Raw genomic sequence first — 57112 nt, forward strand, 5'->3', positions numbered from 1 at the left:
ACCCCGAACATCACACGCACCTCGACGCCGGCCGGATCGCCGCAGCTGAAGGCGCCGCTGCCGTCGCACTTCACGCACGTACCGCGTCGCAGCGCTACTCCGGCACTGCTGACTGGAACGAGATCACGCGCCTCAAGGAACACGTCACCGACGTGCCGATCCTCGGCAACGGCGACATCTTCGACGCCTCGGATGCTGCCCGCATGATGAACGAGACCGGCTGCGACGGCGTCGTCGTCGGACGCGGCTGCCTCGGACGGCCATGGCTGTTCGCGGAACTCAGCGCAGCTCTCAACGGACAACAGATCGCCACGCCGCCGACGCTCGGCGAAGTCACCAAGATCATCGCCCGTCACGCCCAACTGCTCGCCGCACATCACGGTGAAATGAAGGGTCTGCGCGAACTTCGCAAGCACGTCTCCTGGTACATGCGTGGGTTCCCGGTCGGATCGGATCTGCGGGTCTCGATGGCTCTGGTCAGCACGTTGTCCGAACTGGACGATCTGCTCGGACAGCTCGACCACGACGTCCCGTTCCCCAAGGACGCCGAAGGCCCGCGCGGACGCCAAGGCTCACCCGGTCAGGTAGCACTCCCGGAAGGTTGGCTCGACGATCCCGAAGACGACCTTGTGCCGGCGGGAGCTGACATGATGCACTCTGGTGGCTAGCGAAAACACGCCGTCGGATTACTCACATCACTTTCTGAGTGAAGCACTCAGGATTCACCAGTAATATGGCTCCAGCTTCGTCGACAACCGGTTGACGCCGGCATCTGAATGACGAGTTACTGACAGTCGACGACGGGACAGGTTGCATCGGTGGGTGATGATCACGATTCGGGCCCACCTCCGCCCGAGAGCCGCGCCCCCTGGGAACGTCCGCTCGCAGACAAGCGCTTCCGCAACGCCCGACCGGACCAACCGGCAACGCCCCAGCGCCCTGCCACACCCCAGCGACCAACACCGCAACCACCCAGTCCCCCGGAGCGTCGCAGCAGTGGACGTACCGGGCGACGGGACTCGCCTCCGACCGACGACTCTGTTTCGGTCGCCGAGTTGGTCCGTCGGGTAGGCGACAAGAAGCCGCCACCAGCCCCGGCTACGCCGCCCAAGCCGGCGCCGAACAAATCCGTAACACCCAAGACTCAATCTTCAGCAGCGTCGTCGCCGCCCCCCGCCCGGCCGATTCCCGCCCGTCCGACCGTTCCGCCCGCCGCTGCGGACTGGATCACCGAAGAACATCCCGTCACCTCCGCAGTGCCGCGGGTAGTCGGTGACACCGGCGCCACTCGTCTGGCGCAAAGCAAGATTCGCCGCCGCCATCGCGCAAAAGTGATCGGCCGATCGGCAGTAGCGTTCCTGGCCGTCATGTCTCTCGCATTGACCGGCGTCGTGTGGGGCTATCTGCGCTCGGTCGAAGGCGGATTCGATCAGATTGCGGCACTCGACACCGAGTCCGACGACATCATCGACGCCGGTGGTCAACTCGGCGACGAGACGTACCTGATCATCGGCACCGATACCCGCGCCGGTGCGAGCGGTGAGATCGGCGCCGGAACCGTCGAAGACGCCGAAGGCGCCCGAGCCGACACGGTCATGCTGGTGAACATTCCCGCCGACCGAAGCCGCGTCGTCGCCGTCTCCTTCCCGCGTGACCTCGACGTCGAACGTCCGATCTGTCAGGGATGGGACAACGACGCCGGCAAGTACACCAGCGAAACCTTCCCGGCAGCGAGCGGCGACAAACTCAATGCGACGTACGCACTCGGTGGCCCCAAATGCCTGGTCAAGGTCATCCAGAAGATGTCCGGCCTGAAAATCGGGCACTTCGTCGGAATGGACTTCGCCGGTTTCGAGCGCATGGTCGACACCGTCGGCGGTGTGAACGTCTGCTCCCCCGGACCGATCGAAGACGGCATCCTCGGAACCGTCCTCGCCTCCGGCGGCACGCAGATGCTCGACGGCCGTACCGCCCTCAACTACGTGCGTGCTCGCCACGTCGAAGCCGAGGGCAACGGCGACTACGGCCGCATCACCCGTCAGCAGAAGTTCCTGTCGGCGCTGCTCCGCTCGGCCCTGTCCAACCAGGTCCTCCTGAATCCGAGCAAGCTCAACGGATTCATCAACGCCTTCACCAGCGACACGTTCGTCGAAAACATCGACACCAAGTCACTGGTCACCCTCGGTCGCTCGCTCCAGAACGTCGACGCAGGCGCGGTCACGTTCTTGACGGTCCCCACGGACGGCACCAACGACTGGGGCAACGAGATTCCTCGCACGGACGAGATCAAGTCCCTCTTCCAGGCGATCATCGACGACGATCCGCTTCCGGGTGAAGAGCGCGAGGACACCACACCGTCGTCGACCAGTTCCACGACAACCGCTCCTACGTCCAGCACGCCGCCGGCCGCCACTTCCGTCGAGGCAATGAGCGCCTACAACATCTCGGTCGACGTCTCCAACGCCTCGGGAATCGCCGGGCAGGCCGCGACAATCGCCGACAGCCTCGCGGCCTACGGTTTCCAGATCTCCACAGTCGGTAACTTCAGCGCAGCCACCGGCCTGGCGAATGCCCAAGCGTCGACCACCGTCGTGCGCTACGCCGCAGGTTACGAGGCTGAAGCGGTGACCGTCGCGTCCTCGATTCCCGGCGCGGTTCTGGTTCTCGCTCCGAGCATGGGAGACATGATCGAGGTCGTCGTCGGAAGCAATTTCGCCGGCACCGTCGTCGCCCCCGCGGACCCGGGAACCATCCTGGCGGCAAATCCGACGTCGGTCGACACCAGCACCTCGACGGCTCTGCCCGCCGACATCGCCAGCGTCAACGCCGGCGACACCACCTGCGACTGACACGCGTTCATTCACCTTGCGTTCACCTGGTGCTTGTGACTTGGTCTTTCACGGCACGTAGGCTCTGACCTCATGCGCGTGGCTTACAACGAACAGATGACCGAGCTTGCAGACACGCTCGGCGAGATGGCAGGACTGGCAGGTGCCGCTATGGAGCGCGCCACCCAGTCCCTGCTCCAGGCAGACCTGTCCCTGGCAGAACAAGTAATCGGCGAACACGACAAGATCACCGAACTCAGCACCATCTGCGAGGAGCGCGCGTTTGCGTTGCTCGCCTTGCAGGCTCCCGTTGCCGGAGATCTGCGCTCGGTGGTCAGCGGAATCCAGATCGTCGCCGACATCGACCGCATGGGCGCACTCGCCCTGCACGTCGCCAAGATCGCGCGCCGCCGACATCCCAACCACGTGCTTCCTGAAGAGGTCAACGGCTACTTCGCCGAGATGGGACGCATCGCTGTCTCCATCGGCGCGGCCGCCAAGGTCGTCCTCGAGACCCGCGACCCCGAGCGCGCTGCCCGTCTGCGCGAAGAAGACGAAGCGATGGACGACCTCCACCGCCACCTCTTCACCGTCCTCATGGACCGTGAGTGGAAGCACGGCGTTGCCGCCGCAGTCGACGTCACGCTGCTCGGCCGCTTCTACGAGCGATTCGCCGACCACGCCGTCGAGGTCGGCCGACGTGTCATCTTCCTGGTGACCGGCAAGCTGCCCGAAGAGCCCGAAACCACCGAGAAGGTCGACAACCTCACCTCGTACCCGGATCTCTGAACCCAACCGTCCACGTGAGTAAAAGGCGGCCGCGCACTTGCGCGGCCGCCTTTCCTATTCAGTTCTCGTGCAACCAGGTTTCCAACGTGGGTCCTGCAGTTGTGGATCCCGGCGCGGGCAGCAACGCCCCACCCTTCATCGCCTTACCCGCTCCCGGCATCGAGATCGGGATCAGCCATTTACGTCGGCCACGGTATTTCAAGATCTCGCGCGTCATGGCCGGGATCTCGAGGACCTCGGGCCCGGCCAGGTCCGGAGCCCTCCCGGTCGGACCGTTCTGAGCGCAGGTCACGAGCGCCTCGGCAACGGTCTTCGCTGCCACCGGTTGTGACCGCATCCGAGGAACCATCGCGATCGGCCCCAGTCCGAACAGCGCGATCGTCTTCTCGCCGAACTCGAACCACTGAGTGGATCGCAGGATCGTGAAAGGAATACTCGACGCTTCCACCGCGCGTTCCTGCGCAGCCTTCCCCTGGTAGTAACCGAAGGACTTCAATCGCGGATCGTCGCAGTTCACGATCGAGAGCAGCACGTGATGCTTAACGCCGGCTCTGGCTTCGGCCGCGGCGATGTTCTTCGCTGCCGTCTCGAAGAACTCGATTGCCTTCTTGGCACTGTTGGTGACGTGATCACTCACGTCGACGACCACGTCGGCACCGACAAATGCTTCGTCCAACCCCGCACCCGTGGAGATGTCTACTCCCGTCGATCGAGCGGCGGCGACGACGTCATGGCCCCCGATTTTCGCCTGCTCGACGACCAGCTTTCCCATCTGGCCGGTTCCGCCCAGAACAACAATTCGCATGATGCCTCCGTCAAACCCGTGCGCCCGGCTCTCTTCGGCCTGGTCACATACTGGACGACGCAGCCTCCCGAGGTGTGACGGTCGGGCGAATCAGTCGCTGTACTTCTGCGAAACCCGCCCACGCCACCGCGACCAGATCGGATCCAACGCTGCGCTCGCCTCGTGTGCGTGATCGGCCACGGCCCGTGCCAGCATCCCTGCTCCCGCCAGCGGCGTCACGTGCCCTTCGACGTCGTCGGAAGTCTTGATCCCCAACAGCATGGTCGTACCGAGCACGCGATGGCCACCGAGAATTCCCGGCAGCGAACGGCCCGGCACGCTACGCAGGTCGAGAGTTTCCACGAGCAGCGCGTCACCGTCGACGGTAATGCGCTGATCCGAGCGAAGGGCACCGCCGGTTTCGCCGGTCCGGCCGAACACGATCATCTCGTCGAGCAGCGCAACCGCATCGGATTCCAGTGAAATATCCACGCGCCTGGTCACATCCGCGCCGCCCGCGACGACAAACGGTGCCGCGCGCCAGATCAGCGCCGCACCGGCGCCGACGCTCGCCGAAGCCGACCACGACGCCCGGCCGCCACGCGCGTTGTACGCGACGGTCCCCGACGGCTCGATCACCTCGAGGCACGTACCCGGAGCGACTACGAATTCGATACGCAGGTCGTCGCCGGCCAGCAGCGTTGCACTGTGGCCTACCAAGGCAATTCGCACGGTGAGCCCGCGAGCGTCGACGAACCGCGGGGCCAGGAAGTCGCCCGAGATCAGCTCTCGCGCAACAGCGGTGTCACCCACTCTCTCGACGACGACCCGCGTAGCTCCAGTGCGCATCAGTGAGCGTGAGAGTGGCTGTGCCCGTGACCGTGACCGTGGTCTTCTTCATCGGCATGGAAGTGCGGCGCCATCGGCCCCGGATCCTGCGGGGTGTGACTACCCGCGCGATGAGATGCGATGACCTGGCGGAGCCACGCACTGAGCTGGTCGATCGTTGAGTGATCCTTCTGGCTGAGCGCGAGAACGGGAAGTCCGTCACGCGCGGCCGTGGCATCGGCAACCATCTGGACCGCGTCGACGTCGACGTACGGGGCCAGGTCGATCTTGTTGACCACCAACAGATCTGCCCGCTCGATTCCGGGACCGCCCTTGCGTGCGACGTCTCCGCCGCCCGCGACGTCGATGCAGAAGATCTGGGCGTCGACCAGTGCCGGGCTGAACGTGGCGGTCAGATTGTCACCGCCGCTTTCCACGATCACCATGTCGAGGGGATGGAACTGACGCTCGAGGTCTTCGACCGCAATGAGATTCGGCGTCACGTCGTCACGGATGGCCGTGTGCGGGCACGCTCCGGTCTCGACTGCGACGATGCGCTCGATCGGAAGTACGTTGGCCGCGCGCAACAGTCGCGCGTCCTCGTCGGTGTAGATGTCGTTGGTGACCACCGCGATCTCGTACTCCGCCGCGAGTTCGCGGCAGATGGTGGCGATGAGGGTGCTTTTGCCGGTGCCGACGGGGCCGGCAACGCCGAGCCTCAAACCTCTTGCAGCAGTGGTGGTGTTGTTCAGGTTGTCAAGCACGGAAAATCCTCCTGGATCGAGCGTGGTGTTCGAGTGACCATTGTTCGACCAACGGCCCTGTTGTTGCGGGTATATCTGCGACGCCCTCGACGGCTACGGCAGCCGCGGCGACGGTTTCGATGGTCGGGGCTGCTCGGAGCAACCATTCGACCGGTTCTGCCGGATCCACCGGCAGTAGCTTCAATGCCGCCGACGCCACCGTTTGGGCGTCGTCGTACAAACAAGATCTGGCTGCCTGTAGGTCGTCCATCCCGGAGACCGCCGTGAAGACGCCCAACGCGAGCGGACGCATCGGATGCCCAGGCAGCGCCATGAGCATCTGCACCGCGGGGTGCTGCGGCCACAATCGCGACGCCAGTCTCGCCAGCCCACGGCCGAGCTGAATCGACGCCTCACGCAGCGGTGCGCTGGGAGTCCGAGCGAGCAGTTCCCTCGAGATGTCCTCGAGTTCGCCTGCACTACCCTCACTTACGGCCCAGCGGCGCGTGACCACCGTTGAAGCGGCCTCGACAAGTCCGACGGTTTCGAGTCGACCGCGAATGAAGTCAGGGACCTGACTCTGCAGGAGTCCGCCCGCCAGTGCCGGTTCCAACCCCGACGAGTGCGCGTGACCGCCGGTAGGCAGACGCCCGTCTGCCAAGAGCATCGATGCTATCTCGGCAGATGCCGTCTCGATCGACATGGTTTCAGAACAGCATGTAGCGCTGAGCCATCGGCACCACGTCAACGGGGTTGGGCGCGATCAGGTCGCCGTTGACCTTGATGGCAAACGTCTCCGGATCGACGTCGATGGACGGCAGCGCCGTGTTGTTCGGCATGTCCGCCTTGGTGAGGTGTCTCGTCGGACGAACACCGGTAAGGGTGCGGGTGAGACCGAGACGATCGGCCAGACCGTCCTCGATGGCCATCGGAGAGACGAACGTCGTGGACAGGTGCGGGGCCGATCCCGGAGTCGCCGCGATGGCCGGGCGAACGAACACCGGCTGCGGGGTCGGGATAGCAGCATTCGGATCACCAAGCGGCGCAGCAACTATCGCCCCGCCCTTGATCACGGCAGAAGGACGGACTCCGAAGAACGCGGGATCCCACAGCACCAGGTCCGCCATCTTCCCGGCCTCGACCGAGCCGATCTCGTGATCGATACCGTGCGCCACCGCGGGGCAGATCGTGTACTTGGCGACGTAACGCCGCGCACGCTCGTTGTCGGCCGGCATGCTGGTGCCCAGCTTGCCGTACTGGGCCTTCATGACGTGAGCCACCTGCCATGTCCGCAGGGTCACCTCACCGATACGGCCCATCGCCTGGGCGTCGGACGAGGTGATCGAGATGGCTCCGATGTCGTGCAGAAAGTCTTCTGCTGCAATCGTTGTCGGACGGATTCGGGACTCGGCAAAGGCAAGATCCTCCGGAACCCGGGGATTGAGCGCATGACACACGATGAGCATGTCGAGGTGCTCGGCAACCGTGTTGACGGTATGCGGCAACGTCGGATTGGTCGATGCCGGAAGAACGTTCGGCTCACCTGCCGTCACGATGATGTCCGGTGCGTGCCCGCCGCCGGCGCCTTCCGCATGGAACACGTGGATCCCGCGTCCGGCGATCGCATCCAAAGTGTGCTGTACGTAACCGGTTTCGTTGAGGCTGTCGGCGTGCAGCGCTACCTGGAGGCCGAACTCGTCGGCTGCGCGCAGAGCTGCGTCGATCGCAGCCGGAGTGGAACCCCAGTCCTCGTGGACCTTGAATCCGCCTGCGCCGGCGAGAGCTTCCTGACGCATGGCCTCATGGCTGACGGTGCTGCCCTTGCCGAGGAGAAGAACGTTGAGCGGGATGTGGTCGAGGGCGCGGTGCATCATCCTCAACGACCAGGCGCCGGGTGTGACGGTGGTTGCCTTGCTTCCCTCGGTGGGGCCCGTTCCGCCGCCCGCCACCGTCGTCGTACCGGTCGCGAGCGCCTCCATCATCTCGATTTCACTGAGGAAGTGCACGTGAGTGTCGATCGCACCCGCGGTGAGGATCTTCCCCTCGCCGGCGATCACGTCGGTGCTCGGCCCGATGAGCAACTTGGGATGCACGCCATCCATGATGTCGGGGTTACCGGACTTGCCGATCGCAACGATGCGTCCGTCGCGAATTCCCACGTCTGCCCGGACGATTCCCCAGTGATCGAGAATCACCGTGTTGGTGATGACGACGTCGAGAGCACCCTGGTCGCGAGTGGTCAGGCCCTGGCCCATCGACTCGCGGATGCTCTTACCGCCGCCGAAGACCATCTCGTCGCCGGTCGCGGTGTAGTCGTGCTCGATCTCGATCCACAGATCTGTGTCGGCCAAACGGATCTGGTCGCCTGCGGTCGGGCCGTACAGGGAGGCGTAGCCGCGTCGATCGATCCTGCTCATTCGGCTGTCCTCTCAACTGTCGTCGCGGCGTCGTCCGGTGAATCCGCCTCGACTGGAACATCACTCACACGCACGTTCACCGAGGACGCTCGCAAAGGTTCTTCGACCTCGACGCCGGGCGTGCCGAACGGCATGACGGTCTTGGGCTCGCGCGCATGTGTCGGTAGGTCTTCGTCCGGCACGATCTGCAGGCCCGGAACCCTTTTGAGTCCGCCGAGCGCGATCAGTGTCACCGTTCTGCTGACCCCGGGTTCGAACCGAACCGACGTTCCCGAGGGGATGTCGAGCCGGAAGCCGTCTGCCGCTTCGCGATCGAAGGTCAACGCCGGGTTGGCCGCGGGAAGGTGGAGATGTGAACCGATCTGAATGGGGCGATCGCCGTCGTTGACGACGACCATCGTGATCTTCTCCGCGTCCGTGCCGAACTCGAGCGGTTCGGTGGACACACGTACTTCGCCGGGAATCATCGAATGGGCTCCGTCACGGTGACCAGTTTGCGACCGTCCGGGAAAGTGGCCTCCACCTGGACGTTTGCAATCATCTCGGGTACCCCTTCCATCACGTCGTCGCGGGTGAGCACTTGCCGACCGGCGTTCATCAGTTCCGCAACCGTCATTCCGTCACGCGCGCGCTCGAGAATCCAGCACGAGATCAGTGCCATCGCTTCGGGGTAGTTCAGCAGTACCCCGCGCTCGCGGCGGTCACGGGCGACCATGCCCGCGACGCTCAGGAGCAGCTTTTCGGTATCTGAAGGGGTGAGGTGCACTGACAAGCCCTTCCGGTTGTGAAACGACATCGATCGACAGCGTGCTGTCGGGCCGAGATTAGCATTGTCCGAAGCGTCGTCAGTATCCACGAGATTCACATCGTCGGCTACTTCAGCGCCCACTCGGCGCACTTGCGCTGCTCATCGAATTATTCGGGCGCCCAACGACGCTCAGCTCTGCGCACCGGAGTGGGAACTATCACCACAACCAAAAAGTTTCACCCCCGTCTCCTGTTGGAAACGGGGGTGAAACATGATCGTGCAGGGTTGATCCCGGGACCTATCCGAAGCGGCCGGAGATGTAGTCCTCGGTGGCCTTCTGCGTCGGGTTCGAGAAGATCTTCTCGGTGTCGTCGATCTCGACGAGCTGACCGGGCTTGCCGGTTGCCTCGAGGTTGAAGAATGCCGTCTGGTCACTCACACGCGCAGCCTGCTGCATGTTGTGCGTGACGATGACGATCGTGAAGTCCTTCTTCAGCTCGGTGATCAGGTCTTCGATCGCGAGAGTCGAGATCGGGTCGAGCGCGGAGCACGGCTCGTCCATGAGCAGGACGTCGGGCGAGACCGCGATGGCACGCGCGATGCACAGACGCTGCTGCTGACCGCCTGAGAGGCCGCCACCGGGCTTGTCGAGGCGATCCTTGACCTCGTTCCACAGGTTGGCACCGCGCAGCGAACGCTCGGCCACCTCGTCGAGCTTCTTCTTGCTGCGCTCGCCCTGCAACTTCAAGCCCGCGACGACATTGTCCTTGATGGACATGGTCGGGAAGGGGTTGGGTCGCTGGAACACCATGCCGATGGTCTTGCGAACACCGACCGGATCGACGTTCGAGCCGTAGATGTCCTCGCCGTCGAGCAGCACCGAACCCTCGACGCGCGCACCGGGAATCACTTCGTGCATGCGGTTGAGTGAACGAAGAACGGTGGACTTGCCGCAACCGGACGGGCCGATGAAGGCGGTGACGCTCCGGGGCGGGACGGACAGGCCCACATCGGCGACGGCGTGGAACTTGCCGTAGTAGATGTTGACGTCCTTGAGATCCAGACGCTTGGCCATTACCGGCTCCCTACTGAGTTGTTGACGCTGTTGAGTACGAACATGTTCCGAGGCCGCATCACTTACTTCTGACCTGTGAGAAGTGACCGATCAGCTTCGCGACGATATTGAGGATCGCGATCAGCAGGATCAGGGTCAGTGCTGCGCCCCAGATGCGGTTGGTGCCGGCGTCGGTGGGGTTGTTCATCTCGGCGACCATGACGGAAGGCAGTGTGCCCATTTCGCCGTTGAACAGGTCGAAGTTGATGAACGGTGCGTAGCCGACGAGGATCAGCAGCGGTGCGGTCTCACCGAGCACGCGGGCCAGGGCCAGCATGACGCCGGTGATGATGCCGGGAAGTGCCGTCGGCAGAACGATTTTCGAGATGGTCTTCCACTTCGGCACACCGAGCGCGTACGACGCCTCCCGCAGATCCATCGGGACGATGCGCAGCATTTCCTCGGTGGAACGGATGACGACCGGGACCATCAGAAGGACCAGAGCCAGTGACACCGCAAACGCGGACTTGGGGAAGCCGAAGGTCGCGATCCACAGGGCGTAGATGAACAGCGCGGCCACGATCGACGGAACACCGCTGAGGATGTCGACCATGAACGTGGTCAGCTTGCCCAGCTTCGACTTCCGGTCGGCGTACTCCACCAGGTAGATCGCGACGAAGATACCGAGCGGGATGGAGAAGACCGCGCACACGATGCCTTGCAGCAGGGTGCCGATCAATGCGTGATAGATACCGCCGCCGTCGGCCGACGCCGTCAATCCGCTCAGCGAGTTGGTGAACCAGGTAGGCGACGTCAGAGCGGGTAGGCCCTTGGCGATGACCGTGAAGAGCACCCAGACCAACGGGATGAGCGCGATGACGACTGCCAGGCTCACCAGGATGGTCGCGATGACGTCCTTGGCACGACGACGAGCGCCGACGCCTTGGAAAGTGGGGGCCTTGACCGGCCGGTCCAGAGTGGAGGTCATGGGTCAGTCCTTCTTTCCGGCGATCACTGCGCGGGCAGCCGCGTTGACGACGAAGGTCAGTACGAACAGCACCAGTCCGGCCGCGATGTACGCGCCTGCCTGGATGTCGTTGTTGAACTCCGCGTAGCCGAGGGCGATCTTGGAGGCGATGGTCGAGCCGCCGTCGAACAGCGACCAGCCGAAGGCCTGAGAGGTGGTGCGCAGGATCAGGTAGAGCGCCATCGTCTCACCGAGTGCGCGTCCGAGACCGAGCATCGAGCCGCTGATGTAACCGGACTTACCGAACGGGATGACCGTGGTGCGCACAACTTCCCAGCGCGTGGCGCCGAGGGCGAGTGCGGCTTCGATCTGTGCTCGCGGGGTCTGGATGAACACCTCGCGGGTCACTGCGGTGATGACCGGAAGGATCATCACGGCGAGGACGATGCCTGCGGTGAAGATGGTGCCGCCGCCGGTGATGGATCCGCTGCCGTCGGCGAAGAGCGGGAACCAGCCGAGAGTGTCGTTGAGCCACACCGCGACCGGGGTGATCGCCGGAGCGAAGACGAGAAGTCCCCACAGGCCGTAGACGATGGACGGCACAGCTGCCAGAAGGTCGATCGTGTACGACAGTGGCCGCGTGAGCCACTTGGGTGAGTACGAAGTCAGGAAGATCGCAATGCCCAGTGCGATCGGCATCGCGAGCACCAGTGCGAACAGCGAGACCAACACCGTGACCTGGAAAAGATCGAGGACACCGAACGCCATCGCGTTGATGTTCTGCGTGACCCATTCACGGCTGGTCAGGAAGTTGACCTGATTCCGGCTCAAAGCAGGAACAGCACGCCAGATCAGGAACGCGCCGATCGCCGCGATGACAACCGTGATGAAGATTGCCGAACCGGATGCGAGCGAGCTGAAGATGCGGTCACCCGGACGGGTCACCGTCTTGCTGTTGCCGCTACCCGGACCGTCACCCTTCGGAGGACGCTCGGTTTCTGGAGCCTTGGTGGAAGTAATCGTGTCCTCCGTGGTGCCGTTCGGACCGCCCACCCCGGCCCCGCTGGTTGCGGGGCCGGGAGAACGAGATGTCGAGGTGATGGGCGCGTCACTCATGCGCGCTCACTTCCTTCACGTCTGAATGTAGATCCATGAGCTTGTCCGCACGAGTCTCTAGGTCAGCTGATTGCCGTGATGGACGCGTTGAGGCGATCCTGGACGTTGGACGGCAGCGGGACGTAACCCTGCTCGGCCAGGTTGGCCTGACCCTCGTTGGCCGCGCTCGTCAGGAACGACTTCACCGCTGCGGAGGTGTCCGCGTCGTAGCCCTTGGAGCAGACGATCGAGTACGTGGCGAGAACCAGCGGGTAGGCGCCGGCTTCGTTGGTCTTGAAGATCGACGCGAGGTCGAGCGTCAGGTCGCCGGTTGCGTCGGACTTGAACTTCGCGCCTGCGATCGACTTCGCGGCCGTGTCGTTGGTCAGTGCGACTGCCTCGGAGCCGGTGTTGATTTCGGCAACCGAGAGCTTGTTCTGATCGGCGAACGACTTCTCGACGTAGGTGATCGAACCCGGTGCCGTGGCAACTGCCTGTGCAACGCCCGCCGAACCCTTGGCGCCCTCACCGACGCCACCGGTGAAGTCCGACCCTGCGCCCGACGTCCAAGCACCGTTCGATGCCGCGTCGAGGTACTTCTGGAAGTTGTCGGTGGTACCCGAGGAATCGGAGCGGATCACGGTGGTGATCTTCTCGTCGGGAAGCGATGCACCGGAGTTGAGCGCGGCGATTGCCGGATCGTTCCACTTGGTGATGCCGCCGTTGAAGATCTTCGCGAGAACCTCTGCGTTGAGAACGAGCTTGTCGACGCCGTCGAGGTTGTATGCAACTGCGATCGGGCCGAAGACGAGGGGAAGGTTCCAGGCTTCGCCGCCGACGCAACGCTCCTTGGCCTTGTCTGCCTGCTCGTCCTTGATGGCCGAGTCGGAGCCGGCGAAGTCGATCTGGCCGGCGATGAACTGTGTACGACCGTCGCCCGAACCGCTGGGGTTGTACGCGACGTTGACCGTCTTGCCCTTTTCCTGGCACACGGAGATGTAAGTGGCGACGAACTGGTCCATGGCGTTCTTCTGTGCCGAGGAACCAGCGGCAGAGAGGTTGCTCTTGCCTTCGCACGTTGCGTTCGATGCGGACGCGTCCACACCCGTCGACGACGAGTTGTTGTCGCTGCCACATGCGGCCAAGGTCATGGCGCCCACGGCCACTACACCGAGCAGGGCACCACTGCGCTTGAGATTCACCAAGATCCTCCGGAAATCGCTACCGCCACGCCCACGATCGGGCGGCGACATGAGACGCAGAATGATTGAAATCTGCATCAGGCAACACGGCGCTGCCCACAGAGAAAAGTAGGCGGGCGCGGTGTCCGGCTGGACCACACATGGTTAACGGAGAATGAACAGACTGGACATTTCTGCGTGTCCGACTGTGACGTCAGAGCGCGCGGGCGTAAGCCATGTCCACGTGGAAGCGATCGAAGCCGAGTCGTTCGTACGTGTGGAGGGCGGCCGTGTTGTCGCCTTCGACGTACAGAAGGACGGTTCCGAGGCCGCGATCACGCAGGTAATGCATGCCCGCGAGAGTCAGCACTCGGCCGAGGCCGCGTCCCTGCGCCGCGGGATCGATCCCCACGACGTACACCTCCCCCAGCTCCGGATCGTCACCTTCGGGTGCGTGCACCTTGGTCCAGTGAAAGCCGAGAAGAGTATCGGGATCGGTGTCCGCGAACGCCATGAACAGACCAGCAGGGTCGAACCAACCTTCGGCCGTTCTCTCGTCGATCTCCGCCTGGGTCCAGCCACCCTGCTCGGGATGCCAGGAGAAGGCCGCATTGTTGACGCGAAGGATCTCGGAATCGTCTTCGGGCCCACGATACGTCCGAATCGTCACACCTTCGGGCACAACGATTTCCGGAAGCTGCGGAGCATCGAGTGGTCGACGCAGCTGCAGGAGTTCACGAACGCTGACCAGATCGAGGCTCTTGGCGAATTCGACTGCGGCGTCGACGTTTCCGTGCGCCCAGACACGCGTGCCCGGCCGGCCCTCGTCGAATACCGCTGCGGCAAGCCTGGTTCCGATGCCGCGGCGCCGCGCCTGCGGGTCGACCACCAACTCGGCCATGTCGGGATGCTCGTCCGAACCGGCTTGCAGCTGCGCATAACCGACGACTGCATCGCCGTCGAGTTCGAGGAAGTGTCGCGCGGCGCCGCGCCCGGCAACGGCATGGCGCCCCTGTTCCGACACGGGCGCCTTGCCGTCGAACTCGGTTGCGCGATCGAGAAGCGCGGAAACCTGCTCGGCGAATCCAGCCGGCAGTGAATCTGTCCAACCCACGTCAGACCACCGATCCGTCGGCCGCGTCGTAGTCGACGTCCTCGTCGTCCTCGAACTGAACGGGAGCAGCTGCGCCACCCTTGGCCCTGGTCGGACGCACTGCCTTATATCCGACATTTCGGACTGTACCGATCAAGGACTCGTATTCGGTGCCGAGTTTCGCCCGCAGACGACGCACGTGGACGTCGACCGTCCTGGTGCCGCCGAAGAAGTCGTAGCCCCACACTTCCTGCAGCAGCTGCGCCCGGGTGAATACCCGTCCGGCGTGCTGCGCGAGGTACTTGAGCAGCTCGAATTCCTTGTAAGTCAAATCAAGGGGCCGTCCACGCAGTCGTGCCGTGTACGTCCCCTCGTCGATAACCAGTTCGCCCAGCGTGATCTTTCCCGACGCTTCCGGACTGGCCACACCACCGCTGCGGGCGACCAACAACCGCAATCGGGCGTCCACCTCAGCCGGACCGGTACCGGGAAGCAGGATGTCGTCCAACCCCCAGTCGGCGTTGACGGCAACGAGTCCGCCTTCGGTGAGGACGGCGACCACAGGTACTGCGGATCCTGTGCTTCCGAGCAATCGACACAACCCGCGTGCGGCAGCCAGATCGGTGCGCGCATCCACCAATGCCACGTCCGCGGAACTTGCCTCGAGTAGCGAGGAAACCTCTGTGGGGGCAGGCCGAACCGAGTGCGCCAGCAACGCCAACGCCGGTAGTACAGCTTCCGGGTTGGGGTCGGAGGTGAGGAGGAGCAGTTCCACACGGCCTCCTATCTAGTAGCCCGCGCAACCCGTGAGGGCAACGCTCGAGTAGTTCGACGCTTTTGGTCGGTCCCTACATTAGCGTGCCTGGTACCGGGGCCGTCGCATCGAACCCCGACCGGAGTCCGTCACAATGGTGCGGTGCGCAAACTGATCATCGGCATCGTCTTTCTCCTCGGCCTCGGACTGGTGGCCGATTTCGGCGCGGCCGCGTACGCCGAGTACCGGGTTTCCCGCGAGCTCCGAACCGGCGCATCACTCGAGTCGGATCCGGAGGTCACCTTCAACGGGTTCCCCTTCCTCACCCAGGCACTCGGCGGGAAATACAAGGACGTCTACGTCAGAGCTACCGGCGTCCAGAGCGACGTGGTGGGCGAAGTGACCGTCGAGGCCGATCTGCGCGGGGTCACCGTTCCCTTCTCCGACATCGTGAACGGCAATGTCACCCAACTCCCCGTCGACAAACTCGACGGCCGGATGGGAATCAACGCCACCGACCTCGGAAAGCTGCTCAATATCCCTGACCTGCAGGTATCTTCGCCGCCTGCCAACAAGTCGGATGGCACCGGGGGCAGCGGCGGAACCGGAGCGAGCACCGCGGGCGCCGTCGTGCTGACGGGAACGGTTGCCGTCGGTCCGGTCGAGACTGCAGTGAGCGTGCAGGCCAACCTGGTTCTGGAAGGTGGGCAGGTCAAGATCGTCGCCAGCAATCTGTACTTCGGTCCGGAGGGCAAAGCCGATTTCTCGATCCCCGCAGCACTCGAACCCGTCGTCCTCGGCTTGTTCAGCTACACGATCGATCCGCAGGCACTTCCCTACGGAATTCAGCCGAGCCTGGTCTACGCGGAAGGCGGAAGAATCGTGATCGAAGGCAGCGCCGAAAACACGACGATCGATCTCGCAGAGCTGCAGAACCGATGACCGGGATCACAATTCTGCTGGTCGCGCTGGTCGCCGTCGTCGCGGTCGGGCTCTTTCTCAAGTCGCGCAACGGAAAGGTCCGAGTCACCACGCCGGCCGCGACCGGCGCGGCGGACAGTCGCCTCGAACTGCTCCGCGCCGCTGGAGTCTCTTCGCCGAACGGCGGACCCGTCGTACTGCATTTCTCTGCCGACTGGTGCGGACCGTGCGCGGCAGTACGCCGCGTCGTCGGTCAGGTCGTGATCTCGATGGCCGACGCTCCCCGTCCGCCGGTGGAGATCGAGCTCGACATCGACAAGGAACCGGCTCTGGCACGCGAGATGAGTGTCCTCTCGCTGCCCACCACCTTCATCCTCGACGGTGGCCTGGAGGAACAGTTCCGGGTGTCCGGAGTGCCATCCGCAGCCGATCTGAAAGCTGCACTCGTACCACTATCCGGACCCCACGAGCCAAAATCCGAGAATTCGGGGTAAACTCGCCGACGTGCAAACCCGCCACGAGCTGATGCTCACCCGACGCCGCGCAGTAGACCTGTGCCGCCTCGGGGGCTGTTGCTGTACCTGTTGCTGATCACCTCATCCGTCAGATCTCTCTGACCTTCGAGCTTTCGCTCACGTGATCAATCCACCGAGTGGGACTTTGACGTCCCGTTTTCTCGGTCCAGGCACAGCATCATGCAATCCAGCGCAGGAGCACTCCCGATGTCCACAACCACACCCCAGCTCGAGCAGGTCGACGTCCGCGGACCTCGATTCGCCGCGTGGGTCACCACCGGCGTTCTCGTACTCACGCTCATCCTCTCGACCTTCTCACTGCCCGCCGCCACCGTCGTTCTCGCACTACAGGCCATCGTCTTCGCGGTCGGAGCGGTACTCGGCCCCAAGCGCAGCCCGTACGGCCAGATCTTCGGCAAGCTCGTCGCCCCGCGACTCTCGCCGGTCAGCGAACGCGAACCCGTGGCGCCGCTGCGCTTCGCGCAGTTCGTCGGCTTCGTCTTCGCACTCGCCGGCACGGTCGGTTTCCTGGCCGGGTCGACGATCGTCGGCACCGTTGCCACCGGCTTCGCCTTGTTCGCGGCCCTGCTCAACGCCGCGTTCGGCATCTGCCTCGGCTGCCAGATCTATCCACTCGTCGCAAGGCTGCGAAATACCGGCCGCGCTACCACCGCGTGAAAACGCTTGCCCCACAACCCTGCTGAACCCCTGCTAGATAACGACCGATGCAAGACCACATCGAAAGGAACACCATGGCTCGCTCCGACGTCCTAGTCTCCGCTGACTGGGCTGAGCAGAACCTCAACACCCCCAAGACCGTTTTTGTCGAGGTGGACGAGGACACCAGCGCATACGACGGCGGCCACATCGAGGGTGCAGTCAAGCTCGACTGGCGCAAGGACCTCCAGGACGGCGTCCGACGCGACTTCCTGAACCAGGAGCAGTTCTCGGATCTGCTCTCCGCCAAAGGCATTGCGAACGACGACACCGTCGTTCTCTACGGTGGCAACAACAACTGGTTCGCCGCTTACGCTTACTGGTACTTCAAGCTGTACGGCCACCAGGACATCAAGCTGATCGACGGCGGCCGCAAGAAGTGGGAACTCGACGGACGCCCGCTCTCCAAGGACGCAGTCAACCGCGAAGCCACGCAGTACAAGGCCGAGACCCCCGACTTCTCGATCCGCGCTTTCCGCGACGAGGTCATCGACGCCATCGGCAGCAAGAACCTCGTCGACGTTCGTAGCCCTGACGAGTTCTCGGGCAAGATCCTCGCTCCCGCCCACCTTCCGCAGGAGCAGGCGCAGCAGCGTGGCCACGTCCCCGGAGCCATCAACATCCCGTGGAGCACCACCGCCAACGAGGACGGCACCTTCAAGTCGGACGACGACCTCGCCAAGCTGTACGCGGAAAAGGGCTTCGACGACACCAAGGAAACGATCGCCTACTGCCGCATCGGCGAGCGTTCGAGCCACACCTGGTTCGTCCTGCAGGAGATCCTCGGCAAGAACAACGTCAAGAACTACGACGGCAGCTGGGTCGAATACGGCTCACTCGTCGGCGCACCGATCGAATTGGGAGCCTGATCATGTGTGGAGCACCTACCCAGGGCCAGACCCTGCCTGCCGGCGTCGACGTCGAGAAGGAAACGGTCATCACCGGCCGCGTTCTCGCAGCTGACGGCCAGCCCATCGGCGGCGCATTCGTGCGTCTGCTCGACGGCTCCGGAGAGTTCACGGCCGAGGTCGTGGCATCGGGAACCGGCGATTTCCGCTTCTTCGCCGCTCCGGGCGAGTGGACCGTGCGTGCACTGTCCAGCTCGGGCAACGGCACCTCCACCGTCGCTCCCGAGGGCTCGGGCGTGCACAACGTGGACGTGACCGTCAGCAAGTAATTCCTGCTTTGTCAGGCGGCCCCGCACCCCTCCGGTGCGGGGCCTTCTGCATTCCGGCTCCCGATTTTTCCGGTCGGTCGCCGCGGTCTAAGATGTACCCGTGGTCATTTTCTTCGAGGTACTCCTCGCACTCGCATCCGTCATGATCGCTTGGTTCTCCGTGTACGTCGTGTACCGCTTGGTCACCGACGAGTCGTGAGTCAGGCTCCGGATTCAGGGTCCGACGCGACCGCTGACGATTCCGCCGCTGCAGGTGCCGTGAGGCGCGGCAGCGGGGACGAAGCTGTCGCCATCGCCGTCGAGCGCTCCAAGTCGACGGCGTCGCTCAACATTCCGACCCTGCCGGACCTTCCGTTGCCGGAGGACACCGCAAACCTGCGCCTCGGCCCGGACATCAATCCCGAACTCCTCGCGCTTCTCCCCCTCGTCGGTGTCTGGCGCGGCGAAGGTGAAGGACACGACGAGAACGGCGACTACGCCTTCGGTCAGCAGATCGTCATCTCGCACGACGGCGGCCCGTACCTCAATTGGGAGTCCCGGTCCTGGCGCCTCGACGCCGAGGGCAAGTACGTGAGCCCCGATCTGCGCGAGAGCGGTTACTGGCGCATGGGCGGCGACGGCATCCCGGGCAGCGTCAACCAGGAAGTGGTCGAACTCCTGCTCAGCCACAGCTCCGGTGTCGTCGAAATGTACTACGGGCGCGCACTCACCCAGGCGTCGTGGGAACTTGCCACCGACGTGGTGATCCGCAGCCAGTCCGGTGCACTGTACGGCGGCGCGAAGCGTCTGTACGGCATCGTCGAAGGCGGCGACCTCGCGTACGTCGAAGAGCGGATCATGTCTGACGGTGGCCTGGAACCGCGTCTCTCGGCCCGCCTGACGCGCTACATCGGCTAGCTCTGCTGTGCGCCTTTATTAACCCCCGGCGGTTAATAAAGGCGCACAGCAGATTTATCCACAGGCACCGACAAATTCCACAGGCGGGCTTCGGAGCGGCATCTTCGACCGATTCTTGTCGGTCCGCGATCTGACGGTATTCGCATGAGCTGCGACTACATCGATCCTGATCTCCGAAGACTCTTCGACTTCCAGCACGGACTCGCGACCAACAAACAACTACGCCCTTTCGGCTATTCACCGCGCCGCATCCAACATCTGGTCGAATCGGGTCAATGGACTTCCGTCCTCCACGGCGTTCAATCCAGCACCAACGGGCCGCTCAACCGAGCAATGATTCTCGAGGCCGCACTGCTGTTCGGCGGCGGAGAGACTTACCTGAGCCACCGGACTGCAGCTGAAGAGTGGGGACTCACGCACATCGAGTCCGAACTGCCGATCCACATCACGGTCCGATACGGCAGATCCTCCCGCTGTCAGAGTCCGACGGTCAGACCCGAACGCTCCCCGGCGCGCCCCGTTCCGTTGGGGTGGTCCACTGCCCATCCCGGAGTGATCGTTCATCGTTCACGCGCTCAGGCCCACATCGGCGTTGCCACTCAGCCTGCTCGTACTTCGCTGGCCGACACCGCAATTGACCTGGCGGTTGCAGAGCCGTCGGCTCGCGACGCCGCTCGTTCTCTGGTTCGCTCCGCCACGGCGTGCAAAGTGTCACGGATGGAATTGCGCACCCGAATGGAATGCCGCCGGCCGAGGCGATATGTCAAAGCACTGTCCTCGACATTGGACCTGTTGGATCGCGGTGTCCAGTCGGTACTCGAGCATCGCTACGCAATCGAGGTCGAGCGAGCACACGGTTTGCCGGAAGCACGACGGCAATCGCCGGTCCTCGTCGATGGGAGAACTCTCTACGAGGACGTCGACTACCGCAATTGCGGTGTCGCACTGATCGTTCGACTCGACGGATTTGCCTTCCACTCTTCTCGAGCGACTGCACTGCGTGATCGTCGGCGAGGAAACGCATCCGAACTGTCAGGCAACGCCACACTGGTCTTCGGTTGGGAGGAGGTGGAGGGGGCCTCGTGCCGAACTGCAGCCGAGGTCAGAGCGATCCTCGAGCGCGGTGGATGGTGGGGGCCTAATCCTTGTCCACGCTGTGCGCCTTTATTAACCGCCGGGGGTTGATAAAGGCGCACGGCACGAAGCGACCCCCGAGCCACACCCACGCTTTCGCGCGGATCCCGGTCGGACTGATCGGGGGCTCGGGGGTCGGGTGGCTGCCTGGGATTCGCCGGCCGCTCACGCGGTAAGTGAATTCCATCAGCGATTGCGGCTAGCTGGCAGCCACCTCACGCGTCCGTCTGTACTTCAATTTCAGACCACCTCCTTCCTTGTGTACAGGAGAAAGTACGCCCACTTCACGATGACGGCAACGTATTTTCCACAGAAACTTTTCCGACGCATATCACCTGGTCAGCTCCAGTACCGGCCGGAAGTTGATGGGTAACGACAACAACCGTTCGTGAAGAATCGACCAGCATTCCGTCGCGATCGAGCAACTCGCGCAGCAACTGAGCGCCGGCCTCCGCGTCCATGTGCTCGGTCGGCTCGTCGAGCAGCAGTACCTCCGCGGGCGAGACGATCGCGCGTGCCAACAGCAACCGACGACGCTCACCGCCCGAAACCGCTCGCATGCCGCCGACCAGGTAGGTGTCGAGCCCTTCAGGCAGTTCCGACAGCCAGTCGCCGAGACCAACTGCGGCAAGTGCCTTCTCCGCGTCCTCGGCGGTGAGGTCACCCCGCGCGACGCGCAGGTTCTCGAGTACCGACGTCTCGAAGAGGTGTGCGTCTTCGGCGAAGTACCCGACGTGCCGACGCAGCTCGGCCGGATCGATATCCGAAACGTCCACCGAGTCAACACGAACTGTTCCCGCGACGGGCGGCAGCAGTCCCGCCATCGTCATCAGCGCAGTGGTCTTTCCCGATCCACTCTCGCCGACGACGGCAACGCGGGCACCGCGAGGAAGATCCACGGAGAGCGGTTCGGTCACCTTTCCCCCGGGCCAACCCGCCTGCAATGCATGCACGCTGAGAATCCCGTCCTCCGGCCACGCACGATTTCCTTCAACGTGTTCGGCGTCGGCTCGATCGAGTACCGCCATGATGCGTGCCGACGCCAGCCGCGCCTTGGTCAATGCCACCGCCGCGCTGGGCAGTATCGCGGTTCCCTCGAAAGCCGACAGCGGAAGCAGTACAAGGATTCCCATGGACATCGGTGACATGTCGGTGGTTCCGTACAGCGTAATTCCGATCAGCAGGGCACCGAGGACGCTCACTCCGATTGCCAGGGGCGTGGCAGCTGCGGCAAAGGCACTCGGGATCGCCGCGCGATCGGTTGCCTCTACCACATCGTTCTCGGCAGAGACCGCCTCGCTCACCGCCTGATCCAAGCGACCCGATACCCGGAGCTCGGCGGAATGGTCGAGAGCGGTCACCGCGGACTCACTGAATCGCGCTGCGGCAGCAGAACTGTCGGCCTCGGCGAGACGAGCAGCACGAGCCGACAGCCAGGGTGCCGCGATCCCAGACACCGCCAGCGCAACAGCCAGGATGAGCGCGGCCGGAACCGAGATGAACAACAGGATTCCCACCGCAGCAAACGCGAGGACAATCGAGACCGCAATCGGGATCAGTGCTTTGACGACGACGTCGCCCAGTGCATCCACGTCGGCGCCCGTACGTGAGAGCAGGTCACCGCGTCGTAGTCCGGCTGCTGCCGCGGGATCTCCTGCGGCCAACTGCTGGTAGATCCTCGATCGCGCCGCGGTGGTTCCGCGCAACGCGACGTCGTGCGTCGTCAATCGTTCGAGATAGCGGAAGACACCACGTGAGATTCCCAATGCGCGTACGGCAACTACCGCAACACTGAGATCGAGAACGGGAGGCATCTCCCAAGCACGCGTGATCAACCATGCGGACAGCGCGGCCAAGGCGAGTGCGCTACCGAGTGTTGCCACACCCGCCGCTACCGCCGTCAGTACGCGTCGTGGCCGAAGTTCCAGTAGCCGCAGAGCACGCAGGAGCGGATCGTGAGTGTCACTTCTCATGAGCGTGTACCTCGACGATCCGGTCAGCTGCGGCAAGCACACTCGGACGGTGGCCGATCACGACCACGGTGTCGCCGCGCTCCGCCCGTGCTCTCAGAGAAGCCAACACTGTGCCTTCCGAATCGGAGTCGAGGTGAGCGGTGGGTTCGTCCAGGACAAGAACTGCGCGCTCCGAGGCAAGCACGCGTGTCAGTGCCAGCCGTTGCCGCTGCCCCAAAGACAGACCTGTACCGCCGACGCCGATCACGGTCTCGACGCCCGCAGGCAGCTCGGCCAGTACCGCGTCGAATCCCGTCGCAGCAGCGGCGCGGGTCAGTGCTTGCGCATCGACGACCCCGGTGAGATCGAGATTTTCACGAACGGTGCCAGGTAGGAGGACCGGATGCTGGGGAAGCCAGGCCAACTGACTCCACCACGCGTGCTCGTCCAGGTCTCGGACATCGACGCCGGCGACCGTCACGCGGCCACTGCTCGGTTCGATCAGTCCGAGTAGCGCGTGCACTGCCGTCGACTTGCCGCAGCCGTTGGGACCGGTGAGCACGGTGATCGCCCCTGGCAACGCCACGGCGGAAAGTCGAGACGGTGCGACTCCCCCACGAGAGGTCACGCCGAGTCCGTCGAAGGCGATGTCGGCACCGCGAGCGACCACCGTCGTGCTACCACCCTCCGGTGCGGCAGAATCCGCCTCGATAACCTCGAATGCCTTGTCGGCTGCCGCCATTCCGTCCTCGGCGGCGTGGAACTGGGTTCCCACCATCCGAAGTGGCAGGTACACCTCGGGGGCGAGGATCAACGCGACTATCCCCGGCTCGAGTGACATGTCGCCGTACACCAGTCGCAAGCCGATACTCACAGCCACCAATGCGACGCAGAGCGTTGCGAGCAGTTCCAGCACCATCGAGGACAGGAACGCAACGCGGAGGGCGGACATCGTCGTTCGCCGATGAGCGTCACCGAGTTCACGGACGCGCTCGGCAGGACCTTGCTGACGACCGAGCGCCCGCAGCGTCGGCAAACCGGCAAGGAGATCGAGCAGTTGCGAAGACAACGTGGTCATCGCTGCCAGCGTCTTCTCCGACTTACCCTTTGTCAGCAGGCCGATCAGAATCATGAAGATGGGGATCAGCGGCAGCGTCACGAAGATGATGACAGCAGACGTCATGTCCTGCACCGCAATGACTATCAGGGTGATGGGTGTCAGCGTCACCGACAAGACCAGGGCCGGAAGGTATCCCGTCAGGTACGGACCAAGGCCGTCGACACCTCGGGTGACCACGGTCGCGATCTCGTCACGCCGCGGATCCAGATCGCGAGGACTCATCGCCGTCGCCGACGTCAGCACGCCGTTCTTGATCTCGGCAACGACGCGAGTCGACGCCCGGTGCGCATACCTGGTCTGCAGCCAGGTCCCCAGAACTCGGACCGCCACAGCTGCGGCGAGAACAACCAATTCGGTTGTCCACGAGGAAACATCCACAGTTCGAGTGGTGATCACTCCGGCCAGCACCCGGCCGATCATGAGCGCCGCGACGATGACCATCACGACGTTCACCATCGACAGAGCAACAGTCAGGATCAGATAGCCGCGCGCAGAAGCGGAATGTCGCCACAGCCGCGGGTCGATCGGCCCCCGGCGACGCTCCCGAGTGGTGGGAGCGTCGCCTACTTCGATTGTCACGTGAATTCGACCGTCAGTTCTTTCGTGTTTCGAATGTGTCGTGATTCAGGGTTCGTGACTACCACGTCTTCTCCTTGAATCGCAGACCGATCGACGCCGGAATCTGCTTGGAGGAGATGCGCTGTCGGAACACCCAGTACGTCCAGCCCTGGTAGATGATCACCACCGGCGTCATGAATGCCGCGGCCCACGTCATCACCTTGAGCGTGTACGGACTCGACGACGCGTTCTCGATGGTCAGGCTGTACGCCGGATCCAGCGTCGACGGCATGACGTTCGGGAACAGCGAGGCGAACAGCAGCACGACGGTGGCGATGACGGCCACACAGGTGAGAACGAAGGCCCAGCCTTCGCGCTCGGCCCGCGTCAGGAAGACGACGCCGATCAGTGCCGCAGCAGCGGCAGCTACCAGAATCCACGTCCATCCCTTGCCGTAGGCGAGTTGGGTCCACAGAACGAATCCGCCGGCAACAGGAATAGCTGGAATTGCCAGTCGTGCAGCAATTTTCACGGCATCTTCACGAACCTCGTCGGCACTCTTGAGTGCCAGGAACACTGCACCGTGGAGAGCGAACACCAGCGCGGTGGTCAGACCGCCGAGCAGCGCGTACGGATTGAGCAGATCGAAGAATCCCGACTCGACCTGCTTGTCTGCGTTGATCGCCACGCCCCGAACGATGTTCGCGAAAGCCACGCCCCAGAGAACTGCCGGGACCCAGGAGCCGAAGATGATGCCCCAGTCGCAACGCTGACGCCATTTGTCGTCGTCGATCTTGCTTCGCCATTCGATGGCACAGATACGAACGATCAAGGCCACCAGGATGATCAGCAGCGGTAGATAGAACCCGGAGAACAACGTCGCGTACCACTCCGGGAATGCCGCGAACATCGCGCCACCGGCGGTGATCAGCCACACTTCGTTGCCGTCCCACACCGGGCCGATCGTGTTGAGCGCTACCCGTCGACGCGTATCGGCCGGGAGGTCACTGCCTCTGCCGACGATCGGCATGAGCATTCCGACACCGAAGTCGAACCCTTCGAGGACGAAGTAACCGATGAACAGTACTGCGACGAGCACGAACCATACTTCTTGAAGTCCCATGATCGCCTCCTAGTACGCGAACGACAGTTGTTTGGGCTTGTCCGGATCTTCCGGCTCGTCATGATCTGTATCGCCCGGCGGATGCATGTCGTGCTCCAACGGGCCTTCCTTCGCGTACCGCACGATCAGCTTGAACCAGACGACTCCCAGCGCTCCGTACAGCAGGGTGAAGGTGATCAGCGAAGCCCAGACGGTAGCCGACGCGTGGTCCGAAACACCTTGGTCGACAGTAAGTCTGATCATGTCGACGCCGGTCGGGTTGGGATGCACCACCCAGGGCTGACGGCCCATCTCGGTGAAGATCCAACCGGCGCTGTTCGCCATGAACGGAGTGGGGATCGCGACCAGGCTGAGTATTCCGAACCACTTCTGGTCCGGGACCCGCCCCTTACGAGTGACCCACAGTCCCGCGAGAGCCAGTGCTGCCGAACCGGCGGCGAGGCCGATCATGGCGCGGAAAGACCAGTACGTGACAAAGAGATTCGGTCGGTAGTTACCCGGTCCGAAGTCCTGCTCCGCCTGCTCCTGCAGTTGGTTCACGCCTTGCAGTTCGACGCCGGTGAACTTGCCCTCGGCCAACCATGGAAGAACGAACGGCACCTTCAGAACGTGCGTCACGCTGTCACAGTTGTTGTGAGTGCCGATAGTGAGGATCGAGAAGTCCGGATCCATCTCGGTGTCGCACAGCGATTCCGCCGACGCCATCTTCATGGGTTGCTGCTGGAACATGAGCTTGCCTTGGACGTCACCGGTATAGATGATGCCGATTCCGGCCACGATCATGACGAGCAACGCGAATCGTGTTGCCGGGCGGTACATCGTCCGTGCGTCGGCTTCGAGGCGCTCGGCTTCGGCGGCCTCAGCCTGCTTGGCGCGGCGCATGTTCCGCACCATCCACCAACCACTGATGCCGGCGACGAACGTCGCCGCTGTCAGGAAGGCGCCGGCAACCGCGTGCGGGAAGGCAGCGAGAGCGGTGTTGTTGGTCAGCAGCTCCCAGATACTGGTGAGCTCGGCACGACCCGTTTCAGGGTTGTACGTCGCACCGACCGGATGCTGCATGAACGAGTTGGCCGCGATGATGAAGAATGCCGACGCGTTGACGCCGATCGCCACGAGCCAAATGCACGCCAGGTGTACAAGTTTGGGCAGCCTGCCCCAACCGAAGATCCAGAGTCCGATGAAGACGGACTCCATGAAGAAGGCGACAAGGCCTTCCAATGCGAGCGGAGCTCCGAAGACGTCACCGACGAATCGCGAGTACTCGCTCCAGTTCATGCCGAACTGGAACTCCTGCACGATGCCGGTGGCTACACCGAGTGCGAAGTTGATGAGGAAAAGCTTGCCGAAGAACTTGGTGAGCCGATACCAGTGGTCCTTTTTGGTGACCACCCACATCGTCTGCATGATCGCGATCATCGGCGCAAGTCCGATGGTCAGCGGAACAAGGATGAAGTGGTAGACGGTAGTGATACCGAACTGCCACCTGGAGACGTCCAAAGTATCCATTGGCTACTCCGAGAGTAGGGCCCTGGGACAGGCTTCGGGGTTCGAGACGCGGGCAGTCGCTCGGCCCCTGCGGACACGGTACTGCTGTCCGGTTTGGACCGCAGGACTTTGCTACTACCAAATGTAGTAGAGACCTGTCGCGATTCCTATTCGCCTATCGCCCTGCTGAATCCGAATCAATTGCACGTTCAACCAATTCCGCGAATTCCCCGGAGACCTTCGGCTCTGGCAATGTGAGCCCGTCGAGTGTATGGACGCGTGCGGCCAGCGTGACGCTCGAAACCATCCACACTCCGTCGGCCGCAATCAAATCCGCAGGTCGGAGGGTTTCGTATCGGCAATCGAAGCGAGCACTGCCGGCAACGTCGAACAGGGCGCGCTGCGTAGTGCCCATCAAAATGCCCTGTGCGGGAGGCGGTGTGATCAAAGTCCTGTCCCGAACGATCACCACCGTCGAGCGTGGCCCCTCCAACACATTGCCCTCGGAACTGACGAAGATCACATCGTCAGCACCCAAATTCGCCGCATATCGAAGCGCTGCCATGTTGGTTGCGTACGACAACGTCTTCGCGCCCAGTAGCTGCCAGGGTGCCCGGGCAGAGAGATCGACAGAGAAACCTCGCTCGAGAGTCATCACCGACAACCCCGATTCGCGGACCTGTCTGACCCGATCGGCCACCGGACCGACCATCACGAAGGCTGTCGGCTTGTCACCGCTCTCACGGCCGCGGGTCAGAACAAGACGAAGAGCGCCTTCCTTCTCGGTCCCCCACTCCTCGGCAGCCATCTCGATCGCCAGACGCCAATCATCGAGAACGGGAGCGGGCAGACCGAGTGCCCGCGCGCTCAGAACCAGTCGACTCAGGTGTCCCTCGACCACCCGGGCGCGGCCGTCGCGTACCAACAGCGTCTCGAAGACTCCGTCGCCGCGCACCACCGCCAGGTCGTCGGCGTGCAGAAACGGTGCGTCAGCATCGAGCACCTCATGGTCGAGAGTCACCAATACGCGATCAGGCATGCCATCAACCCTAACGATCCGCCAAGCCGCCGGGGCCGCCCTGTAACCGCGATCCCGCCCACACTCCTAGACTGGTCTCGTGGTCGACAACGCTCTTGTGCCCAACAGCCCACTTCTGACTTCCCCCGGCGCGGTCACCGCACCGGACGGTTCGGCCGACATCGGTGTCGCGTGGCACTACGGCGATCCTCTCGGCGAACAGCGAACCGCGCAGCGCGCAGCAGTGGTGGTCGACCGCAGTCACAGATTCGTGATCGCCATTCCCGGCGACGAACGCCTCACGTGGCTGCACACGATTTCGAGCCAGCACATCGCCGCGCTCCCCGACGGCAAGAGTGCCGAGAACTTGAGCCTGGACGTCAACGGACGCGTCGAGCACCACTTCGTGCAGACGGACCTGGCAGGTGTCACCTGGATCGACACCGAGGCGAACCGCGGACCCGACCTTCTCTCCTTCTTGAAGAAGATGGTGTTCTGGTCCAAGGCCGAACCTCGTGACGGCAACGAACTCGCGGTCCTGAGCCTGATCGGACCCGAAGCGTCAACTGTCCTCGCCGCACTCGAGGTTCAGACACCCACCGAGGCCTACGACGCTCACGCCTTGGCCGACGGCGGATTTGTCCGCCGCATGCCGTGGCCTACCGAGAACTCTTTCGATCTTCTCGTCCCACGTGAGCAACTGGCAGCGTGGTGGACCAGGCTGACCGATGCCGGCGCCAAGCCCGCCGGCAGTTGGGCCTTCGAGGCACTGCGCGTCGAAGCGACGAGGCCTCGCCTCGGACTGGACACCGACGAACGGACCATCCCGCACGAGGTCCACTGGATCGGTGGGCCGGCCGAGCACGGCGCCGTCCACCTCGACAAGGGGTGCTACCGCGGTCAGGAAACCGTTGCCCGGGTTCACAATCTCGGCAAGCCCCCGCGCCATCTCGTCATGTTGCACCTCGACGGCAGCGCCGAAGCCGTCCCGGAACCGGGTGACCCGATCACGGCGGGCGGACGGGCCGTCGGACGCGTCGGGACCGTCGTCAATCATCACGAGCTCGGCCCCATCGCACTCGCTCTGATCAAGCGGAACATCCCGGTCGACACCGAACTGATGGCCGGCCCCAGCGCTGCGTCCATCGATCCGGATTCGATCGTCGCGGACGACGCACCCCAGGCCGGACGTGAGGCTGTCAACCGATTGCGCGGAAAGTGACGGGCATGGTCGACGCGGTCTGCGTCGTCCACACCGAACGTGACAGTGGCGTCAGGCGAGTCCCCCGTACCGCGATCGACAAGCGTCCCGTCGACGGCCGCGTCGCGGTAGGACGACTCGGTCTGGGTGGCGACTACGTCTGCGACACCGAGTTCCACGGCGGTGCCTTCCAAGCTGTCTACGCGTATCAGCGCGACGAAGCGCAGCGTTGGTCGGACGAATTGGGCCGACCTCTCGGCCCCGGATGGTTCGGCGAGAATCTTCACATCAGCGGGATGCTCGTCACGGACGCCGTGATCGGCGAGCGTTGGCACATCACCGGAGCCGAGGCGTCGGACGTTCTCGAACTCGAGGTGACCGCGCCCCGCGTCCCGTGCGGCACCTTCGGCATCTGGGCCGCGGAAAAGGGCTGGGTCAAAAGATTCACCGAGCGGACCGACGTCGGCGCCTACCTTCGCGTCAACCGGACCGGCACGATCGCCGCGGGCGATTCGGTCACCCGAGTCCACGTACCGGATCACGGAGTGACTGTTCGAGAGGTCTTCGCCGGAACGGATCCTGAGCGGCTTCGACGGCTCCTCGCAGAACACACCGACCTTGCACCGAACGTCACCGCGCGCGTCCAGAGGTTCATCGAACAAGCAGAAGCGCAGGTGCACTCGTGAGTATCGAATTGGTGGAAGTGGTCCGCTCCGGATTCCGCGAATGCGTGCATCGCGGATCGGCCGTCATTCTCGGCGCCGACGGCGAGGTCGTTGTCGGACTCGGGGAAATTCACACACCCATCTACCCGCGCTCGGCGAACAAGCCGCTGCAAGCCGTCGCTGCGCTTCGTAACGGCTTTGCACCCACCAGTCCGGAAGAGCTGGCCGTCGCGTCGTCCTCACATGCGGGCGAGGCCGATCACATCGAACTGGTCGCAGCGCTTCTCGCTCGCTACCAACTCGGTGTCGACCAGTTGCAGTGCCCCTCCGATCTGCCGGGCAACGAACTGGCCCGAGCCGAACTGATCGCAGCGGGCGAGCTTCCCAGCCCGATCTACATGACCTGCTCGGGCAAGCACTCCGCGATGCTCGCCACGTGCGTCGTGAACGACTGGCCGCTCGAGACGTACATGGAGCCGACTCATCCCCTCCAACTCGCGATCCAGGAGACGATCTTCGATCTCAGCGGCGAGGAAGAGCAGGAACTCGGCATCGACGGTTGTGGTCTCCCGATCGTGCCGCTCTCGCTCACGAACCTGGCTCGGGCATTCGGACGCCTGCCCTCGGCTGAGCCCGACTCACCCGAACGAGCTGTGGCCGACGCGGTCCGCGAGAACCCCTTCCTCGTCTCGGGCACCGGCCGCAACGATCAGCGCCTGATGTCCGCCGTGCCGGGTCTGTTCTCCAAGACCGGATACGACGGCATCTACGCCGGAGCGCTTCCCGACGGTTCCGCTTTCGCCCTCAAGATCGACGACGGTCACGAGCGGGCGCTCCTGCCCTTGGCGGCAGCTCTGCTCAAGCGGATGAACACCGAGTGGACCGAGGAGTTGGCGGCTCTCGCATCCGCTCCGGTCTTCGGCGGCGACGCCCGAGTGGGGACGATTCGCGCAATTCCCGGAAACTTCTGAGCAGTTCTCACAAAGTTCTGACGAGTTCTTTCAGCATCCTGGCAGCTCGCGGCCATAGTGAGAGCAATCAGACACGGCGGTGAGGCCTTCGTGGAAGCGGAAGCGACTTTTCCACGCTAGAGTGTGTGTCAGGAAACTTACACACTCAAACGGGGCCGCCAAATTCCCCAGGCCGCCCCGCGAAAGCGCGAGGGGGTCAGCCATGGGCCGCGGCCGGGCTAAGGCAAAGCAGACCAAGGTTGCACGCGAATTGAAATACAGCGTACCGACCACGGATTTCGACAGCCTGCAAAGAGAGCTCGCAGGTGGATCGACCAACTCGCATCGGAGCAGTGTCCGATCGGACCAGACTTCCGATAGGGAAGGGCATGCGCGAGAGGACGACTACGACGACTGGCGGCGTTGACCGCGCACTGCCACCGCGCAGACTGTGAAATGAGGAAGAGCTGATCGCTCTTCCTCATTTTTGCGTTCCATTTTCCGCCTCGCGTCTGCTTGCACGGACACACAAAACTGCCCCACCGGATCTCTCCGATGGGGCAGTTGACGTTGCGGTCTAGAAGCGCGGGTGGTCTCCGGCCAGGAACGCACGCTCTGCAGCGGCGTCCGACGCCTTCTTGACGCTACCGAGCGTCCAGCAGTCGATGTGGCGTGCGGTGAGGACGGCAAGTGCGCGGTCGACGTCCTCGGGTGCGACGACGGCGACCATGCCGACGCCCATGTTGAACGTCTGCTCCATCTCGGCGCGCTCGACGCGTCCGCGTTGCGCGATCATGGCGAAGACCGGAGCGGGGCTCCAGGTTCCGCGATCGAGTTCGGCGACCAAGCCCTTGGGCATGACGCGCGCGAGGTTGTTGGCGAGGCCGCCACCGGTGACGTGGCAGAACGTGCGCACGTCGGTCTCGGCAGCGAGTGCCAGGCAGTCCTTGGCGTAGATCTTGGTGGGCTCGAGCAGCTCCTCACCGAGCGTGCGGCCGAACTCGTCGACGTGTGCGCTCAGGTTCATGCGGTCGATCTCGAGCAGGACCTTGCGGGCCAGTGAGTAACCGTTGGAGTGCAGTCCCGAAGAACCCATCGCGATGACGACGTCGCCGGGGCGAACGCGATCCGGTCCGAGCAGCTTCTCTGCCTCCACGACGCCGACACCGGTGGCGGAGAGGTCGTAGTCACCGTCGGCCATGATGCCGGGGTGCTCGGCGGTCTCGCCGCCGAGGAGAGCGCAGCCGGCCTGGATGCAGCCCTCGGCGATTCCGCTGACCAATTCCGCGACGCGCTCGGGGATGACCCGGCCGACGGCGATGTAGTCCTGGAGGAACAGCGGCTCGGCGCCACAGACGACGAGGTCGTCGACAACCATGGCGACGAGGTCGAGTCCGACCGTGTCGTGCTTGTCCATCGCCTGCGCGACAGCGAGCTTGGTTCCGACGCCGTCGGTCGATGCGGCGAGCAACGGCTCCTTGTAGTCACCCTTGAGGGAGAACAAGCCGGCGAAACCACCGAGGCCACCCATGACCTCGGGGCGGCTGGCCTTCTTGGCCAGAGGGGCGAAGAGTTCCACCGCCCGGTCGCCTGCGGCGATATCGACTCCTGCTGCCGCGTAGGAGGCGCCTGCGGTGCGGTGACTGTCCTCGGTCATCGGGTTACTACTCCAGCCTTGTATTTCTCGCGAGCACGTATTGCTCGTGCACAGGTAAGTGGTCTTGCAATGTGAAGTGTTTGCAATCCTCGTGACGCGAGATGGATCGTTCGACTCGAGACCCAGAGCGCGCACACAAATACCGACGATTACGCCCATACGCTACCGGACCGGCCCCCTCGGTGAGACCTCGCGTACCCCGAGACGTCAGTTCTGCAGCCGCGCACCGATCGAGGCGTGCAGTGCGCGCAGACTGTTCTGCCCGAGTGCGACCGTCTCGGATTCGATGTGTTTGAGGAGGTGTCCGTCGTGGACGACCTTCTCGCTCGACTGGATCAGTACCGTCCCGGCTCCGGTGAAATCGAACTGGCGTTCTTCGCCGGTATTCGCGCCGAACATGCTTCCGCGAACCGCGCCCAGGAAGCTCTGCATCCAGTCGGCATCGAAGTGGTGGGACGGCGACGGGCAGTCGGCCCAACCCACCAACGCCTGCGGGTCGATGCGCAGCGGCGGCTCCGCGAACATGACCGGGCCATTGGACGACGCCAGGAACTTGCCTGTCCCCAGTAGCGTCAAAAAGCCTGGGACGATGGACTGTTTGAGGTCCAGGCTGGTCTCGAAGGCGAGGAGATTGGCCGCGCGAATCGTGAGGTTGCCGTCGTCGAGGTCGTAGGAATTGATGTTGAATCCGCGGTCCCCGAGGATCAACTTGCCCTGTCCCTGAGCGAGCACCCAGTCGTCCGCGTAGAGCGGTGAAGAGAACCTGGCCGCGACGATCGCCGTCATGCTCGTGCGCCCGAGCGGCTCGAAGTTGATGTTTCCGTAGTACGCGATCATCGCGCCCTTGGACGTGAACCACGGTTGTCCGGCCATCTCGACGCAGAAGGCGTAATCGTTGCCCGGGACGTTGTCGTTGGCGGGCAGAGTTGCCGGATTGTGAATTTCGATACCCATGCTCTGTGCCCTCTCAGAACTTCTGCTCGGACGCCTGGACCCAGACGGTGCCGGCGCCGGTCATCTTCAGCTGGATGGACTCCCCCGAGCCCTTGCCGACGGCCTCGCGCCAGCCGACGTTCGCGGAGATGTCGACGTTGATCTGACCGATGTGGCACACGTATGCCTGCGGGTCGACGACGACCTGAGGATTGTTCGGACCGACCTGCAACGGAATCGCGCCCCCGTGCGAGAGGACCGCGACGCTTCCCTGTCCGTGCAACTGCGTCGTGAACAGTCCTTGACCGGTCATGGCGCCGCGTACTGCTCCGCGCACGCCGCCCTGCGACGTGAGAGCGACTATCGAACTCTGGAGGTAACCGTCGTGTGCGAGGAGTCGGTCGGCTTCGACGGTGAGCATTGACGACCCGTCGAGGTGGATGACCTCGACGTACAAGCCGGCGTGCCCGTAGAAGACCTCACCGTTTCCCTCGGCCGCCATCATGCGTGCGTGTTCGCCGGACATCATGCGGCCGGCCATCCCGGCGATCCCGCCCATGTTCGGCATGGCGCCGGGCCCACCGCCCATGCTGTGCGGGATGAAGCGGACGTCACCGGTGTAGTAGAGCATCGACCCGGTGCGGGCGAGCACGTTCTGGCCCGGCGCGAGGGTCGACTTGACGACCTTGCTGTTCACCAATTCCAACGGCATGGTTCAGCGCTCCTCGGGCTGGATGTAGACGACTCCGGATCCGTCGAATCGCAGCGAGAACGCTTCACCGCTGCCACCGCCGATCGCGGAGCGCCAGGTGACGTCGGTGACGAAGCTCTGGTTCAGCTGGCCACGGTGCGCGACGAATGCGTCGGGATCGGCAACCAGCGGATACTGCGGGCTGACTTCGAGCGCGATGATCGGTCCGCCCTTCGACAGCACGGCCACCAGACCGGTGCCGCTGACGACCGTCGTGAACAAGCCCTGTCCGGAACCTGCGCCGCGGAGGCCGGCAAATTTCACGTCGGTTCGCAGTTGTCCGACCAATGCGAGCAACTGTGACGCTTCCACGTGCAGAGCGTCGTTGTTGAGCTCGATGATCGTGATGTCCTGGGCATCGACCGCGAAATAGACGGTGCCTTGACCACTGACTTCCATCAGGGACAGTGATTCACCTGCCGCCTTCTGTTTCAGCGCGGCACGCAGCCCGCCACCACCGCCCATTCCGGCGTTCTTGAAGGTGATCGCACCCTCGTACGCCACCATCGAGCCGTTGATCGCTTTGATGGTGTCCCCCACCAGGTCTGCGACCAGGACCCGGTGCCCATCCATTCTCAGTTGCGCCACGGAGGGCACTATGCCAGATGCTCACGACGTATGCCGTGTCGTGGAACAGAAAGTCGTGAACAGAAAATCTGCCGCCCACATGCTGTGGACGGCAGATTCTCGGCTGTCGAATTTCAACGATTCTGATGTTCAGGGCCGGCTGAGCGCGCTCGCGTTGTCGTTGTCGCGAGTGGCCGTCGAACCTGCGGTGCTCTCGAGCATCCCCTCGAGGACGTTCTTGCCGATCGAGGTTTCCTTGGGAAGCGCGATCGGGTAGGTCCCGTCGAAGCACGCGGCGCACAGACGGCTGGCCGGCTGCTCGGTGGCGGCGATCATGCCTTCGGTGGAGATGTATCCGAGCGTGTCCGCTCCGATGGAACGACGCACACCGTCGAGCATTTCCTCGAACGTCGCATCCTGTCCGCCTGCGCCGTTGGCAATCAATTCGGCCGGTGAGGCGAAGTCGATGCCGTAGAAGCAGGGCCACTTGACCGGCGGCGAGGCGATACGGACGTGAATTTCGAGGGCGCCGGCTTCGCGGAGCATCCGGATGAGCGCACGCTGAGTGTTACCGCGGACGATCGAATCGTCCACCACCACAAGGCGCTTGCCGCGGATGACTTCCTTGAGCGGGTTGAGCTTGAGCCTGATACCGAGCTGACGGATCGTCTGCGACGGCTGGATGAAGGTACGGCCCACGTAGGCGTTCTTCATCAGACCCTGGCCGTAGGGGATGCCTGAGCCCTGTGCGTATCCGACGGCTGCGGGGGTGCCGGACTCGGGAACGGGGATGACCAAGTCACCTTCGGCGGGATGCTCGCTGGCGAGCAGACGGCCGATCTCGACGCGGGTCGAGTGGACCGAACGGCCACCGATGACGCTGTCGGGACGGGCAAGGTAGACGTACTCGAAGACACAGCCCTTGGGCGTCGGATTCGCGAAACGCGAGGAGCGGACGCCGTCGGCGTCGATCGCGAGTAGCTCACCGGGTTCGATGTCGCGAACGAACGACGCACCGACGATGTCGAGGGCTGCGGTCTCGCTGGCGACTACCCAACCGCGGTCGAGTCGACCGAGGCAGAGCGGGCGGATGCCGTGCGGATCCCGCGCTGCGTACAGCGTGTGCTCGTCCATGAAGGTGAGGCAGAACGCGCCCTCCAACGTGGGAAGCAATTCCATCGCGGCCTGTTCGATGGTGCTGTCGCCGGCAGCGTGTGCCAGGAGACCACCGATGAGGTCGGAGTCGGAAGTCGCGGCATTGGGGCGCTTGTCGTTGACCAGGCCGGCTGCACGGGTGCGGCTCGCGAGTTCAGCGGTGTTGACCAGGTTGCCGTTGTGGCCGAGCGCGATGCCGGTGCCGGCAGTGGTCGTACGGAAGATGGGCTGCGCGTTCTCCCACGTCGTGGAACCGGTGGTGGAGTAACGGCAATGTCCGACGGCGACGTGACCTGGCATCGCTGCGAGGGTCTGCTCGTCGAATACCTGGCTGACCAGGCCGAGATCCTTGAACACCAGCACCTGGGAGCCGTCGGCTACCGCAATGCCGGCAGCTTCTTGACCACGGTGCTGAAGTGCGTACAGGCCGTAATAAGTGAGCTTCGCCACATCCTCTCCCGGCGCCCAGACGCCGAATACACCGCATTCTTCGCGGGGCTCGTTCTCGTCCTCGTCGGACGGGTTCGAAGCGAGGAGATTTGGACTGTTGACCGACAGATCGGCACGAGTCACCGGGCGCTCCCTTTGTGGGCAGGGGTTGGGGGGCATCCACAGTCTACGGCCATTTTGGGACTCACTTCCCCTGAGGGCTGCCTTGGGTCTCAGATCACGCCGAAGCGAACCGGATGGTCTCTCTCTGTTACTGCGTCAACCACTCTGTCACTACGCCAACCCCTCTGTTGCTAGGTCAACCGCAGCAGTGGGAGCCAGTGCGCAATTTCGGGAGCGCGGCTACCTGAGGCGTCGACTCTTCCGTCACCTGAGGCCTCGGAGAACTCGAGCAATCCGGTGACCATCTGCAACCACGTCCGAGCGTCCGTCTCGACGACGTTGGGCGGGGTTCCGCGCGTGTGACGCGGACCTTCGATGCATTGCACCGCAACAAACGGTGGGACCCGCACCTCGACGCTCGATCCGGGGGCGATCTGTTCGAGAGTGCGCGCACTCATCTTCACTGCCGCACCGAGTTCACTGCGCGAAGGCTTCGGCAGTTCCGGATCTCGAAGCCACGGGCCGACGGCCAGGACGGCGGCACGAAATTCGGCGGGGTCGACGGCGCGGCGGGGCGGCATCAGTTCACTCCATGTCTGCGAGTAGCGATACGAACGGCAAGTGCGCCACCGGCATTCGTGGCCAGGTGCAGCAGGGCGGGGGCAAGTACGCTGCCGCCACGGCGGTGCAGCCACTCGAACAGCAATGCCGAAGCGCCGGTGAACGCCACGGCTGCGGGAACGTTGTCGCCGGCACCGCGGGCGGGAGCGACGTGCCACAGCCCGAAGGTCAGTGCGTGAACAGCCTGCGCGGTCGGCCTGTTCAGTTCGCGGCTCCAGACGGCCGACATCGCGCTACGGAACAACAGTTCCTCGGAGAGCACCGTCCCGAACGGGATGTGCAGGATGATCCATTCGAGGAAGTCTTCGCGGCCGTCTGCTCGCTCGTCGGCAGCGAGAGTCGCGCGCAAGGAGGGAACGGCCAAAGCGACGCTGTAGCCCGTGAGGACCGCCCCCGCCGCGGCTCCGCCGAACTGAGAACCACCACGAATGCCGGTGTGCGCCAAGCCGAGTTCCTCGCGGGTGTAACCACGTGCGAGTAGGACTCCGATGGCCGACAGACCGGCCGCGGTGTTGACCACGGCGCGGGCTCGGGGCGAAAGACCGAATGCCGGAAGCACGACGTTGCTCCAGGTGATCGCGGTAGCGGAGAGCGCGATCGAGGCGACTCCCCTCACTTCTCGGGGCCCTCTGATTTCACGGCGACAACCAATGCCGACCGCACCCGCTCGGTTTCTGCGGCCGTCCATCCCTCAGGCTGGACGACGCTGATCCAGGCGTCCAGAACGGAGGTTCCGTAATTGTGACCATGGCCGTCCGGAACTCCCGCGGCGTTACCGAGGTCTGCAGACACCTGCCAGAACGTCACGACCGGGAACCATTTCATTGACGGCGAGCGGTCGAAACCGGGCACTTCCTTGAGCCACTCGGGCCGATTGAACATGAGGTCGGGTGACCACCACACCACTGGATCGGAAGGGTGCTGGACAAACAGAACCCGCGGCTGCGGCCACGTCATCCCGTCGGTCGGAATGTCTTCGGAGCGATCCGCGAACCGCACGCCGGCCAAGCCGTCCGCGTAGACAGGAGCTACTTCGGGAGTGCCTGGATCGCGCCTCTTCTCGATCGAACGCCACAACTGCGTCGCGTTCGGTGGGCCAACCCACAGAATTCCGTCGGCGGTATCGCGTGCCGCCTGCAGTGTGTCGAAGGCTCCGGCGCCGGCCATGACGCCGAGGCTCTCGCCGTAGACCATGAACTTCGGCCTGGTGGCTTCCGGTTCCTGGAGCCATCTTTCGTGTACCCGCTCGATCAACAGGCGTCCGGCAGCTTGCGCCTTCTCCTGGTCGGCGAGGAACGAGATCCAACTCGGCAGGTACGAGTACTGGCTGGCGACAAGAGCAGTGTCGCCGTCATGCACAAGTTCGATTGCCTGTGCCGCAGTGGGATTGACCCACCCCGTACCCGTCGTCGGAATGACCACGAGGACCTTGCGTTGGAAGGCGCCGGTTCGCTCCAGCTCCTTGATGACCAGATCCATACGCTCTTCGGGATCTTCGGCGCTTTCAAGTCCGGCATATACGCGAATCGGATCCATCGCAGGCTTACCGGTTGCCGCTTCGAGTTCCTGCGCGTCGAGTCCGCGCGAGACGAAGTTTCGTCCCTCGAACCCCAATGTGTCCCAGGGAGCGGCTGATTCGGGGCTACCCGATTTCATCGGATCCTGCGGTTCGACGACGCCGTCGCGAGTGGTCGAGTTCTGCAGACTGAAGATCGAGTTGGTCGCTGCATAGATTCCGCGGACCAGGACGCCGTCGACCAGCATGAAGAACAGGACGGTGACAACCAGGACACCGACGCCATTGGCCACCGACCGTGACCAGTGGAACCGCCGCATCAGCTGTCGGGCAATCAGTTTCACCAGATCGTGGAGGACCCGCCAGATCGAGATGAGCAGGCCACCGACGAGCAGGCTCAGTCCGAGGGTTCGGATGTAGCCGGAAGTGGTCGTGCCTTCGGCATCGGTCAGTGCCGCGATTTCACGTTGCCACCCGGCCGCGTAGACCAGCATGATGATCGCCGCGACGATGGACGCGACCGGAACGAAGACCTTGATCGCGGAAGGCACCGGCTCGGGCAGTGGCCACCACCGTCGACCGCTGAGCAGGTATCGCTCGACAGCCCAACCGATCGCAGTACCGACGCCGTAGCCGATGGCCGAGTTGATACCGCCGATCAGACCTTGGAAAAGCCAATCGCGCGGCAACAGCGAAGGGGTCAACGACCAGCAGAAGAAGAACGCGGCAAACGCGATGCCGGTGAAGTCGAGTTTGAGGAGCCCCCACGCCCACTCGGTGAAGCGGTTGTCGAGCTTCTCGAGGGGTGCGGGAACAGCCAGCCGCGGGTGGTGTTCCTGCGGCTGGCTGTCAGAAGAAGTCAGTTCTCCGGAATCGACCATCTATCACCCGAACAGTGCGGGCAGCGTTCCCTCGAAGGCCTCACGGAGCTTGGCCATCGTGACGGAGAAGTGTCCCTGGACCTCGACGGAGTCGCTGCCCTCGTCGACGACCCCGATACGCGTCCACGGCAAGCCGCGGGCGGTGCACATACCGGTGAAGCGAGTCTCCTCGGTACGCGGAACTGCAACGAGGACGCGTCCCGACGATTCCGAGAACAAGGTCACGAACGGATCTGCGCCCTCGGGAATCAGGATGCGGCAACCGGTTTCGCCGGCCAGCGCGGCTTCGACGACAGCCTGGGCCAGTCCACCCTCGGAGAGGTCGTGGGCTGCGGTGACGAGACCGTCACGCGAAGAGGCGAGCAGAATGTCGGCGAGCAGTTGCTCACGGGCGAGGTCGACCTTCGGCGGCACGCCACCGAGGTGACCGTGCTCGACCTGCGACCAGATGGAGCCGTCGAACTCGTCGTGGGTGTCGCCGAGCAGGATCAGCGTCTCGCCGGGCTCGAGTCCGAGGCCCGTCGGGATGCGGCGGTGAACGTCGTCGATCACACCGAGGACGGCAACCACCGGCGTCGGCAGGATTGCCGTGGATCCGGTCTGGTTGTAGAAGCTGACGTTGCCGCCGGTGACGGGGATGCCGAGGGTGGCGCAGCCGTCGGCAAGGCCGCGAACGGCCTGCTGGAACTGCCACATGACACCCGGGTCCTCGGGAGAACCGAAGTTCAGGCAGTTGGAGACGGCCTTGGGCGTTGCGCCCGTGACTGCCACGTTGCGGAAAGCCTCGGCCAACGCGAGCTGCGCACCGGTGTACGGGTCGAGCGCGGTGTAGCGGCCCGAAGCGTCGGTGGACAGTGCGATTCCGCGTCCGGTCTTCTCGTCGATGCGGATGACACCGCCGTCGGCGTTCTCGGCCAGGACGGTGTTTCCGCGGACGTAGCGGTCGTACTGCTCGGTGATCCACTTGCGGCTGCACAGGGCAGGCGAGGCGATCATCTTCAGCAGGGTCGCTTCGAGCTCGGCGTCGGTTTCGGGACGCTTCAGTCCGGCGGTCGTATTCGCGATCAAGGCATCCTGCGTTGCCGGACGCTCGACGGGGCGGTGGTAAACCGGACCCTCGTGCGCGACGGTGCGCGGGGGAACGTCGACGACAGTCTCGCCGTGCCAGGAGATGGTGAGGTGCTCACCGTCGGTGACCTCGCCGATGTCGGTGGCCAGGACGTCCCACTTCTTGCAGACCTCCATGAACGCATCGACGTTCTCGGGCGTGACCACGGCGCACATGCGCTCCTGCGATTCGCTCGAGAGCACCTCGGCCGGGGTCATTCCGGTGGCGCGCATCGGAACCTTCTCGAGGTTGATGTGCATGCCGCCGTCGCCGGCCGCGGCCAGCTCGGAGGTGGCGCAGGACAGCCCGGCGCCGCCGAGGTCCTGGATGCCGACGACGAGGCCGGCCTTGTAAAGGTCGAGACAGCACTCGATGAGCACCTTCTCGGTGAACGGGTCGCCGACCTGAACCGCGGGCAGCTTCTTACGTCCGCCGGTGTCTCCACCCTCGTCGTCGAACGTCGCCGACGCGAGGACCGAGACGCCGCCGATTCCGTCGAGACCGGTGCGAGCACCGAACAGAATGATCTTGTTGCCCGCGCCCGAAGCGAAGGCCAGATGCAGATCCTCGACGCGCATGACGCCGGCAGCGAGGGCGTTGACCAGCGGGTTACCTGCATAGGACTCGTCGAAGACCGTCTCGCCGCCGATGTTCGGCAGGCCGAGGGAGTTTCCGTATCCACCGACACCACGCACGACACCGTCGACGACGCGACGGGTATCGGGGGCGTCAGCAGCACCGAACCGAAGCTGATCCATGACGGCGATCGGACGAGCACCCATGGCCATGATGTCGCGGACGATGCCGCCGACACCGGTCGCCGCACCCTGGTAAGGCTCGACGTACGACGGGTGGTTGTGGCTCTCGACCTTGAACGTGACTGCCCAGCCGTCACCGATGTCGACGACGCCGGCGTTCTCACCGATACCGGCCAGCATGTTGGCGCGCATCTCGTCGGTGGTGGTCTTGCCGAAGTATCCGAGGTGGACCTTCGAGGACTTGTACGAGCAGTGCTCGCTCCACATCACCGAGTACATCGCCAGTTCGGCGTCCGTGGGACGGCGGCCCAGGATCTCCTTGATGCGTGCGTATTCGTCGTCCTTGAGACCGAGCTCCTTGAACGGCTGAGCGGCATCGGGATCAGCCGATGCGTGCGTGACGGTATCGACCTGGTGAGCAGACACTGGAGAGTGGTCCCTTCCCTACGGGAGTCAAGAGGCAAGCCGGCGCGGAGCGGGACACCACGAATGTGCCCAACGAAAGAACGTGCCGGGGGACAGTCTATCGGTGTGGGCCGACGACTTCCGCAGACGGCAGCACCCGCAACACCTCCGGGCCTGCGAAGTATCGCCCGTCACACCCGCCCCGGTTGGGTGATCCGGTCGGTTTTCCTAAAGTCAGGGCCGGCCCACTCTCTCCCTCGAAAGGCCTCGCATGCCCCAGGATGTTCGTCAGTCCGACCTCACGGCACAGTCCCAGTCGGTGACCACTCCCCTCACTCCGGCTGCAATTTTCCTGGTCGCGACCGTAAATCCGGGTGGTGAGAACACCACACGAGAACTACTCGCCGACGTCGCCGGCCTGCAGCGCGCCGTGGGGCTGCGCGTCCCCGGATCAGGTTTGGATGTGGTGACAAGCATCGGTTCGTCGGTTTGGGATCGACTGTTCGCCGGTCCGCGCCCCGCGCTACTGCACCCGTTCGCCGCTCTACAGGGTGACGTTCACTCGGCGCCGTCGACTCCCGGCGATCTGCTCTTCCACATCCGCGCGATGAGCATGGATGCGTGTTTCGAGGTGGCTCGGCAGATCACGAAGCGACTGCACGGCGCAGCCACGGTGGTCGACGAGGTTCACGGCTTCCAGTACTTCGAGAACCGAGACCTCATCGGCTTCGTCGACGGCACCGAAAATCCGGTGGGCCGCGACGCCGTCGCCGCCGTGACTGTCGGAGACGAAGATCCTGCGTTCACCGGAGGAAGCTACGTCCATATCCAGCGCTACGTCCACAAGATGCGGGACTGGGAAGCAATCACCGTCGACGAGCAGGAACGTGTGATCGGACGCAGCAAGCTCGAGGACATCGAGATGACGTCCGAAGTGAAGCCGGCCAACTCGCACGTAGCCCTCAACGCAATCAAGGACGAGAACGGCAAGGCTCTCGAGATCCTGCGTGCCAACATGCCGTACGGGCGCCTCGGCGACGACAAGATCGGCACCTTTTTCATCGGCTACTGCCGCACGCCGGCGATCACCGAACGGATGCTCGAGAACATGTTTCTTGGCAACCCTCGCGGCAATTACGACCGTCTGCTCGATTTCTCGACGGCCGTGACGGGCTCGATGTTCTTCACTCCGAGCGCCGACTTCTTCGAGGATCTACCGGCTGCACCCGCTGGGCTCTCAGCCGTTTGACTGCCCGCTCCCAGCTACCCACCCTCTAACTACGCGGCGTGAGGAACGCACCGAGCGCGTCGGCATACATGCGGACATCTGCCGCGCCCATCAGCTCGCGGGCAGAGTGCATCGCGAGCTGAGGCGCGCCGACGTCGACGGTGGACAGTCCGGTGCGTGATGCCGTGATCGGTCCGATGGTGGAGCCGCACGGCAAATCGGCGCGGTGGACGTAGCGCTGCATCGGCACTCCCGCCTGATCGCACGCGAGCGCGAATTCGCCGGCACCGGCCGCATCGGTGGCGTAGCGCAGGTTCTGGTTCACCTTGAGTACCGGCCCACCGTTGATCTCGATCCGATGAGCGGGCTCGTGGCGGTCCGGGTAATTGGGGTGCGTCGCGTGTGCCATGTCGCCCGACGCGCATACCGAGCCGGCCATCGCCTGCAGGAATTCTTCGCGGCCACCACCGCGTCCCAACACGATCCGCTCGAGCACGGTGTTCAGCAGGTCCGAGAAAGCTCCGCGATCGGACATGCTGCCGACCTCTTCATGATCGAAGAGAGCAAGCACTGGGACCTGCTGACCGGGCGACTCAGCCGCGGCCAAAAGTGCTTGTGTCCCTGCATAACACGTGCCCTGATTGTCGAGCCTGGGGGCGCTGACCAATTCCTTGTCCACCCCCACGACTGCGCTGGGCGCAAGGTCGTGTGTCATCAATTCCCAGCCGAGAACCGACGACGCGGCTACACCCGCACGCTCGGCGACAAAGCCGATGAACGACTTGGGCTTCGAACCCACGCCCCAGATTCCGTTGACGTGCCTCTGCGGATCCAGCGTCACACCCTTGCGATCTTCGGACAGGTGGATAGCCAGCTGCGGAACACGAAGAATCGGGTCGTCGATGCGAACCAGCTTCTGCTCCACAGTGTTTCCCACCCGGACACTCAATCGGCCGGAGATACCGAGATCGCGGTCGAGCCAGGAGTTCAGCCACGCACCGCCATACGGTTCGAGGCCCACCATCTGCCACCCGGCCGAAGTGAGGTCGGGATGCTGTTTGACCCGCAGGTTCGGGCTGTCGGTATGACCTCCGACAATCCGGAACGGAGCGGTGTTTCCCACGCCCTCGGTGCTCCAGGCGATCAGCGAACCGCCTCGCACGAGGAAGTACCGTCCGGGCTCGGCTGGCCACGACTGCGTTTCGTGGACTTCGACGAACCCGCCGGCCGTCAGCTCGGTCGCCACCGTCGCGCACACATGGAACGGCGACGGTGACGAATCGACGAAGCTGCACAAGCCGTCTGCGTCGGCCCCGGTCAGAGAAGCCGCCCCGGCCCGAGCCGCCCGAGAAGTCTGAGAAGTCATGCCTCTCATCATGCCCGAACAGGTGTCCGGGATATCAGTGGCCACGAATCAGGTGAGCACAGAATCGGTTAGCTCAGGCGTGAGGACCGGACACGCAGAACTGATTCCCATCAGGATCGAGGAGCGTCACCCAGCGGAAACCGTCCATGTTTTCGCGGTGGTGCTCAGTTGCTCCGGCCTCGACGAGCCGCGCCACCTCGGCGTCGAGATCCGGACTCCCCAAATCGAGATGGATGCGATTCTTGCCGGCGGTGGGGTCCGGGACCTTCTGGAATGCGAAGTTGGTGGCGCTGTCAGGGACCGAGACGATGTAGAACCAACCGTCGTTTTCCTCGACGATGTTTCCGCCCAACTGCGCTGCCCACCACGTTGCGAGCGGACCGGGATCGAGACTGTCGAAGGTGATCATGCCGAGTGTGAGAGTCATGCGCACACGTTAATGGAAGCCACCGACAAAGACTCTCGATCTCGGGCTGAGATGAGACGATCGTCGAATGCGACTCACAACGCTGCGCGACCGTGTTGCAGAACCACTCTTCGCAGTTTTCATCGCGACCGGCATGCTCCTGAGCATCCTCGGAGTGCTCGCCTGACCATCATCCACTTCGACCTCGAGCCGAACCTGATCACCTTCACCGCAACAGGTCTTGCCGTCGGCCTTCTCGCGGCCGCCCTGCTTTATCTCCGGAACTACTCGCTCACTCGATCGAACTAGCAGATCGGTAGATCACTCGACCGCTTCGAGTTCCGCGACACTCCCGTCCGAGATCACCCGGACGTGGCGGGTGATCTTCTCGATCGGCCAGTCCCACCACGCAATTCGCACCAACTTCTCGATGTCTTCGGCACTGAAGCGGCGCTTGATCTCCGTTGCCGGGTTGCCGCCGACAATTGCGTAGTCCGGGACGTCGCGCGTTACGACGGCGCCAGTGGACACGATCGACCCGTGACCGATCCGGACACCGGGCATGACTGTCACGTTCCCGCCGAACCACACGTCGTTCCCCACGACGGTGTCACCGCGCGACGGCAAATCCTGCACCAAATCCATGTGCCTGGCCCAATCACCGCCCATGATCGGAAACGGGTAGGTGGAGACACCGTTCATACGATGGTTCGCGCCGTTCATGATGAAGGTGACACCGGTGGCCAGGGCGCAGAACTTTCCGATCACCAGTTTGTCGGGACCGTAGTGATGCAACACGTTTCGAGTCTCGAACTCTTCGGCGAACTCCGGATCGTCGTAGTAGGTGTACTCCCCTACCTCGATCAACGGGTTGTCGATCAACGGCCTCAGCAACACCACTCGCGGTTGCCCGGCCATCGGATGAACATTGGTGGGATCCGGCGCAGTGAAATCTGACGCAATGGGATCTGACGCGTTCACTGCTTACTCCGATCCGTCGGCGCGGTGTCGCCGACCGCAGCAAGACTATCTGGTTCCTGCTGCGATCGACCGACAAGCGAAAACGTACCCGTGTCAGCCCAGGAGGCCCTTGGCGATATGGGTGACCTGAATTTCGTTGCTGCCCGCATAGATCATGAGCGACTTGGCATCACGCGCCAACTGCTCGACTCGGTACTCGGCCATGTAGCCGTTTCCACCGAACAGCTGCACGGCTTCCATCGCGACCTCGGTCGCTGCGCGCGAGGAGTACAGCTTCATCGCCGACGCCTCCGCCAGGCTCACTTTGTCTCCGGCTGCGGTGCGCTCGATCGCATTGAAGACCATGTTCTGCACGTTGATTCGAGCGACCTCCATCTCGGCGAGCTTGAGCTGGATGAGCTGGAACTGCCCGATCTCGCGTCCCCACAGTTTGCGGGACTTCGCGTATTCGATACTCAGACGGTGGCATTCGTTGATGATGCCGAGAGACAGGGACGCGATGCCGATGCGTTCGGCGGCGAAGCTCTCCTTGGCGCTGGATTTGCCGTCCGACTTTCCGCTGTCCTCGGTCTCGCCGAGCAGACGGTCCTTGGTGATGCGGACGTTGTCGAAGAACAGCTCACCTGTGGGTGAGGAGTTCATGCCCATCTTCTTGAACGGCGGGCTCTGGGTGAGACCCTCCATGCCCTTGTCGAGGATGAAGGCGAGCACCTTGCGATCGCGACGATCAACCGACGCATCGCCCTCGTCGAGCTTTGCGTACACGATCATCACGTCGGCGTACGGACCGTTGGTGATGAAGGTCTTGTTGCCGTTGAGAATGTAGTCGTCGCCGTCGCGGCGTACGTAGGACTTCATGCCGCCGAAGGCATCCGAGCCGGAGTCCGGTTCGGTGATCGCCCAGGCGCCGACGGTCTCGAATGTCACCAGGCCGGGGAGCCAGCGTTCCTTCTGCGCGAGTGTGCCGCGGCTGCGGATAGTTCCGGCGGCCAATCCGAGGCTGACACCCAACGATGCGACCAGGCCGAGGCTGACTCCGGCCAATTCGCTGTTGAGCACGACGCCCATGCTGCCGGCGCCGCTGAAGGCGCTCGACTTCTCACCGTCACCGGAGGGCGCATCGCCGCGCTCGCGTGCCAGCAACTTCTCGAGGCCCTCGCGTGCCATGTCGGCCAGACCGAAGGTCGAGTACAGCTTGCGAATGATGTCGAACGGCGGCAGCGCACCGCTTTCGAGCTCGTCGACGTGAGGTCGCACCTCTTTGTCGATAAAGCCCCGCAAGGCGTCGCGGAACATCAGGTCGGTGTCGGACCACTCGTACATGTGCCTGAACTCCAGTCGGTGAACGATCGAGAGACTGCCGAACGGCAGCCACACACCGAATATAGAACACGTTCCAAAACCGGAACAGGATTCAGCTGATCAGTCCCATTCGCTGCGAGATCCACGTCAGCTCCTGCTCGACGCCAGCCGACCACACCGAAAAGCTGTGACCACCGGGAAGCTCGAGATACCTGGCGTCCATTCCGGCCGCTTTGGCCGCTTCGTACACCTTTTGCTGACCGGGCTTGAACTCATTGTCATCTGTTCCGACGACGAACACTCCGCCCGAGTTCGGGAACTTCCGAGTCGCCAGCAGGTCCATCGGATTCACCTTCACGAACGCCGCTTCGTCGCCGCCGAATATCTCGTCGACGGTTCGCTGTCGGTCACCGAGCGAAGGCTCCAATTGACCGGACAGATCGAGGAATGTCGGGTACACCTCGGGGTAATTGGTCGCCATCTGCAGTGAGCAGGTGCCACCGTAGGAGAGCCCGCCGATTGCCCACGCTCGCGGATTCGTGTCGATCTGGAACGCATTCGCCACCGCAGCGGGCAAGTCCTTTGCCAGATACGTGCCGACCTTGCCCTGTGACGAATCGGTGCACAGCGGATTGGCCATCTGCGACCCTGTTCCATCGGCTATCACGACGACTGGAGCCAACCCCTCGTGATCTCGTGCAAAGGCATCCATTGTCGCGGTCAGCTTTCCGCCCTGGAGCCAGTCCTCGGGCTTGCCAGGCTGACCTGCCATGAGCACGAGCACGGGAAGAAGCGGACGCGGATTGGTGAAGTACGACGGCGGCAGATACACCTGCGCGTCGCGCGCGGAGAATCCTGAAATCGTCCCGGGGACAGGCAAAGTCGTGACCCGCCCGCGAATCGGCATGCCCTCCGGCGCTTTCCACACCGTGTCGGTGGGATCGCCGGTGACAACAGGATCAGTCGGACCGGGAACTTCACTGAGTGAGATGCGGTCGAAATCGTCGTGTCCGAACGCAATTCCCACAGTCGGATACGCGGCGAAAACCAGATTGATCTGCGTCGCGGCAGTGATGACGACCAGAACCGTCGCGATCACGGACAGGAGCGCTTTCGCGACGGTTCCGCCTGCCTTGATTCGCGGCCCGAGAAGTAGCAACGCGTAGATACCGATTCCGATCCACACGTAGATCGACATCTCGATGGGATCGGGGAACGGCACGATCACCTTTTCGACGGTGATCCACACGGCGATCATGATCACCAGCGCAATCAGCCCCGCGATCGGCACCGCTCTGCGGTAGTACCAGCGCACGTTCGAACCGAGCAGCCACACGCCACCCAGGACCCCAAGGACAGTCAGGATCACCGGCAGCGGTCCCGAGATCAAACTGATTCGGTAGAGCCAGTCCACGTCAAGCCTCTCGCGCGTAGAAATGTCGCACGCACGAGGCTAGACGACGACGCTAGTACTCTGTATCAGGTGACATTCATCAAGGTCTGTGGCCTACGCGACGTTGACACGGTCGACCTCACGGTGGGCCTGGGCGTCGACGCCATCGGTTTCGTCTTCGCCGAGAGCGTCCGCAAAGTCGACCCCACACTCGCAGTCGCTCTGCTCGCGCGAGTTCCCGATCACATCCGTGCAATCGGAGTCTTTCTCGGCAACCCGATCGGACAGATCCTCGAGATCGCGAAGATCACCGGGCTTCGCACCGTACAGGTTCACGATCTTGTCGACGCCGAGCAAGTGCAGCGACTGCACGATGCCGGCCTCACCGTCATCCGCGCGGTCGTCTCCAGCAACGTCCGCGACGGTTACAATCTCGACCTCGGCGAGGACGAACTCCTGATCGACGGCGCAGACGCCGGATCAGGGGTGCCGTGGAACTGGGCCCAACAGCAATCCCGCCCGCAAGGCAAGTGGATCCTGGCGGGCGGACTGTCCCCGGACAACGTTCGCGACGCACTCGATGCCACCGGAGCCTGGGGCGTCGACGTCTCCAGCGGCGTCGAATCCTCCCGCGGCGTCAAGGACCACGCGTTGATCGAGAAGTTCGTGAGCGCTGTCCGCCAGACCGATCACTCGAAATAGGACGCGTAGTCACTGAAAGCGACTTGACCGGTGGGACTCGCTTTCACGGCGTCGGCAACGGCAGGCGGAATGGGAGCCCAGTGCGCAGGCATGGCCGCCGCCAGTGACGGCTTCAAGATGTAGAGCAGTGCGAAGTTCACTATCCAGAGCGGCGGTGCCATCGACATGCCGACTTCCGAATTCACATCGCCTTTGGTGTTGGCCACCAGCTGCGCTGCTCCCGAAATCTGTTGCGCTGCAAATCCGTAGACTGCCTGCACCGTGTATGCCGACTGATAGAGCGCAATCAGAGTGTGCGTTGCACCGTTGTTGCGCAACCAGGTGCCCACGAAACCGCCAGGGGCGATCAGCGTATTCACCTGTCGCGTCGGCGCATCCGCGTTGGCCGGACTCTCCAGCAATCCGTCGGGATTCACGTACAACCCGTAACTGGCCAGAACCGACGGCGTAGTGCCGGAATAGAGGGGCCGCCCGTTCGTATTGGTGAGAATCCGGGCGCATTCGTCGATCACCGCGGCGTCCTCGCGATTTCCGCCGACCCCTCCGCCGGAGATGAGATCGCGATACTGCTCCTCGGTCAAAGCGTCGGCTGGCTCGAGTCCGATCTGCGCGGCAATCTCTTCCGCAGTCTGCTGACCGAGTGGCTGGTTGAGTTGATCCGGAGTAGTCATCTGCGTGGGCGCGACGCTCTCGTAGCCAGGCGCCCCAGCAAAAGGGATCACGAACCCGGTATCGACTGTGTCTGCAACGGGTTGCGCGCCGGCCATCTGAGTGGCGGCACACGAAAGTACGCACACCCCAACCAAAGCCAGCACCGACACGGTCCCGCGATGAGACCGTGCTCCACGTCTACAGCCCTCGTTTGAGAAAGCCTTGCCTGCAATTCCATTGCCGCGCATAGGTCAACCTCCCGGGACACAGTCCGGCGAATCAACTCGAGCTTGCATCTCAGTCAAACGCTGTGACCAGCGCCGTGTCAAGACACTGGTCAGGTCGAGGCACGGCGACAGCTCGCTCGATACAGGCGACAGCTCGCCCGCTACAGTGATGCTTCCATCTGAAGTGACCTCACCCCATTTGAATTGCAGGACATCTCGGGAGGCGAGCAGTGTCTGACAAGCGCGGGACCGTATTGATCACCGGTGTCGGTCGGAGCAAGTCGATCGGAGCGAGCCTCGCATTGGGCCTTGCCGAGGATGGTTGGGATCTGGCTATCGGCTACTGGGAGCCTTACGACGAACGCGTCGGGTTCGGGCGCGGAGCGCACGATCCGCAAGACATTGCCGAGAAGTGTCGCGCACTCGGAAGCCGTGTCGACCTCGTTCCTGGAGATCTGGCCTCGCCCGACGTGGCCGATCAGCTCGTTGACGCTGCCGCAGCGCGGAACGACCTCCGTGGGCTGGTGCTCTCACATTGCGAAAGCGTCGACAGCTCGATCCTCGATACCACCGTCGAGAGCTGGGAACGACATTTCGCCGTCAACGCTCGCGCCTCCTGGCTGCTGATCAAAGCGTTCGCTGAACGGCTTCCGGAACAGCGCGACGTCAGTCAGGTGGCCGGGCGGATCATCGCACTCACCAGCGACCATGCGGCCCACAATCTTCCGTACGGGGCCAGCAAGGGCGCTCTCGACCGCATCGTCATCGCCGCCGCAGTCGAACTTGGATCACGCGGCATACGAGCCAACGTCGTCAACCCAGGACCTATCGACACAGGATGGATGACACCCGCGATCAGACAGGCCACAACCCTCCAGACTCCTGCCGGCCGGCTGGGTACTCCCGGCGACACTGCAAACCTCGTTCGGTTTCTGATGTCCGACGCCGGAGGCTGGATTACGGGACAACTCCTTCACTCCAACGGCGGATTCAGTACGAACTGAGCCTTGGCCGGACTCAGTTCAGGCTTTGTAGGTCGGTAGCGTCTGCCCGAGCCTCTTACCCATTTCGGCAGCCAAAGCCGCGAGCCCGCTGGCCGGACGCACCATGACCTCGAAATCGACGATCTTGCCGTCCTCGTCGAATTCGACCATGTCGATTCCCTTGAGACTTTTATCGCCGATGTTCGCACTGAATTCGAGCACGACCTGCCGACCGTTGGCTCCGGCGAACTGACGGTGGTACTCGAAGTTCTCGAACACCTGGATCACCGTATTGAGAATGAGCACAACGGCATCCGCGGACTGGTACGGCTTGAATCCCGTGGGCGATCGGAACTGCGCGTCGGGCGCGACGATCGTCGGTAGCGCCGACAGATCGCCGGTTTCGATCATGGTGTGCCACAACTTCAGTGCAGCTTCGACTTTCGGTTCGAGCGTCAATTCCGTGCTCATGCTTCTACCCTTCCCTCGACGTTACCTGCCGCTTGATTTACCGGCACTTGACTTGCGACGGACCACGCACTCAACACAGTTCGCACCCCGGTCACGAGTTGCAACGGCTGATCGATCATGACGTGATGTCCGGCTTCGGGAATCTCCGCCACGATGGCCTCCGGTCCGAACAATCCGCGCATGTGCTCCATGAGTCGATCGGACACGATGCCGTTCTCAGCTCGGAAATAGGCTACGCGGCAACGTGGTTCGCTGTCGAGAACATCTTCGGCGCCTACTCGGAGAAAGAAATTCGGATCGAACTTCCACGACCAACCGCCCTCGACTTCCTCCATCGACGTGGCCGCCACATGGTCACGCACCGCAGGCAGACCCGAATCCTGCGGCGGAACGAAGCGGAAACGGCCCATCGCGTCTTCCCTGGTGGGATAAACCTTCTTGGGGCCGAACGCATTCTGGCGTCGAGCCGCCTCCTCTTCGGGCGTACGCGCCTTGAGCGGAGAATCGATGATGACAACCCCGTCCAACAGTTCGCCATGCAGATGCGAGGCCACGAAAGAAACAATCCCACCCATACTGTGCCCCACCAGAATCGGCTTGCCGTCGATTCCCCCTGCCTCGGCCGCCGCCAGCACCTCGCGAGCCCACTGGGACATCGCGTAGGCGTCGCGAGTGTCACTGTCGCCGTGGCCCGTCAAGTCGAGAGCGACGACGCGGCGCCCCTCGGCGAACTGCGGCGCAATGTGATCCCACCAGCGACTGTGGGCTGCGCCGCCGTGAATCAGCACGATTCCCGGCCCCGCCGGCCCCCAAGCCCGAAAGTGCACCGAGGCACCCTCGACCTCCACCGACCCCGTCTCGACCGGCGCTGCCAACGCCCGAGTGAACCAACCAGGCGCGTCTTCGACCACATTGCTCATCGATCGAACATACATAGTCGTCAATCGGTTCATCCAACTCTTCCCAGTTCGTGATCCATCACCTATATTGAATCCGGCCTCAAGTTCAATTCGTTTCGCCGAAGGGGAGAGATGACCAACCGCCAAGTACGCCTCGCCGCCCGCCCGACAGGACTTCCCGACGCTTCCACCTGGGAATACGTCGATGCCGAGATCCCGTCCGCCGGACCGGGCGAGTTTGTCGTCAAGGTCGAATACCTCTCCCTCGACCCCGCGATGCGCGGTTGGCTCAACGACGTCAAGTCGTACGTTCCGCCGGTCAAGCTCGGTTCCGTCATGCGCGCCCACGGCGTCGGACGCATCACCGAATCACAGCACCCCGATTACCAGGTCGGGGACATCGTGGCCGGATCCTTCGGCGCTTCCGAGTACGGCGTTTCCGACGGTACAGACGTCACTCGGGTCGACGAATCGATCGCTCCCCTGCCGACCTGGCTCGGCGCTCTCGGTTTCCCCGGCGTCACTGCGTATTTCGGATTACTCGACGTCGGAAAGCTGAAAGACGGTGACACCGTCGTCGTGTCCGGTGCCGCGGGTGCGGTCGGCAGTCTGGTCGGCCAGATCGCAAAGCTTCACGGATGCAAGGTCATCGGCATCGCCGGCGGTCCGGAGAAGTGCGCGTGGCTCACCGAGGACCTCGGCTTCGATGTCGCCATCGACTACAAGAACGAATCCGTATACAAGGCGCTCAAGTCCAACGCTCCCGACGGTATCGACGTGTACTTCGACAACGTCGGCGGAGAAATTCTCGACGCCGCTCTCTCCCGTCTGCGCCTCGGAGCTCGGGTGGTCATCTGCGGCGCCATCGCGGGCTACAACGCCACCGAACCTCAGCCAGGCCCTGCTCACTACCTGTCACTTCTCGTCAACCGCGCCACGATGGCCGGCTTCGTGGTCTTCGACTACCTCGATCGCTACGCAGAAGCACAAGAGCAGATCGGAAAGTGGATCAAGAGTGGCGAATTGACTGCTCGCGAGCACGTCGTCGACGGCGGTATCGACGCGTTCGGCGACAGCCTCAATCTTCTCTTCGCCGGAGCGAACACCGGAAAGCTGGTCTTGAAGGTCAGCTGAGTCGGCCACACACGCAGATCGGCCACCGGTATTCCGGTGGCCGATTCGCTTGGGTCAACTGACTCCGGACGGAGTGGGAACGCTGTCCTCCCCCAACCGCGGCGGGGCCGACCGATAGGTTGCCGGCGTGCCGCTCATCCGAATCGGATTGGCTACCTGCCGAGTCGGTGCATCGCGACGCGGGTCGTCGATGGACACCACCGGATCGAGATTCAGCCGTTCCGCCAGCGCTATCGCGTCGGCGATGTCGTTGAGAGGCCCACACGGAACACCTCGCTCGGTCAGTGCCTCGAACCACGAGTCCGCAGAGCCCTTGGCCAATGCAGCAGTGACGGCGTCGAACAGTTCTTCTCGATGCGCAACCCTGTCGCTGTTGGACGCGAAACGCGCATCAGCGGCAAGTTCGGAAACTCCGAGAACCTCTGTCAACGAACTGAATTGCCGATCATTGCCGACCGCGAGGACCAGCGGACGGTCCGCGGTGTCGAATACCTCGTATGGTGCGATGCTCGGATGCCGGTTGCCCATTGCCTGCGGCACCACGCCCGCGGCCACGTAGCCGGACGACTGGTTGGCCAGTGCGGACAGCAACGAGGACAACAGATTGACCTCGACGTGCTGCCCTTCGCCTGTGCGATCGCGATGGCGCAGCGCTGCAAGGATTCCCACGCTGGCATGCAGGCCGGTGATGACGTCGACCACCGCGACACCGACCTTGGTGGGAGTCTTGGGATCGGGTCCGGTGATACTCATCAATCCGCCGACCGCCTGAATCAACAGGTCGTATCCCGGCAGAGAGTTGTTGCCACCGAAGCCGCTGATCGAGCAGTAGACCGCACGCGGATTCATTTCTCGGACAGCGTCATAGCCCAGCCCCAGACGGTCCATCGTTCCCGGCAGGAAGTTCTGCACCACGACGTCCGCATTGCGAACCAGCTCGCGTGCACTCTCCAGATCCTCGCGCTCGCGCAGGTCCAGAGTGACCGACTTCTTGTTGCGGTTCACCGACAGAAAGTAGCTCGACTCGTTCCCCACCCACGGTGGGCCCCAGCTGCGAGTGTCGTCACCGACACCCGGCCGCTCGATCTTGACGACCTCGGCACCCAGGTCGGCGAGAATCATCGTGGCGTACGGACCGGCGAGGACGCGGCCGAAATCAGCGATCACCAACCCGTCGAGCGCTCCGACAGCGTCTGCCGTCACCGGAAAGCTTCTTCACCGGTGAGAGCGCGGCCGATCACGAGCTGGTGAACCTCGGACGTGCCCTCGTAGGTGAGAACGGATTCGAGGTTGTTGGCGTGCCGGATCACGGGGTACTCGAGCGTGATGCCGTTGGCGCCCAGAATGGTTCGGCATTCACGGGCGATCTTGATGGCCTCGCGGACATTGTTGAGCTTGCCGGTGCTGACCTGCTCGGGGCGAACCGTCCCGGCGTCCTTGAGGCGCCCGAGGTGGATGGCGAGCAACTGCCCCTTGCCCAATTCGACTGCCATGTCGGCGATCTTGGCCTGGGTGATCTGATACGCGGCGAGCGACTTGTCGAAGACCTTGCGATCACGTGCATATGAGATCGCAGTCTCGAGGCAGTCACGTGCTGCACCCATTGCCCCGAAGATGATGCCGAAGCGTGCCTCGTTGAGGCAGCCGAGCGGGCCGGACAGTCCGCGAGCCTTGGGCAGCATCGCCGAGGCAGGCAGACGCACGTCCTCGAGCACCAGTTCCGAGGTGACCGACGCCCGGAGCGACATCTTGTTCTTGATCTCGGGGGCGGAGAATCCCGGAGTGTCGGTGGGAACGACAAATCCGCGCACGCCGTCGTCGGTTCGAGCCCAGACCACGGCGACGTCCGCGATGGAGCCGTTGGTGATCCACATCTTGGTGCCGTTGAGGATCCAGTCGTCGCCGTCGCGCTTGGCGTTGGTTCGCATACCGCCGGGGTTGGATCCGAAATCGGGTTCCGTGAGACCGAAGCAGCCGATGGCTTCACCCGCCGCCATTCGCGGGAGCCATTCTTCCTTCTGCTCTTCACTTCCGTTGTGGTGGATCGCGAACATGGCGAGCGAGCCCTGGACCGAGACGAGGCTGCGAATGCCCGAATCGACAGCTTCGAGTTCCTGGCAGGCCAACCCGTACGCCGTGGCGCTCATCCCGGCACAGCCGTAGCCCTCGAGGTGCATGCCCAGTACGCCGAGCGCGCCCAGTTCCTTGGCCAGCTCACGAGCCGGCAGTGCTGCCGCTTCGAACCATTCACCTACGTGCGGGCGAATGCGATCGTCGACCATCTTGCGGACCGTGTCGCGGATCGCGATCTCCTCGGCGTCCAGCAGGGTGTCGATGGCAAAAAGCTCGGACAGGGACTGCGGCGTGGTCACGGGGCCTCCAGTGTTCTCGGGCGCAATCCTTTGCGAGAACGATTGCGCAATCGTTTGCATCGCCTAGAGTAGAGCCCGGTTGCGCACCCGTCAATCCCCGAACTGCCGACCGACACCGAATCAACTCAGGACCGACGCACACCAGGAGCCACGACGCAGATGACGCCCGATCCGTCGAACCGCAGCAACGGCCGTCCGCCGACGTTGCGCGAAATCGCCGACCAGGCCGGGGTCCACATCTCGACGGCGTCGCGGGTCCTCCGTCAGCCCGAGCCCGCCGACGGTTGGTCCGACTCCGCACTCCGAGTTCGTCAGGTTGCCGAGGAACTCGGTTACCAACCGAACCTGTGGGCGGCCAGCCTGCGCACCCGCAAGACCACCACTATCGGCGTCGTGATGCCGAGACTGACAGACGTTGTAGTGGCCACCATGTTCCAAGGCATCGAGGAAGCCGCCACCGCAGCCGGGTACTCCGTCTTGCTCTCCAGCCCGCCCGACGATCTGGAAGCGCAACGCAAAGCGGTCGAGTTCCTGGTGAGCCGACAGGTCGACGGTCTCATGCTGAGCAGCATCCACCTGCCGGGTACCGATTTCGTCGACTCGCTCCCCCTGCGCTCACTGCCGATCCTGCTGCTGAACCGGCACATCGACTCGGCGACGTCATCCGTCAACCGAAGCCTTCCCTTTGTCAGCGGCGACGACCGCCTCGGCGGCTACCTCGCGGGGAAGCATCTACTGGACTGCGGCTATCGCGATCTCGGAGTGATCGCGGGGCCGGATCACGCCAGCACGTCGCGGGAACGCGTCGCGGGTTTCCGCGATGCCCTGACCGAAGCCGGTCTGGAACTGCCGCCGAACCGAATAGTGGCGTCCGAGTTCGAAGTTCAAGGGGGTGTCGATGCGGCGGCGACACTGCTCAGCGGGAACACGCGCCCTGACGCCGTTTTCACGGTGAGCGACACCATCGCGATCGGCGTACTCGGTGTGGCCCGTGATCTCGGGTTGAGCATTCCCGACGATCTTGCGTTGGTCGGCTACAACGACATTCCGGTTGTCTCCCAACTCCCGGTGCCCCTGACGACGGTCAGGTCCCCCGCCCGAAAGATCGGTGCGACCGGGCTCGAGCACCTACTCGCACTGATCTCCGGCAAGAACGTCGAATCCGTGAAGCTTCCCGTCGAACTGATCGCGCGAGCCTCCACCAGAAAGCCTGCCAGTCACAAACTCTGAGCAGCTACCAGACCTGAGATTCGTCGATGCCCAACTGTCGCGCGTAACCGGAGTTGAGTGCGTCCCAGCCGTACTCGCGCGCCCGTTCACCCACGATCGGCCCGAAGGGCTCGCCTGCCAGAAGGGCATCGAGTACGTCGAAGCAC

General features: G+C 63.5%; 58 protein-coding genes (2 of these 58 running past the window's edge). 20 read left to right on the plus strand and 38 right to left on the minus strand.

From position 1 onward, the window contains the following. From dusB to phoU, 3 genes are all read left to right on the plus strand, one after another. Positions 1-668, plus strand: partial view of a tRNA dihydrouridine synthase DusB gene (dusB, locus tag KTR60_RS22915; RefSeq protein ID WP_064114481.1) — the 3' portion only. It extends 475 nt beyond the left edge of the window; the window shows 668 of its 1143 coding nt (coding positions 476-1143); its start codon lies off the left edge, out of view; its stop codon occupies positions 666-668. Positions 669-818: 150 nt separating this feature from the next. Next, positions 819-2849: an LCP family protein gene (locus tag KTR60_RS22920; protein WP_064073420.1), complete on the plus strand. Its 2031-nt coding sequence runs from the start codon at positions 819-821 to the stop codon at positions 2847-2849. Positions 2850-2921: 72 nt separating this feature from the next. Beyond that, positions 2922-3617 carry a phosphate signaling complex protein PhoU gene (gene phoU, locus KTR60_RS22925; RefSeq protein ID WP_003940130.1) on the plus strand — a complete coding sequence of 232 codons (696 nt, stop codon included), beginning with the start codon at positions 2922-2924 and terminating at the stop codon, positions 3615-3617. 58 nt (positions 3618-3675) lie between these two features. Here phoU and KTR60_RS22930 read toward each other — a convergent pair whose 3' ends face one another. The 13 genes from KTR60_RS22930 to KTR60_RS22990 form a co-directional block, all read right to left on the minus strand. Next, on the minus strand, positions 3676-4422 hold the full coding sequence (locus KTR60_RS22930; RefSeq protein WP_003940029.1) for an SDR family oxidoreductase: 747 nt from the start codon (positions 4420-4422) through the stop codon (positions 3676-3678). Between the two features lie 90 nt (positions 4423-4512). Beyond that, positions 4513-5250, minus strand: coding sequence for an urease accessory protein UreD (locus KTR60_RS22935; RefSeq protein WP_047271073.1), 738 nt, complete (start codon positions 5248-5250; stop codon positions 4513-4515). Continuing rightward, positions 5250-5993 (minus strand): urease accessory protein UreG, encoded by a 744-nt coding sequence (gene ureG / locus KTR60_RS22940; RefSeq protein WP_003939705.1) that lies wholly within the window; start codon positions 5991-5993, stop codon positions 5250-5252. The genes KTR60_RS22935 and ureG overlap by 1 nt, the downstream gene beginning before the upstream one ends. Beyond that, a complete protein-coding gene (locus tag KTR60_RS22945) occupies positions 5986-6675 on the minus strand; it encodes an urease accessory protein UreF (RefSeq protein ID WP_007733855.1) in 690 nt (229 codons plus the stop codon). The genes ureG and KTR60_RS22945 overlap by 8 nt, the downstream gene beginning before the upstream one ends. A gap of 4 nt (positions 6676-6679) precedes the next feature. Continuing rightward, a complete protein-coding gene (locus KTR60_RS22950; RefSeq protein WP_065455266.1) occupies positions 6680-8389 on the minus strand; it encodes an urease subunit alpha in 1710 nt (569 codons plus the stop codon). Then, a complete protein-coding gene (ureB, locus tag KTR60_RS29270; RefSeq protein ID WP_007733849.1) occupies positions 8386-8856 on the minus strand; it encodes an urease subunit beta in 471 nt (156 codons plus the stop codon). Before ureB ends, KTR60_RS22950 begins: the two co-directional genes overlap by 4 nt. Next, complete coding sequence (gene ureA, locus KTR60_RS22960) at positions 8853-9155, minus strand: urease subunit gamma (protein WP_003939800.1); 303 nt, start codon at positions 9153-9155, stop codon at positions 8853-8855. Before ureA ends, ureB begins: the two co-directional genes overlap by 4 nt. Before the next feature lie 280 nt (positions 9156-9435). Next, positions 9436-10212, minus strand: a complete 777-nt coding sequence (pstB, locus tag KTR60_RS22965) for a phosphate ABC transporter ATP-binding protein PstB (protein ID WP_003939968.1) — start codon at positions 10210-10212, stop codon at positions 9436-9438. Between the two features lie 58 nt (positions 10213-10270). Then, on the minus strand, positions 10271-11179 hold the full coding sequence (pstA, locus tag KTR60_RS22970; protein WP_003940100.1) for a phosphate ABC transporter permease PstA: 909 nt from the start codon (positions 11177-11179) through the stop codon (positions 10271-10273). Between the two features lie 3 nt (positions 11180-11182). Next, positions 11183-12274, minus strand: coding sequence for a phosphate ABC transporter permease subunit PstC (gene pstC / locus KTR60_RS22975; protein WP_064114479.1), 1092 nt, complete (start codon positions 12272-12274; stop codon positions 11183-11185). A gap of 62 nt (positions 12275-12336) precedes the next feature. Next, positions 12337-13455, minus strand: a complete 1119-nt coding sequence (gene pstS / locus KTR60_RS22980; protein WP_003940482.1) for a phosphate ABC transporter substrate-binding protein PstS — start codon at positions 13453-13455, stop codon at positions 12337-12339. A gap of 193 nt (positions 13456-13648) precedes the next feature. Next, complete coding sequence (gene mshD / locus KTR60_RS22985) at positions 13649-14548, minus strand: mycothiol synthase (protein WP_042922278.1); 900 nt, start codon at positions 14546-14548, stop codon at positions 13649-13651. A gap of 1 nt (position 14549) precedes the next feature. Further along, on the minus strand, positions 14550-15302 hold the full coding sequence (locus KTR60_RS22990; RefSeq protein ID WP_003939728.1) for a winged helix-turn-helix transcriptional regulator: 753 nt from the start codon (positions 15300-15302) through the stop codon (positions 14550-14552). A gap of 141 nt (positions 15303-15443) precedes the next feature. On the opposite strand from KTR60_RS22990, the gene KTR60_RS22995 reads away from it, so the two are divergent. The 8 genes from KTR60_RS22995 (at position 15444) to KTR60_RS23025 (ending at position 20693) form a co-directional block, all read left to right on the plus strand. After that, the gene (locus KTR60_RS22995; protein WP_003939847.1) at positions 15444-16223 is read left to right on the plus strand and encodes an LmeA family phospholipid-binding protein; all 780 of its coding nucleotides are present in this window, start codon (positions 15444-15446) and stop codon (positions 16221-16223) included. Further along, positions 16220-16696 (plus strand): thioredoxin family protein, encoded by a 477-nt coding sequence (locus tag KTR60_RS23000; RefSeq protein WP_003939684.1) that lies wholly within the window; start codon positions 16220-16222, stop codon positions 16694-16696. Before KTR60_RS22995 ends, KTR60_RS23000 begins: the two co-directional genes overlap by 4 nt. 31 nt (positions 16697-16727) lie before the next feature. Then, positions 16728-16793, plus strand: coding sequence for a putative leader peptide (locus tag KTR60_RS29335; RefSeq protein WP_371734792.1), 66 nt, complete (start codon positions 16728-16730; stop codon positions 16791-16793). A gap of 131 nt (positions 16794-16924) precedes the next feature. Further along, positions 16925-17395: a DUF4395 domain-containing protein gene (locus KTR60_RS23005; protein WP_003940408.1), complete on the plus strand. Its 471-nt coding sequence runs from the start codon at positions 16925-16927 to the stop codon at positions 17393-17395. A 74-nt stretch (positions 17396-17469) separates the two neighbouring features. Then, positions 17470-18303 carry a sulfurtransferase gene (locus tag KTR60_RS23010; protein WP_003939859.1) on the plus strand — a complete coding sequence of 278 codons (834 nt, stop codon included), beginning with the start codon at positions 17470-17472 and terminating at the stop codon, positions 18301-18303. 2 nt (positions 18304-18305) lie between these two features. Then, positions 18306-18611: a DUF1416 domain-containing protein gene (locus KTR60_RS23015; RefSeq protein WP_003939797.1), complete on the plus strand. Its 306-nt coding sequence runs from the start codon at positions 18306-18308 to the stop codon at positions 18609-18611. Positions 18612-18869: 258 nt separating this feature from the next. Beyond that, a complete protein-coding gene (locus KTR60_RS23020) occupies positions 18870-19508 on the plus strand; it encodes an FABP family protein (protein WP_039973378.1) in 639 nt (212 codons plus the stop codon). Positions 19509-19652: 144 nt separating this feature from the next. Further along, entirely contained in the window at positions 19653-20693 is a 1041-nt protein-coding gene (locus KTR60_RS23025; protein ID WP_064114476.1) for a type IV toxin-antitoxin system AbiEi family antitoxin domain-containing protein, read from the plus strand. Positions 20694-20926: 233 nt separating this feature from the next. Here the strand turns inward: KTR60_RS23025 and cydC are convergent, their stop codons facing one another. From cydC to KTR60_RS23050, 5 genes are all read right to left on the minus strand, one after another. Continuing rightward, positions 20927-22615: a thiol reductant ABC exporter subunit CydC gene (gene cydC / locus KTR60_RS23030; protein WP_193594976.1), complete on the minus strand. Its 1689-nt coding sequence runs from the start codon at positions 22613-22615 to the stop codon at positions 20927-20929. Then, positions 22605-24293, minus strand: coding sequence for a thiol reductant ABC exporter subunit CydD (gene cydD, locus KTR60_RS23035; RefSeq protein ID WP_228401285.1), 1689 nt, complete (start codon positions 24291-24293; stop codon positions 22605-22607). The genes cydC and cydD overlap by 11 nt, the downstream gene beginning before the upstream one ends. A gap of 58 nt (positions 24294-24351) precedes the next feature. Further along, positions 24352-25395 (minus strand): cytochrome d ubiquinol oxidase subunit II, encoded by a 1044-nt coding sequence (gene cydB / locus KTR60_RS23040; RefSeq protein ID WP_003939727.1) that lies wholly within the window; start codon positions 25393-25395, stop codon positions 24352-24354. Positions 25396-25404: 9 nt separating this feature from the next. Next, positions 25405-26904 (minus strand): cytochrome ubiquinol oxidase subunit I, encoded by a 1500-nt coding sequence (locus KTR60_RS23045; RefSeq protein ID WP_007733830.1) that lies wholly within the window; start codon positions 26902-26904, stop codon positions 25405-25407. Positions 26905-27058: 154 nt separating this feature from the next. After that, the gene (locus tag KTR60_RS23050) at positions 27059-27922 is read right to left on the minus strand and encodes an aminodeoxychorismate lyase (RefSeq protein ID WP_007733829.1); all 864 of its coding nucleotides are present in this window, start codon (positions 27920-27922) and stop codon (positions 27059-27061) included. Positions 27923-28001: 79 nt separating this feature from the next. Here KTR60_RS23050 and KTR60_RS23055 point away from each other — a divergent pair, with 79 nt between their 5' ends. The 4 genes from KTR60_RS23055 (at position 28002) to KTR60_RS23070 (ending at position 31144) form a co-directional block, all read left to right on the plus strand. Continuing rightward, positions 28002-29123: a YgfZ/GcvT domain-containing protein gene (locus KTR60_RS23055; protein ID WP_007733828.1), complete on the plus strand. Its 1122-nt coding sequence runs from the start codon at positions 28002-28004 to the stop codon at positions 29121-29123. After that, complete coding sequence (locus KTR60_RS23060; RefSeq protein ID WP_042451408.1) at positions 29120-29788, plus strand: MOSC domain-containing protein; 669 nt, start codon at positions 29120-29122, stop codon at positions 29786-29788. Before KTR60_RS23055 ends, KTR60_RS23060 begins: the two co-directional genes overlap by 4 nt. Continuing rightward, a complete protein-coding gene (locus tag KTR60_RS23065; RefSeq protein ID WP_003940365.1) occupies positions 29785-30738 on the plus strand; it encodes an asparaginase in 954 nt (317 codons plus the stop codon). Before KTR60_RS23060 ends, KTR60_RS23065 begins: the two co-directional genes overlap by 4 nt. A gap of 202 nt (positions 30739-30940) precedes the next feature. Then, positions 30941-31144 carry a DUF3073 domain-containing protein gene (locus KTR60_RS23070; RefSeq protein ID WP_003940337.1) on the plus strand — a complete coding sequence of 68 codons (204 nt, stop codon included), beginning with the start codon at positions 30941-30943 and terminating at the stop codon, positions 31142-31144. A gap of 150 nt (positions 31145-31294) precedes the next feature. Here KTR60_RS23070 and purM read toward each other — a convergent pair whose 3' ends face one another. The 9 genes from purM to purL all read right to left on the minus strand — a co-directional run bounded on the left by purM (position 31295) and on the right by purL (position 41642). Further along, positions 31295-32374 carry a phosphoribosylformylglycinamidine cyclo-ligase gene (gene purM / locus KTR60_RS23075; RefSeq protein ID WP_003940225.1) on the minus strand — a complete coding sequence of 360 codons (1080 nt, stop codon included), beginning with the start codon at positions 32372-32374 and terminating at the stop codon, positions 31295-31297. 207 nt (positions 32375-32581) lie between these two features. Then, the gene (locus tag KTR60_RS23080) at positions 32582-33328 is read right to left on the minus strand and encodes an AIM24 family protein (RefSeq protein WP_003939813.1); all 747 of its coding nucleotides are present in this window, start codon (positions 33326-33328) and stop codon (positions 32582-32584) included. Between the two features lie 13 nt (positions 33329-33341). Continuing rightward, on the minus strand, positions 33342-34019 hold the full coding sequence (locus tag KTR60_RS23085; RefSeq protein ID WP_003939918.1) for an AIM24 family protein: 678 nt from the start codon (positions 34017-34019) through the stop codon (positions 33342-33344). Between the two features lie 3 nt (positions 34020-34022). Continuing rightward, positions 34023-34631, minus strand: a complete 609-nt coding sequence (locus tag KTR60_RS23090) for an AIM24 family protein (protein ID WP_003940441.1) — start codon at positions 34629-34631, stop codon at positions 34023-34025. 144 nt (positions 34632-34775) lie between these two features. After that, entirely contained in the window at positions 34776-36353 is a 1578-nt protein-coding gene (purF, locus tag KTR60_RS23095) for an amidophosphoribosyltransferase (RefSeq protein ID WP_003940541.1), read from the minus strand. A gap of 170 nt (positions 36354-36523) precedes the next feature. Further along, positions 36524-36913 carry a sterol carrier family protein gene (locus KTR60_RS23100; protein WP_007733822.1) on the minus strand — a complete coding sequence of 130 codons (390 nt, stop codon included), beginning with the start codon at positions 36911-36913 and terminating at the stop codon, positions 36524-36526. Next, entirely contained in the window at positions 36913-37569 is a 657-nt protein-coding gene (locus tag KTR60_RS23105; RefSeq protein ID WP_047271084.1) for a CPBP family intramembrane glutamic endopeptidase, read from the minus strand. Before KTR60_RS23105 ends, KTR60_RS23100 begins: the two co-directional genes overlap by 1 nt. Then, positions 37566-39350, minus strand: coding sequence for an alpha/beta hydrolase (locus KTR60_RS23110; protein ID WP_047271085.1), 1785 nt, complete (start codon positions 39348-39350; stop codon positions 37566-37568). The genes KTR60_RS23105 and KTR60_RS23110 overlap by 4 nt, the downstream gene beginning before the upstream one ends. Positions 39351-39353: 3 nt before the next feature. Continuing rightward, positions 39354-41642: a phosphoribosylformylglycinamidine synthase subunit PurL gene (gene purL / locus KTR60_RS23115; RefSeq protein WP_003940379.1), complete on the minus strand. Its 2289-nt coding sequence runs from the start codon at positions 41640-41642 to the stop codon at positions 39354-39356. 250 nt (positions 41643-41892) lie between these two features. Between purL and KTR60_RS23120 the strand changes: the two genes are divergently transcribed. Continuing rightward, positions 41893-42870: a Dyp-type peroxidase gene (locus KTR60_RS23120; RefSeq protein ID WP_228401287.1), complete on the plus strand. Its 978-nt coding sequence runs from the start codon at positions 41893-41895 to the stop codon at positions 42868-42870. A 25-nt stretch (positions 42871-42895) separates the two neighbouring features. Here KTR60_RS23120 and KTR60_RS23125 read toward each other — a convergent pair whose 3' ends face one another. From KTR60_RS23125 to KTR60_RS23145, 5 genes are all read right to left on the minus strand, one after another. Next, positions 42896-44215, minus strand: coding sequence for a M18 family aminopeptidase (locus tag KTR60_RS23125; protein ID WP_228401288.1), 1320 nt, complete (start codon positions 44213-44215; stop codon positions 42896-42898). A 73-nt stretch (positions 44216-44288) separates the two neighbouring features. After that, positions 44289-44642 carry a VOC family protein gene (locus tag KTR60_RS23130; RefSeq protein WP_003939907.1) on the minus strand — a complete coding sequence of 118 codons (354 nt, stop codon included), beginning with the start codon at positions 44640-44642 and terminating at the stop codon, positions 44289-44291. A gap of 300 nt (positions 44643-44942) precedes the next feature. Beyond that, positions 44943-45539: a CatB-related O-acetyltransferase gene (locus KTR60_RS23135; RefSeq protein ID WP_037125853.1), complete on the minus strand. Its 597-nt coding sequence runs from the start codon at positions 45537-45539 to the stop codon at positions 44943-44945. Between the two features lie 156 nt (positions 45540-45695). Then, positions 45696-46925, minus strand: a complete 1230-nt coding sequence (locus tag KTR60_RS23140) for an acyl-CoA dehydrogenase family protein (RefSeq protein WP_228401289.1) — start codon at positions 46923-46925, stop codon at positions 45696-45698. Between the two features lie 91 nt (positions 46926-47016). Then, positions 47017-48318 carry an alpha/beta hydrolase gene (locus KTR60_RS23145; RefSeq protein WP_047271090.1) on the minus strand — a complete coding sequence of 434 codons (1302 nt, stop codon included), beginning with the start codon at positions 48316-48318 and terminating at the stop codon, positions 47017-47019. 69 nt (positions 48319-48387) lie between these two features. Here KTR60_RS23145 and KTR60_RS23150 point away from each other — a divergent pair, with 69 nt between their 5' ends. Next, on the plus strand, positions 48388-48999 hold the full coding sequence (locus KTR60_RS23150) for a phosphoribosylanthranilate isomerase (protein WP_058037744.1): 612 nt from the start codon (positions 48388-48390) through the stop codon (positions 48997-48999). Here the strand turns inward: KTR60_RS23150 and KTR60_RS23155 are convergent. Next, positions 48987-49898: a hypothetical protein gene (locus tag KTR60_RS23155; RefSeq protein ID WP_228401290.1), complete on the minus strand. Its 912-nt coding sequence runs from the start codon at positions 49896-49898 to the stop codon at positions 48987-48989. The genes KTR60_RS23150 and KTR60_RS23155 overlap by 13 nt on opposite strands. 209 nt (positions 49899-50107) lie before the next feature. Here KTR60_RS23155 and KTR60_RS23160 point away from each other — a divergent pair, with 209 nt between their 5' ends. After that, on the plus strand, positions 50108-50881 hold the full coding sequence (locus KTR60_RS23160; RefSeq protein WP_007733807.1) for an SDR family oxidoreductase: 774 nt from the start codon (positions 50108-50110) through the stop codon (positions 50879-50881). A gap of 18 nt (positions 50882-50899) precedes the next feature. Here KTR60_RS23160 and KTR60_RS23165 read toward each other — a convergent pair whose 3' ends face one another. Beyond that, on the minus strand, positions 50900-51331 hold the full coding sequence (locus tag KTR60_RS23165) for a nuclear transport factor 2 family protein (RefSeq protein WP_003940510.1): 432 nt from the start codon (positions 51329-51331) through the stop codon (positions 50900-50902). Continuing rightward, positions 51328-52251: an alpha/beta fold hydrolase gene (locus KTR60_RS23170; RefSeq protein WP_039973369.1), complete on the minus strand. Its 924-nt coding sequence runs from the start codon at positions 52249-52251 to the stop codon at positions 51328-51330. Before KTR60_RS23170 ends, KTR60_RS23165 begins: the two co-directional genes overlap by 4 nt. A 111-nt stretch (positions 52252-52362) precedes the next feature. Here KTR60_RS23170 and KTR60_RS23175 point away from each other — a divergent pair, with 111 nt between their 5' ends. Further along, entirely contained in the window at positions 52363-53364 is a 1002-nt protein-coding gene (locus KTR60_RS23175) for an NADP-dependent oxidoreductase (protein WP_003939765.1), read from the plus strand. 54 nt (positions 53365-53418) lie between these two features. Here KTR60_RS23175 and KTR60_RS23180 read toward each other — a convergent pair whose 3' ends face one another. Together KTR60_RS23180 and KTR60_RS23185 are read right to left on the minus strand one after the other, a co-directional pair. Then, positions 53419-54567 carry a CaiB/BaiF CoA transferase family protein gene (locus tag KTR60_RS23180; protein WP_228401291.1) on the minus strand — a complete coding sequence of 383 codons (1149 nt, stop codon included), beginning with the start codon at positions 54565-54567 and terminating at the stop codon, positions 53419-53421. Continuing rightward, positions 54564-55736 (minus strand): acyl-CoA dehydrogenase family protein, encoded by a 1173-nt coding sequence (locus KTR60_RS23185; RefSeq protein ID WP_003939770.1) that lies wholly within the window; start codon positions 55734-55736, stop codon positions 54564-54566. The genes KTR60_RS23180 and KTR60_RS23185 overlap by 4 nt, the downstream gene beginning before the upstream one ends. A gap of 159 nt (positions 55737-55895) precedes the next feature. Between KTR60_RS23185 and KTR60_RS23190 the strand changes: the two genes are divergently transcribed. Further along, positions 55896-56966 carry a LacI family DNA-binding transcriptional regulator gene (locus KTR60_RS23190; RefSeq protein ID WP_165639032.1) on the plus strand — a complete coding sequence of 357 codons (1071 nt, stop codon included), beginning with the start codon at positions 55896-55898 and terminating at the stop codon, positions 56964-56966. 4 nt (positions 56967-56970) lie between these two features. Here KTR60_RS23190 and KTR60_RS23195 read toward each other — a convergent pair whose 3' ends face one another. After that, positions 56971-57112, minus strand: partial view of an SRPBCC family protein gene (locus tag KTR60_RS23195; RefSeq protein WP_003940599.1) — the 3' end only. Its footprint extends 410 nt past the window's final position; only the last 142 of its 552 coding nucleotides appear in the window; its start codon lies off the right edge, out of view; its stop codon occupies positions 56971-56973.

The sequence above is a fragment of the Rhodococcus sp. C1 genome (genome assembly GCF_020809065.1).
Classification (GTDB): Bacteria; Actinomycetota; Actinomycetes; order Mycobacteriales; family Mycobacteriaceae; genus Rhodococcus_F; species Rhodococcus_F qingshengii.

Excerpts from the sequence above, each read along its gene's own strand:
- KTR60_RS23045 (WP_007733830.1), bottom strand. The coding sequence starts at position 26,904 with ATGGATACTTTGGACGTCTCCAGGTGGCAGTTCGGTATCACTACCGTC.
- KTR60_RS23100 (WP_007733822.1), bottom strand. The coding sequence starts at position 36,913 with ATGCCGCCCCGCCGCGCCGTCGACCCCGCCGAATTTCGTGCCGCCGTC.
- KTR60_RS23080 (WP_003939813.1), bottom strand. The coding sequence starts at position 33,328 with ATGGGTATCGAAATTCACAATCCGGCAACTCTGCCCGCCAACGACAAC.
- KTR60_RS23010 (WP_003939859.1), top strand. The coding sequence starts at position 17,470 with ATGGCTCGCTCCGACGTCCTAGTCTCCGCTGACTGGGCTGAGCAGAAC.
- KTR60_RS23005 (WP_003940408.1), top strand. The coding sequence starts at position 16,925 with ATGTCCACAACCACACCCCAGCTCGAGCAGGTCGACGTCCGCGGACCT.
- KTR60_RS23190 (WP_165639032.1), top strand. The coding sequence starts at position 55,896 with ATGACGCCCGATCCGTCGAACCGCAGCAACGGCCGTCCGCCGACGTTG.
- KTR60_RS23130 (WP_003939907.1), bottom strand. The coding sequence starts at position 44,642 with ATGACTCTCACACTCGGCATGATCACCTTCGACAGTCTCGATCCCGGT.
- KTR60_RS23070 (WP_003940337.1), top strand. The coding sequence starts at position 30,941 with ATGGGCCGCGGCCGGGCTAAGGCAAAGCAGACCAAGGTTGCACGCGAA.
- KTR60_RS23120 (WP_228401287.1), top strand. The coding sequence starts at position 41,893 with ATGCCCCAGGATGTTCGTCAGTCCGACCTCACGGCACAGTCCCAGTCG.
- KTR60_RS23015 (WP_003939797.1), top strand. The coding sequence starts at position 18,306 with ATGTGTGGAGCACCTACCCAGGGCCAGACCCTGCCTGCCGGCGTCGAC.
- KTR60_RS23050 (WP_007733829.1), bottom strand. The coding sequence starts at position 27,922 with ATGCCTGATCGCGTATTGGTGACTCTCGACCATGAGGTGCTCGATGCT.
- KTR60_RS22935 (WP_047271073.1), bottom strand. The coding sequence starts at position 5,250 with ATGCGCACTGGAGCTACGCGGGTCGTCGTCGAGAGAGTGGGTGACACC.
- KTR60_RS23155 (WP_228401290.1), bottom strand. The coding sequence starts at position 49,898 with ATGCGCGGCAATGGAATTGCAGGCAAGGCTTTCTCAAACGAGGGCTGT.
- KTR60_RS23110 (WP_047271085.1), bottom strand. The coding sequence starts at position 39,350 with ATGGTCGATTCCGGAGAACTGACTTCTTCTGACAGCCAGCCGCAGGAA.
- pstA (WP_003940100.1), bottom strand. The coding sequence starts at position 11,179 with ATGACCTCCACTCTGGACCGGCCGGTCAAGGCCCCCACTTTCCAAGGC.
- KTR60_RS23090 (WP_003940441.1), bottom strand. The coding sequence starts at position 34,631 with ATGGATGGGCACCGGGTCCTGGTCGCAGACCTGGTGGGGGACACCATC.
- pstC (WP_064114479.1), bottom strand. The coding sequence starts at position 12,274 with ATGAGTGACGCGCCCATCACCTCGACATCTCGTTCTCCCGGCCCCGCA.
- ureB (WP_007733849.1), bottom strand. The coding sequence starts at position 8,856 with ATGATTCCCGGCGAAGTACGTGTGTCCACCGAACCGCTCGAGTTCGGC.
- phoU (WP_003940130.1), top strand. The coding sequence starts at position 2,922 with ATGCGCGTGGCTTACAACGAACAGATGACCGAGCTTGCAGACACGCTC.
- KTR60_RS23125 (WP_228401288.1), bottom strand. The coding sequence starts at position 44,215 with ATGACTTCTCAGACTTCTCGGGCGGCTCGGGCCGGGGCGGCTTCTCTG.
- cydC (WP_193594976.1), bottom strand. The coding sequence starts at position 22,615 with ATGAGAAGTGACACTCACGATCCGCTCCTGCGTGCTCTGCGGCTACTG.
- KTR60_RS23085 (WP_003939918.1), bottom strand. The coding sequence starts at position 34,019 with ATGCCGTTGGAATTGGTGAACAGCAAGGTCGTCAAGTCGACCCTCGCG.
- KTR60_RS22930 (WP_003940029.1), bottom strand. The coding sequence starts at position 4,422 with ATGCGAATTGTTGTTCTGGGCGGAACCGGCCAGATGGGAAAGCTGGTC.
- KTR60_RS22945 (WP_007733855.1), bottom strand. The coding sequence starts at position 6,675 with ATGTCGATCGAGACGGCATCTGCCGAGATAGCATCGATGCTCTTGGCA.
- KTR60_RS23000 (WP_003939684.1), top strand. The coding sequence starts at position 16,220 with ATGACCGGGATCACAATTCTGCTGGTCGCGCTGGTCGCCGTCGTCGCG.
- cydB (WP_003939727.1), bottom strand. The coding sequence starts at position 25,395 with ATGGGACTTCAAGAAGTATGGTTCGTGCTCGTCGCAGTACTGTTCATC.
- KTR60_RS23140 (WP_228401289.1), bottom strand. The coding sequence starts at position 46,925 with ATGTACGAGTGGTCCGACACCGACCTGATGTTCCGCGACGCCTTGCGG.
- KTR60_RS23175 (WP_003939765.1), top strand. The coding sequence starts at position 52,363 with ATGACCAACCGCCAAGTACGCCTCGCCGCCCGCCCGACAGGACTTCCC.
- KTR60_RS23170 (WP_039973369.1), bottom strand. The coding sequence starts at position 52,251 with ATGAGCAATGTGGTCGAAGACGCGCCTGGTTGGTTCACTCGGGCGTTG.
- purM (WP_003940225.1), bottom strand. The coding sequence starts at position 32,374 with ATGACCGAGGACAGTCACCGCACCGCAGGCGCCTCCTACGCGGCAGCA.
- pstB (WP_003939968.1), bottom strand. The coding sequence starts at position 10,212 with ATGGCCAAGCGTCTGGATCTCAAGGACGTCAACATCTACTACGGCAAG.
- KTR60_RS23165 (WP_003940510.1), bottom strand. The coding sequence starts at position 51,331 with ATGAGCACGGAATTGACGCTCGAACCGAAAGTCGAAGCTGCACTGAAG.
- KTR60_RS22950 (WP_065455266.1), bottom strand. The coding sequence starts at position 8,389 with ATGAGCAGGATCGATCGACGCGGCTACGCCTCCCTGTACGGCCCGACC.
- KTR60_RS23025 (WP_064114476.1), top strand. The coding sequence starts at position 19,653 with ATGAGCTGCGACTACATCGATCCTGATCTCCGAAGACTCTTCGACTTC.
- KTR60_RS23135 (WP_037125853.1), bottom strand. The coding sequence starts at position 45,539 with ATGGCCGGGCAACCGCGAGTGGTGTTGCTGAGGCCGTTGATCGACAAC.